The organism is Flavobacteriaceae bacterium HL-DH10 (assembly GCA_031826515.1).
GTDB classification, from domain to species: domain Bacteria; phylum Bacteroidota; class Bacteroidia; order Flavobacteriales; family Flavobacteriaceae; genus Thalassobellus; species Thalassobellus suaedae.
The window spans coordinates 1,009,729-1,067,399 of sequence record CP134536.1; the positions used below are offsets into that span (position 1 = coordinate 1,009,729).

Genomic DNA, 57,671 nt, shown 5'->3' on the forward strand with positions numbered 1-57,671 from the left:
ATATCAATAGAATTCCATGGAATATCTCTATTAAATTGTGTATGCAAATGCAAAAATGGTTTTTGTAACGCATTTAAACCAGCTATCCACATTTTAGCGGGTGAAAATGTATGCATCCAAGTAATAATACCAATACAAGTATCATCATTATTTGCAGCTTTACAAATAGCATGAATCTCTTCTGGAGATTTCACTGTTGGTTTAAAAATTACATTTGCAGGTATCGTTGTATTTGCTGAATAAGCATTTGCAATTTCCTTTGAATGTTCGGCTACTTGTTTAAGGGTTTCAGCCCCGTATAAATCTTGACTTCCGGTTACAAACCAAATGTCTCCTTGTTTTAAATTAATCATTATTTTTAAAAAATTATTCTATGATAAATAAATATAAAGCGCAACAACCGCAGCAACAACCCCATAACCAACTGGTTTTAGGTGTTTCCATGGTGTAATATCAACTTGTTTGGTATAAACTTGTTCGTAATCTGTTTCTCTTGGATAAAACTTACTTACAACAAACATGATAACTATTGTTAATACAAAAAGAATACCCATAAGATGCAAGAAACTAATATCTGGTTTAATTACATATAAAGTAACTAAATAAGTAACTACACTAAATAAAATAGCAATATTTGCCGCTTTACCTGAAACACGTTTAGAGAATATCCCAACAATTACTATTGCTAAAATAGGCACACTGTGTGTTCCATTTAATTCTTGTAGATATGTAAAAATACCTCCTTCTACACCATAGAGTAAAGGTGCAATTCCCATTGAGAATAATGCTAGAACAATACCAAAAGTTTTTCCAGCTTTTACTGTTTGCTTCTCTGACGCATCTTGATTTATATATTCTTTATAAAAATCTATACCAAATAACGTTACCGAACTATTTAATGCACTATTAAAAGAACTTAATATCGCACCAAAAAGCACTGCTGCAAAGAAACCAATAAATGCTACTGGTAATACAGCTTTTACTACCATAGGATATGCTTCATCTGCATTTGTTAAATCACCATTAAAAAGATAAAAAGCAATAATACCTGGTAATACTACTATAAATGGCCCTAATATTTTTATAAACGCAGCTAATAAAAGTCCTTTTTGACCTTCTTTTAAATTTTTAGCCCCAAGAGCCCTTTGAATAATAGCTTGATTGGTTCCCCAATAATAAAAGTTTACAATAATCATTCCAGTAAAAAGTGTCCAGAAAGGCACATCAGAATCTGGTCCACCAATAATATCAAATTTCTCTGGAAGTGCTGTAGTTAATGTTTTTAATCCTTTAAACACATTACCATCACCAATTTTCATTAAACCAAAAATTGGAATTAAAGACCCTCCAATAATTAATCCAACCGCATTAATAGAATCTGATACAGCAACCGCTTTAAGACCTCCAAAAATAGCATAAATACTACCAATTATTCCTATAGCCCATACAGTTACCCAAAGCGCTGGCTCTGGTTCCATACCTATCATCTCTGGAATATCAAACATGGTATTTATTGCTAATGCGCCCGAATACAATACAGTAGGCAGCATAGATATGGCGTAACCTAATAAGAATAATAACGAGACAATGGTTTTAGTGCTTTTACCGTAGCGGTTTTCTAAAAACTGAGGTATTGTAGCAATCCCACTTTTAAGATATCTAGGAAGTAATACAAATGCTGTAAACACCATGGCTATAGCAGCAACAACCTCATATGCCATAATTGGAATACCATCTCTAAAAGAGACACCATTCATACCTACAATCTGCTCAGTTGATAAATTAGTAAGTAACAAGGATCCTGCAATAACTGGACCTGTTAAACTTCTACCTCCTAGAAAATAGCCGTCTGAGGAAGTTTCATCGGTTTTTCTAGTAGACCACCATGCTATAACAGCAACAAGTAAGGTAAAGGCAACAAAAGATAAAATACTCATATTTATTTAGTTTAAATTAATATTTAGGTTAATTGGTATATTTTTATGCTTAACATCCTTGTCCGTAATAAGCATCTGTTCCATGCTTACGCTCAAAATGTTTCTTTTTTAATGCATCTTTCAAAATAACAGCATTTGGATTAATCTGCAAAGTTAAATATGCCATTTTTGCAACTTCTTCACAAACCGCACTATTATAAACAGCTTTTGCAGCAGTAGCACCCCAAGTAAATGGCGCATGATTACCAACTAAAATCATTCCTATTTCATTATAATCTAAACCACGTTCTTTTAAGCAATCTATAATTTGATAACCCGTCATGTGCTCATAATCGCCAGCAATATATTCATCCTTCATTGGTGGTGCGCATGGAATATTAGAAATTAAATGATCGGCATGTGTGGTCCCAAAAATAGGCACATCTTTAATAGCTTGAGCCCAAGCAGTTCCGTAGGTAGAATGTGTATGTACTACACCTCCAATATCACTCCACTCTTTATATAAAACAGCATGTGTTTTTGTGTCAGAAGAAGGCCTCATAGCCCCTTCCACTATTTTAGCATCAAAATCACAAATCACCATATCTTCTGGTTTTAAATCTACATATGGCACACCACTAGGTTTTATTGCAAACACGCCTTTATCTCTATCAACAGCACTTGCATTACCAAATGTAAATAATACTAAACCCAATTCTGGAAGCTCCATATTAGCTTCGTAAGCTTCTTCTTTTAATGTTTTATAGATACTCATAATTTTATTATTGCATGATATGATTTTCCATAGCAACGCATAATTCGCTATAGTTTTTATATACTTCTTTGTAGGCTTCTACATTTTCTATAATAGGTTCGTAAACCTTTTCAAAAGGACTTGCCATTGCATTCATTGCTGATTCGGTATCTTGATATACACCAGCGGCAACTGCTCCAAAAACAGAAGCGCCTAGTGCACATGCTTGTTCTGATTGCGCTACTTTTATTGGAGAATTTAGTACATCTGCCATAACTTGCATAACAAAAGATGATTTTTTTGCAATCCCACCTAATGCAATGACACCTTTTACAGGAATACCTTCACTTATAAATCTATCGGCTATTTTTTTAGCTCCGAAGCAAGAGGCTTCTACTAAGGCTCTAAATACCTTAGGAGATGTACTTCCTAAATTAATCCCAGAAATTACACCTTTTAAATTTTGATTAGCATCGGGAGTTCTTCTACCATTCATCCAATCTAAAGCTAATTCTCCTGAAGCACCAATAGGTTCTTTCGAGGCCGCTTCACTTAATTTTGGAAGAATATTTGCAATAGATTCTTCAACTAACTTTGCTTTTATGTCCTCACTAATTAAACTAGAGTTTCCTATTAATTCTATAATTGGCCAAGAAATTAAACGTTCATACCAAGCATATATGTCGCCAAAAGCAGACTGACCAGCTTCTAAGCCTAACATATTTGGAATAACAGAACCATCTACTTGTCCGCAAATACCTTTTACTAAATGTTCTTCTTCCTGTAAGGGTGTTACTAAAATATCACAGGTTGAAGTTCCCATTACCTTTGTTAAATAATAAGGCTCAATATTTACACCAACAGCTCCCATATGACAATCGAAAGCACCAACAGCAACTTCTACAGAAGTTGATAATCCTAATCGTTTTGCCCATTCGTCAGAAAGAGTTCCAACAGAAACATCCGATGTATAGGTTTCTTTAAACAATCTATCGGTTAAACCATCTAAAACTGGATCTAGAGCAACAAAAAAATCATTTGGAGGCAAACCGCCAAAAGATTCATGCCATAATGCTTTATGTCCTGCAGCACAACGGCTACGTTTCATTTGTGTTACATCATTCCCTCCTGTTAATAAAAAGGGTACCCAATCGCAATGTTCTACCCAAGAATAGGCTGCATTTAAAACCGCTTTATCTGCTCTTGATACATGTAATATTTTAGACCAAAACCATTCTGAAGAATAAATACCACCTTCAAACTGAGAATAATCTATATCCCATTTTGCGCATAAATCATTTATTTCATCAGCTTCTTTAATACCTGTATGATCTTTCCACAATACAAACATAGCATTTGGGTTTTCTTCAAACCCATTTAATAAGGCTAATGGCGTTCCTGATTTATCTACTGCTACAGGTGTAGACCCTGTAGTATCGACACCAATACCAACTATATTTTTCACAACATCATCAGACACCTGAGACACTACTGCTTTTATAGTATTCTCTATACCCTCAATATAGTCTAAAGGATGTTGTCTGAATTTATTTTTTGAAGGCTCACAATATTCACCACTTTTCCATCGTGCATAATAATGAACGGCCGTAGCCATTTCTTCTCCTGTTATTGTATTTACTATTAAGGCTCTCACTGAATCTGAGCCAAAATCCATTCCTATGGTATATTTTACTTCACTCATAATATTAATCTAAATAGATTTTTATTCTGCATTGCAAGATAAGACTTATTTATATAAGTGTAACAAATACGCTTATAACATTTCAATCAAAAAAAACAACTTTATAAAAAGTTATTTTTTGTTACTTATAAATTAAAGTTTTGTTCTTTATTATAAAGTGCTTCATCAAAATAATAAAAATATGCTCCTTTTCTAGATTCTGACATATCTTTTTCATCTAATTTTACTAAAAACTTCATTTGAAATACTTTTCTTCTAAAGTTTCTTTTATCAATGGTTTCATTTAAAATACCTTCATAAAGCATTTGCAACTGAGGCAATGTAAATTTTTGAGGTAATAAATTAAATGCAATTGGAAAATTTCTAACACGTCTTCTTAATCGTCTTATTGCCGATTCTACCATATCTCTATGATCAAAAACAAGTTCTGGAAGCTCATCAATTGGAAACCATTTTGTATTGTAAGCACTCACTTTTTCTTCATCGTACTCCGATTTTAAAATCATAGCACTATATGTTGTCGATATCACACGACCCGATGTATCTCTATTGGCTTTACCCCAAGTACGAACCTGTTCCATATAAATATTCTGTAAACCAGATAAATTATATAGAACTCTATTGGCGGCTTCATCTAGATCTTCATCATTACCAATGAAACCGCCAATTAGAGACCACTTACCTTTTTCAGGTTCAAAACCTCTGTGAATTAAAAGCAACTCTAACCTATTATCATTAAAGCCAAAAATAATACAATCAACAGCTAACTTTAACTTTTGTGTTTCTTCGTATATTCTACTCTCAATTCTCATGGCTAACAATCAATAACTAATAATTATTGATTTCCTTTTTTGTAATCTTCTAAAAACTTAGCTAATCCACTATCAGTTAAAGGGTGTCTTAACAATCCTTTTATAGCCGATAATGGTCCTGTCATAACATCAGAACCTAATTTAGCACAGTCAATTATATGCATGGTGTGACGTACTGATGCTGCTAAAATTTCAGTTTCGAAACCATAGTTATCATATATCAATCTTATTTCAGAAATCAGATTCAAACCATCTGTAGAAATATCATCCAATCTACCTATAAAAGGAGACACATAAGTAGCACCTGCTTTAGCAGCTAATAAAGCTTGACCAACTGAAAATACTAATGTTACATTGGTTCTAATACCCTTATCAGAGAAATATTTACAAGCCTTAATTCCATCAGCAATTAAAGGTAATTTCACAACAATTTGTGGGTGTAATGCAGCTAATGCCTCACCTTCTTTAACCATACCTTCAAAGTCTGTAGAAATAACTTCAGCACTTACATCACCTTCTACTAAATCACATATTTTTTGGTAATGTGCTAAAATATTTTCAGCTCCTGTAATACCCTCTTTTGCCATTAATGATGGGTTTGTTGTAACACCATCTAACACGCCTAAAGCTTGAGCTTCTGCAATATCATTTAAATTTGCTGTATCAATAAAAAATTTCATATCTCTAGTTTTTATACTGTTTTTAAATATTCTAATACTTGTTTGCTTACTTTTTCACCTGTAAAACCAAACTTATCATCTAGTACAGTTGCTGGTGCAGAATACCCAAAGTGATCTAATCCAAACACTTTTCCGTTATCTCCAACCAATCCTTCTAAGTTCACAGGTAATCCTGCTGTTAAACCAAATAATGGTTTGTTTTTAGGAATCACATTATTTTGATACTCTTTAGATTGCAATCTAAATACGCCTTCTGAAATTACAGAAGCAATATTTACTTTCAATCCGTTTTCAGATTCTAAAATTTCAGCTGCTGCAAATAAAGTTGCTACTTCTGATCCGTTTGCTACTAAAACAACATCTGGATTTTCTACTTCTTTTACTAAATAACCACCTTTTTCAGCAGCTAAAGCATCACTATATCTTGAAGTTCCTATTGCTGGTAAATCTTTAATACCTTGTCTAGATAAAATCAAACCTGAAGGTGTAGACGTATTTTCTAAGGCCATTTTCCAAGCTACGCTAGTTTCTGCTGAATCAGCAGGACGTAATGCTAAGAAACTTGGTTTACCACTATGGTTTTTAAGCTTTTCTAACAAACGAATTTGTGCTTCTTGCTCTACTGGTTGATGTGTTGGTCCATCCTCTCCTACTCTAAATGCATCATGAGTCCACACATATTTCACAGGTAATTCTTGAATACCACTCAAACGAATAGCTGGTTTCATATAATCTGAAAACACAAAAAACGTTGCTACTACTGGAATAATTCCACCGTGTAAAGCTAATCCGTTTGCAATACAAGCCATCGTTAATTCGGCAACACCTGCCTGTAAGAAGGATCCTGAGAAATCTCCTTTCTTAAGCGCATGTGTTTTCTTTAAGAATCCATCGGTTTTATCACTATTAGATAAATCGGCAGAAGACACAATCATGTTTTCTACATGTTCTGCTAAATAAGCTAACACCCCTGAAGATGCTGCTCTAGAGGCTAATCCTGCTTTATGCTCTATAGATTCAAAATCTAATTCTGGCAATTCTCCAGATAAGAAGAAATCTAATTTAGCTGCCAGCCCTTCATTTGCTTGCCTCCAAGCCTCAATCTCTGCTTTTTTCTCAGCTGCTTTAGCAACTTTTTCTTTTAATATATCTTTATAGTAAGCACTTACATCTTCGTAAATATCAAACGGACTTTCTGGGTTTGCTCCTAAGTTTAATAAAGTTTTTGTATAATCTGCTCCTGTATGTCCAATTGGCTGACCGTGTAATTCACACTCTCCTTCAAACATAGCACCTTCAGCAGTAACACAACCTTTACCCATGATTGTTTTACCAATTATTAAGGTTGGTTTCTCTGTTTCATTATTAGCATCAGCTAATGCTTTTCTTATTTCATCATGATTATGACCATCAATTGTAACTACTTTCCATCCCCAAGCTTCATACTTCATTGCTGTATCCTCGGTAGTCACCTCATCAGTAGAAGTTGACAATTGAATATCGTTAGAATCGAAAAACATAATAAAGTTACTTAACCCTAAATGCCCTGCAATTCTACCAGCTCCTTGAGAAATCTCTTCTTGTACACCACCATCAGAAATAAAACCATATATTTTATGATTCATCCAATCACCAAAACGAGCTGCTAAAAATTTTGCTCCAATAGCCGCACCAATTCCCATAGTATGACCTTGACCTAATGGTCCTGATGTATTTTCAATACCTCTTGACACTTCAACTTCTGGGTGACCTGGTGTATTTGAACCCCATTGTCTAAAATTAGCAACATCATTTTTTTCATAATTACCTAAAAGATAATATTGTGCATACATTAAAGTAGACAAATGCCCTGCATCCATAAAAAAACGGTCTCTAAAAGCCCATGTCATATCAGATGGATCGAAATTAAAGAACTCTGAATATAAAATATGCATAAAATCTGCACCTCCCATTGGTCCTCCTGGGTGTCCTGAATTCGCTTTCTCTACCATTGCCACAGCTAATGCTCTAATGTTATCTGCTGCTTGTTGATCTAATTTTTTGTTCATTTCAATTTTGGTTAATTTAATAGCTTGTTGTGTATTTTTGATTTAATTTCTATTATATATTTAAGTTGTCGAAAAAAACTAAAAAAATTTTACTACAAAACCCTTTACTAAATACAATAGAAACTTATATTTGCAAATATATAACAAAAAATTCATAAGTGTTACAAAAACACTTATGAATTTTTTGTTTTTAAATGTTTCCCAAGGATTAAAATTTATCTAAATTAAGTTTTTCTAAATCGGTCATTTTAATTATTTTAGAGGGATTAAAATCAGCACTCATCATATAGTTTAATATGCTGTAACGGAGTTATATTGCAACAGGTCTTTTTTCCATATCTGATATTAAAACCATAGAAGAAAAAATCAATTTCGCTTTTTCATCATTGACTTCAAAAACAGTAGACAAATCCAACCACTGCCAATCGGTATGTGTGCTTGTTGGAAAACTATTAAAAGCTGAATGTTATTCATTTAACAATAAACCCATACTTGCTGGTTGATCTGGAAAATGTACTGGACTCCAAAACACTGGAACAAAACGTCCTTCTATCCCTTTTAATGTTTTAGGATTAGGGCTAAGATTGAACATCACATAATTATTTATAACAGGCTCTAAATTGTTTGGTTTTCCAATACCAAAATCATCTAAAGTTCTAGGTAAATTAATTGTATCGCATTCTAATTTTGATTTTGCCCAATTATCATTTTCACCAACATTTAAAGAATCTAACTTAACCTGCCATTCACCTGTCAAGTCTAATTTATTCTCAACTAAAATAGAACAATTACTAAACTATAATAAAGAAAACACTAATACTGGCAACAGAAATAATCGTTTCATAATCTAAACTTTAGAGGATTCTGTTTTTAATTCTAAGGTCATATTCTGATGAATTTTTCCAGCTAAATGATATAAATTTTGGTCGAAGACTTTATTGAAAGCTTCTTCTGCACCTTTTAAATCATTTAAACCAAGTTTACCTAAACCAATTAAATAATTACAATGCACCTTGTTAAGATCGTTTAAATCTTCTTCCCATATCAAAAGATCTGGTAACGAAATAGCAAAATAATCTAATTTAATATCATCGTTCATATGCGCTTCACCATAATGTATTAAATTATTGAATCGATAATTAGCTTCTTCCGTTTTACCTAATTTCAGTAAAGCCAATCCTTGATAAAATATCTTATCAGGTTGTTGATCGTTATAGAATATGGCTGGACTTGGATCGCTTAGTCCTTCGGAAGCTAATACCCAACTAGCTTTAGCTTTCTCTAATTCATTTAACTTTTGATAAGCACAACCTAACCAATAATGAATATCATTTTCTTGGGTACCGTGTAATTTACCTTCACCCAGATTATGAGGAAATTCTTGAGCTGCTTCTAAATGCGTAATGGCCTTTTTATAATCCCCTGCTTTTATAGCTTGTTTTGCAACTTCTACTTGAGCCATGATATGCTGAAAAGGAACTTTTCCTTCCCCGCCTTCCCATGGATGAAATTGTCTTTTTTGAACCAAATCTAAAGCCTTATCAAAATCGCCTTTAAAATTATATAAAGCAACACGCTCTAAATATAAATCATCTCTAGACTCCGTTAAATCCTTATACTTTTCTAATAGATTTAACCGTTTATCTACAGAAATATTCATTTTTTTATAAAGCTGATCTAACTCCATTAACAAACGCGCATCAGTAGCATCTAATTTAAAAGCTGTTTCTAAATGTTGTTTTGCTAAGTCTCTTTTATCTTCTTTATTAAAATATAATAGTGCTAAATTTCTATGTGTGATAGGATTTTGATTATCTAAGCTAACAGCTGTTTCCCAAACTTGCTTAGCATCTGCATATTGCTTGTTTGCATACCAAAAATTTCCTAAATAATAATTTGCTATGGCATCTTGATTATCAAATTTAATAGCCGATTGTAACACAATAACTTCTTCCAATCGATTAGGGAAGCAATAATCGCTAGACATTTTTTGTGCCAATTTATAGGCTTTTTTAGCTTCAATTTTATTTAAATTTTGTTCATGATACCAACCTAAGAAATAATATACCATAGGATACACTTCTTCTTTTTCATCAACTAACAAACTAATAAAATTTATAGCTTGATTAAACTGACCACATTGTGCATAATCTAAAGAGAATTCAATATAATTATGATCGTAATTTCTTAACAGACTTTTTAATTCGTTAAGATTTTCTTTATCGTTACTCAAAAGATACTTCTCATATAATACACCAAAGTTAAAATTATCAATAGTTAAAGAATCATCTACCAATTGAATGGCTTCTTCGATTCTTCCTAGCTTTTTTAAGATGATAATTTTTAAATGCCGTGCTTTATGATTGTGCCAATTTTTAATTAAGGCTTTATCTACTTGCTCCAAAGCTCTTGTATAATCACCTTTTGCACAATCTATTTGAGCCACATTAAAATAACCTGCATCTTGCCAAGCGGCATTCCAACATGATTTATAAAATGCAGCATAAGCTTCGTCTGTTCTTCCTAAATATCGAAGCGCTAAACCTCTATTAAAATACGGTTCGCCATCATACGGATTTGGATTTCGTTCTGTTAAGGTTTCAATTGCTTTATCAAAATATTCTAAAGCTGTATTAAACTTCGCTTTTTTAAGATTCCATAAACCCATAGCATTATTGCAACGTACATCATACGGATCTCGAGATAACCCTTCTAAATAATAATCTGTGGCATTATAAGTCGCATGTCTATATTGCTCTAGGTGTAGACCTCTTAAAAATAATTGCTCAACACTTTCAATATCTTTTGGTTGTTTGGCAGCAACTGCAGAATTAGGAATATCACCTTCTTTTAAGGATTTTGGTGACCATGATACTAGTATAGTTCCGTTAGCATCTTTTACTGTTGCTGTTAAATCTTGGTAAGGAACTCCATTTAAAGCAATGGTTTTTTCAAAACCATTTTTAGGATCTAAATCTTGCTCTACTTCAAATAATACTTTATCTGAAGACTCTAAAGTTAATACACACTTTGGATATGTAGATGTAACATGAACTTTTACAGTCACTTCTTTATCTGACGCTTCTATATTTAAAAGCGCTTCTTTAGTCGCATTTTTAACCACGCCCACATTATAGTAGGGCATAAAATATTGCTTAAATGTTTTTTCTTCATACGGATGCATCCATGAAAAATCGGGTTGATTATCGGTATAAACCCCACACATTAATTCTATGTATGGTCCATCACTATCAGTTAAATTTCTATCCCATGCTTTACCAAAATCACCATTACCCCAAGTCCATTGTTTTTTACCTGGTGATACATGATGATCTGCTACATGAAGCAATCCGCCTTTAGAATCATTTTCATAACCACCAACAAAATCATAATCCGACTGAATAGCCATATAAGACGTTGGAACAGGAATGTTTTTATATCTAGAAATATCGGTTCCTGGCGCATAATCTACTTTATAGTATTCACCTTTAGCAATAGGAAATTCTGAAACATCACGTTTTCCATGATCGAAAACCGCATTAACATCTGGCGGAAACACCGATTGGTAATGATCATTTACAGCAACCGCAGGATTTGCCCACCATAAAAAGGTTTGCGGATGCGGTGTGCGATTATATAATTGTGCTTTAATTTCTAAATAGGCTTTATCTGGATGCAAGGTAAAGCCAGCCATTCCTTTAGTACGAAACATACGTTCTACTTCGCTAACCCAAACCGTAATGCTACCATCTTTATTTTCTTCAATTTTAAAATCGGTAGGATCATAAGTACTTGGCCTATGATGTTGTGGCCAGTTAAACTCAATGCCTCCAGAAATCCAAGGTCCTGTTAAACCAACTAACGCTGGTTTAATAACATGATTATAATACACAAAATGGCGTTCTCTAATTTTATCATAAGCCATTTGAATCCTTCCTCCCAATGCAGGAATGACCATGATTTTGATATAATCGTTTTCAATAAAAACAACTTCCCATTCTTTATCTATTTTTTCATCATTTATTTTTTCGATTACGGGATGCGGATATACAGCACCGCTACTTGCTTGATATACCCTTTTATCTAAAAATACAGGATATTTCTCTGGTATTCCTACTTCGTAAGTTGGAATTACAACATGCTCTTTCCAAGCTTTTACTGCATTCATATACTTTACTATTTATATAAATTTACAATGGATTCTATTTCTAATTCTACCGAAGGATTAAAGGCATCGGAAGCTATATATTTTTTTAAGCTATATAATAATTGCTGTGCTTCTGGCCTGTCCTCTATATCCGATATTAAGTCGACACCTGAAACTAACAGTTTTCCTTTACCTATTTTCACTTCAAAAACCAAAGCCAATCTGCGGTTGGTAAACCAATCGTCTATGACTCGAACCAAAGGTTTTAAATCAGGTGAAAACTCATCTAAAATAATAGCATTAGAATGGCTCATGGCATCCCACCATTGCCAATTAGAATGATATTCTGTTGGAAACTCAGTTAAAGCTGAGTGACTAGGATTACATAAAACTCCTAAAGTATGTGGCTTTTCGCCTAAAGTCCATGCTGTATTCCAGAAGATACTAGAAAACCCGACAGCTACTTCACCGCCTTTTTCAGCTTTCACGCTACCTTTTTTGGTAGTCAACAAAACCTTTCCTCCATTTTTCAAATAAGAAATAGTAGCTTCATCTAAAGTATTAACTACTTTAAATTGTGTTTTATCTATTTGCTTTTTTACAAAAGGATATACCCAAACATCCCAACTATTTGAAAAATCACCAACGCTTACAGTAAGTGTTAGTTTTTGAGGTGTTTCGATTTGATTTAGATTCACATCTATTTTACCTAAAGGTATACCATTAGCTAAAGGAATATCTCTCTTTTTAAAATCGCCTTCCTCAATCACCTTTCCTGAAACGTTTGTAAGTCTCCAAGAAGTTATAGCATCCTTTAATGGAAGCTCACCAAAATGTGCTACTTCTATGGCAGCTTCTAAATTTTCAGTATTAAAAAACACGCGTTTCTTCAAACGTGCCAAAGGCACCGTTTCATTACAAAATCTGCTATATTCTTCAGGTGAAATATAACCTTTCTCATCCCAAAATGCATCTAGAACACCAATTAAAGCTGTACCTTGACCAGGGAAATCATGTAAATCTAATAAATGAAATCCTCCAAAACCTTTGGTTCTTAAAGCTGCCTCAATATCCGCTTTATAACATAGTGCTTGTAATTTACCAGAAGCCAACATTAAACTATCTGAAAGTTGCCCCATGTGGTTATCTTCCAAAGTTTCTTTAAAAATTTCGAAATTTTTTGGTTTTAAAACTCCTGTATATTTGGGAATTTCCTTAAAATTTGGATAAGCACACCACTGCCCAATTTCATGGCTAACATATGGCATTGGTATGGTATCTGTAAAATAATTAAAATCGAAATCTGTTTGAGGTCTCTTATTTATAATACTGTTTTCTCCTTCTCCCCACCTCTGAATCCGTGCATACGAATTATTGTAATAATCTAAATTATCTAAATAAGGTCTATCAGCTGCTCCTGTGTAAAGTCTGCGATTATCAACCTTTCTAAAATGATCTACATATTTTCTTAAATAAGGTTTATGATTTCTACGAAGAGGCTCGTTACCCGAAGTCATCATAACAAAGGAAGGGTGATTACCATAAGCATCTAAAATATCTTGCGTTTCCTTATACAACCATTCATCAACTGGGAAACCATCACCTATAGACGAATTACCATTTGGCCAAGTAGAAGCTTCTATTTGCAAATAAACTCCCAATTCATCGGCTGCTTCTAATGCAGCTTCTGGTGGACACCAAGAATGGAAACGCATATGATTTAAACCATGTGCTTTTACAATATTTAAGATTCTTTTCCAAGAGGCAACATCTGTTGCTGGATAACCTGTTTTTGGAAATATGGCACATTCAAGTGTACCACGAAGAAATACTGGTTTGTCGTTTATAACGAAACGAGTGCCTTTCGTTTTAAACGCTCTCATTCCAAACGTAACTTCTTCAGAATCTTCACCTAAAGATGATACTAAACTCAAAGACATGGTATACAAATTAGGATGAAATTCATCCCAGAGCAATGGATTATTTCCCATTGGATAGTCTAATTCAAAAGCACCTTCTGCATTAACTTCAACATCCTTTACAACCTCTTCTAATGATTGGCTATTTTCTCCAACACCCTTAGCTTTTAATCGCAATTTAATTTTTTGATTTTCACCAGTACTATTTTGAACTCTACCCTTTACAAACACTTTCTTCTGTGCTACATCAGGAAATATTTTCACATCCTTAAATACAATCAAAGATTTAGCCTCCAGTTTAATAACACCTACAATTCCATTCCAGTTTGTTTGGGTATGATCGGTCATACTATGTGCGTTTATCCCTGGATTAATATCATGAATGGCATTATCTATTCTTATTGAAATAGTATGCTTACCCACAGGCAAACTTCCTAAATCATAATTATGAGGCGTACCTAAACTATTTTGCATGCCTACATATTTATCATTAACCCAAACTTGTGTTTCCCAATGCGGACGCTCAAGTTTTAATTCTATATTCTTATTAGTCCATGATGAAGGAACATCAATTTCTTTTTGATACCATGCAGCCCCTACATAGTGTTTATTAGGCTGAAGCCAAAAAGGAATTTTTACATTTCCTTCAGCTCTATATTTAGCATACTTTTCAACCGTATACCATGCACTATCTACAATTTGCCCAGTCCATTTTGTTTTAACAGAAATATCATTTCCTTTACCATTCTCGGTCATAGAGCCTGGTAACTTAACTTGTTCAGGTAATTTTTGAGTATACCATTTTTCAGAAATACCTTTATTTAATGAATCGATTTTAAATTGCCAATCGCCAGATAAATCAAGTTCTCTAGATTCTTGCTTTCCACAAGATACTATGACTAAAAACAAAATTCCTATTGCTATATTTATTGATTTCATATTGTGATTATTTATTTATTTTCTTTTGATAACTCAAGTTCAATTTCCTCCAAGCTTTTTCCTTTCGTCTCAGGTAATTTCTTTTTAATAAAGACAAACCCTAAAACACATATAAAACTATACACCCAAAACGTTCCATAAGAACCTAATACTTCATTTAAAATGGGAAATGTAAACGTTAAAATAAAGGAGGCTACCCAAAGTGAAAAAGTAGCTATTGCCATAGCAACACCTCTTAATCTGTTAGGAAAAATTTCAGAAAGCACCACCCAGGTGATAGGAGCAAGCGACATAGAATAAATAGCAATAGCTGTAATTACCAAGACTAGAACTGGCCAGCCTTTAAATTCAAAATAATACGCGGCTCCTAAAATCGCATACACAACTGCAAGACCAACTGAACCAAAAAGCATTAGTTTTCTACGCCCCCAACTATCAACCGTTCGCATCGCAACAAATGTGAATATTAAATTTACACTACCTGTAATAACTATATTGAATAACATATCGCCAACACTATATCCTGCGGAGGTAAAAATTTCTTGCGCATAATTAAAGATAATATTAATACCACACCATTGCTGAAATATGGCTAATACAACACCAATTACTAAAATTGGAAATACTTTTTTACTGCGATAATCTGAAATAGAAAATGCTTCTTTAACTGTTTCTTTAAATGAATCTTTTATGCTAGTTAATTCTTGAAAAGCATATTCTTTTCCCCCTATTTTATTTAAAATACGACTCGCTTTTTCATCTTTTTTAATTTTAACTAAAAAACGAGGACTTTCAGGTACTAAAAGCATGAACACAAAAAACAGTCCAGCTGGAATTAATTCTGCCCAAAACATAATGCGCCAACCTGTTTGACCGTTCCAAGAGTTTAAAATATCCATAGGAGTTGCACTATCGGCTATAGGTTCTGCAATTAACCAATTTACAATTTGAGCAGCCAAAATACCAACAACAATAGTTAGCTGATTAATAGCTACAAACCTACCTCTAAATTTAGCTGGAGCAATTTCGGCAATATACATAGGCGATAATGTAGAAGCTAAACCGATTCCTAATCCACCAATTAATCGATACCAAATAAACGGTGTAAAGCTATCAACCCAACCTGTTCCTAATGCAGATACTGTAAACAAAATAGATGCAATAATTAAAGATTTTTTTCGACCTAATTTATCGGCTATAACTCCAGAAATAACGGCTCCAAAAATACAACCAATAAGCGCACTACTCATAGCCCAACCCTGTAGTGCTGGTGAATTTGTTATATCAAAATTAAGTTCATAAAAGGGTTTTGCGCCTCCAATAACTACCCAATCGTAACCAAATAGTAGTCCGCCCATGGCAGAAACAAAAGCTAATGATAATAAATAGGGAATATTAAATTTAGTTGGTTTCATTAATATATCAATTTTTAGTTTATATAGATTATTCTTTGATAAATTCTTCGTAAATACAAATTATAACTCTTGGATTTTTAAATTATATTTACACTCAATTTTAGACATTTATATCTTTTTAGAGCTCATTTTTTTCATTTTAATAAATTATGGCACTAAATAATTAAAAATTAAGCATTAATAAAATAGACTATTTATTAATATACATGGACAAATCAACTTTAAAAGAAGGTTTTTTAGGTCAACGAATCATTATACTGCCAAATGAGGTAAAAAACAGATTAAAAAACAACACCGTTACAAGTAATTTTTTCATTTCGGACATTGGGTATTTCCCAAAAGCAAGTGCACACTTTAGAAAGCGAAAAATAGATCATGGTGATTATATTTTTATTTATTGTGTAGAAGGTACAGGCTGGGTAAAAACCGAAGGTATAAAAAAAATTATTTCACCAAATCAATATATTATAATTCCAAAACATCTCGCTCATGCTTATAAATCAGACAAAAACGATCCTTGGAGTATTTACTGGATGCATTTTGATGGTAAATCTGCCGAAAGCTTATATAACCGTTATAAATTAAATAAAAATGAGACCATTCCGTTCAATAATAATCGCATTAAATTATTCAATCAAATTTTTGAGATTTTAAATAACAACTATTTAGACACGCAGCTTGAATATGCTAATATCTTAAGCTTAAACTTTATAAGCGCCTTTATTTACAATGAAGTTGAGGTATCCACAAATATTCACAAACACGATAATTTAGTTGGGATTGTTACCAATTTCTTAAATAAAAACATTAGCAAATCATTTAAATCTGAAGACATTGCCACGGCCTTTAATCTGTCAACATCATATTTACAAACTTTATTTAAAAAACGAACTGGTTATTCTTTAATTCATTTTTTCAATCTTAAAAAAACGCAGAAAGCTTGCGAATATCTTAACTACACCGATTTAAGCATCAAAGAAATAAGTGTGAAATTAGGCTTCAAAGACCCTTTATACTTTTCAAGATTATTTAAAAACTATATGGGCGTTTCTCCAAAAGCCTATAAAAAAAGTCATAACCAGAAATAAATGACTATATAAAACAAAAAAGCCAACTTTAAAAAAGTCGACTTTTCCTTTACAGTGCGGGCGGGGAGACTCGAACTCCCACACCTCGCGGCACTAGATCCTAAGTCTAGCGTGTCTACCAATTCCACCACGCCCGCTAAAGGACTGCAAATATAAACAAGATTTTTAAATTGCAAACTTCTAAGCATCAAAAAAAGATTCTTTTTTTATACTTTTGAATTTATACACTTAAAAAACTCATGAACTATATCCAATCTTACATATTAGAACACAAAAATCGCTTTATAAATGAACTTATAGAACTTCTTAAAATACCATCTATAAGTGCCGATTCGGCTTATAAAAATGATGTTTTAAAAACTGCCGATGCCATAAAAATAAGTTTAGAAAATGCAGGATGTGATACTGTTGAAATATGCAAAACAGACGGTTACCCCGTTGTTTATGGTGAAAAAATAATCGATAAAAATTTACCTACCATATTAGTTTATGGGCATTATGATGTACAACCACCAGACCCCATTAATTTATGGAACTCCCCGCCATTTGAACCAGTTATAAAAAAAACAGAGAAACACCCAGAAGGCGCTATTTTTGCTCGTGGTGCTTGCGATGATAAAGGACAAATGTACATGCACGTAAAAGCCATGGAGTTTATGACTTCAACAAACCAATTACCATGTAATGTAAAATTCATGATTGAAGGCGAAGAAGAAGTTGGAAGTTCTAACTTAGCAACCTTTGTAAAAAACAATCAAGAAAAATTAAAGAACGATGTTATTTTAATTTCAGATACAGGCATGATTGCTAACGATGTGCCATCAATAACTACTGGACTACGCGGATTGAGTTATGTTGAAGTTGAAGTTACTGGTCCAAACAGGGATTTACATTCAGGCTTATATGGTGGTGCTGTAGCGAACCCAATAAATATTTTAACTAAAATGATTGCTTCATTACATGATGAAAATAATCACATAACCATTCCTGGGTTTTATGACAACGTAGAAGAACTTTCAAAAGAAGAACGTGCTGAAATGGCAAAAGCACCTTTCAGCTTAGAAAGCTACAAAAAAGCATTAGATATCGACTCCGTTTATGGCGAAACCGGATATACAACAAACGAACGCAACTCAATCAGACCAACACTAGATGTAAACGGTATTTGGGGTGGCTACACTGGCGAAGGAGCAAAAACTGTTATTGCCAGTAAAGCTTATGCCAAAATATCTATGCGATTAGTACCAAATCAAGATTGGGAAAACATTACAAAATTATTCAAAAATCATTTCGAAAATATAGCACCAAAAGGCGTTAAAGTAAAAGTAACACCTCACCACGGCGGACAAGGTTACGTAACACCAATAGATAGTATTGGTTTTAAAGCAGCCAGTAAAGCCTATCAAGACACTTTCGGAAAAACACCAATACCGCAACGTAGTGGCGGCAGCATTCCTATTGTAGCATTATTCGAGCAAGAATTAAAAAGCAAAACCATTTTAATGGGCTTCGGCCTAGATAGCGACGCCATTCACTCTCCAAACGAGCATTTTGGCGTTTGGAACTACTTAAAAGGCATTGAAACTATTCCACTATTTTATAAATATTTCACCGAACTTTCGTAATAATTTGGGCGTTACCATTATCCTGAATTAAGTTCAGGATAATGGTCGCGCTTTCCGTTGCAATCTTTTGTAAAAAAAACAAAAGGATTTTCTCTGCAATCGCTAACGCAAACCCGTACTATATTCAACTAATGAAAAACCAACATACAACACATCTTATTCAACTTTCATTAGCAACGCTTTTCATTAGCACCTCTGGAGCCTTAGGAAAACATATAGACATGCCAACACCTGTGGTTATTTGGTGGCGTAGTATTTTGGGCGCACTATTTTTATTTACTTTTTGTAGATATAAAAAATTCGACTTAAAAATATATTCTAAAAAAGATGCCAGTTCTATAATAATAAGCGCTTTATTAATGGGCGGACATTGGATATTTTATTTTTATGCGTTAAAACTTTCAAACGTAGCTATTGGCATGTTATCGCTATTTACCTATCCCATAATAACAGCTTTATTAGAACCTTTTTTCATTAAAATAAAATTTGAACCTATATATATTTTATTAAGCCTTATGGTTTTATTTGGCATTTACATATTGGCTCCAGAATTTAATTTAGAAAGCACACATGTACAAGGAGTTCTATTCGGATTATTATCAGCAATATGCTATGCTTTACGAAATATCATGTCTAAAAAACTTATAAGTATGTATAATGGCACACACATTATGTTTTATCAAGTTTCAGTTCTAACTCTTGTTTTATTACCTACTCTGTTTTTTATGGACACTTCAAATGTCACCACACAATTTCCCTATATTATTACCCTAGCGCTTATCACAACTGCCGTTGGTCACACCATGCTGGTTAATAGTCTTAAACATTTTTCGGTAAGCACAGCTAGTATTATTAGTAGTATTCAGCCCATTTTCGGGATTATCATTGCTTTTTTATTTTTAAATGAAATTCCCACCTTGAATACATTTTTTGGAGGCTCACTCATTCTTGCTACCGTTATTATTGAGAGTGTGCGGTCTAGAAAAGGGTAAATACAATACTATTTTCATCCTAAATAATGTAACATTTTGATACGTTTTGCGTTCTAATAGACAATCATCAATCAAAATCAATCATTATGTTAAAGCAATTCTTCATTATTTGCTCGGGAGCAGATACCGATATTTTAGAGCAATGCTCTAAAGGCGAACAAAACAAATATGCTGGTATTGGTGCTACTGTTTTCTTTACAGCTGTTATAGCTTTTATAGCCGGTAGCTATGCGCTTTATACTGTTTTCGACAACGTATATACATCTATATTTTTCGGACTTATTTGGGGCTTACTCATTTTTAATTTAGACCGTTATATTGTTTCTACCATCAAGAAAACAGGAAATATTATTAATGAATTAATTCAAGCATCTCCCAGAATCTTATTAGCTATTATTATTGCCATTGTAATTTCAAAACCTTTAGAATTAAAGATTTTTGAAAAAGAAATTAATCAGGTTTTATTAGAACAAAAAAACGAATTAACCCTTGCTAATAAAAATCAAATCTCTGAACAATTCACACCAACAATCGCTTCGCTTCAAAGTGAAATAACTAATCTACAAAAAGACATAGAAACCAAAGAAGCTGAAGTAAACGCACTTTACAATACTTATATATCTGAAGCAGAAGGAACCGCAGGCACAAAACTTTTAGGAAAAGGTCCTGTTTATAAAGAAAAAAGAGAAAAGCACGACGCACTTTTAGCAGAATTAGAACAACTTAAAGTAGAAAACAAAGCAAAAATAGTAGCTATTGAAAACCAAATAGCGCAACTAAAAGATGATTATGAAAATCAGGTTACAACAACACAACCTATTATTAGTAATTTTGATGGCTTAATGGCACGAGTTAATGCCTTAGGCAAATTGCCATGGCTTCCATCCTTTTTTATTTTCTTATTGTTTTTAGCTATTGAAACCTCTCCCATTCTAGCGAAACTTTTATCCCCCAAAAGTGCCTATGATTATAAGCTAGAAGATCAGGAAACCACTATAAAAACAAACGTACTTCAAAACAAAAGTCAGAGAGACGCCATGTTAAAAGCAGATTTTGCTATTAATGACCGTATTTACACTGACCTAGAAAACGAAGACGAATTATATACATACAAGCGTAAAAAAGCGAGAGAACTTATGCAACTTCAAGCCGATGCTTTTTTTAAACATCAAAAAAACGTTTTGTGATATTATTATATTAAGCTGGTCTTAAGATTTAAAATAATAATATTATTGAATAAAAAAACATAACTACTTTAATTAATCGACGATTAATATCTTTTAAACAAGATTTCCTATTTTTACCTCTTATGTAAAAAGATTAATTTTTACATGTTGTAATACGTAAATTAGAAAACACCTTACAAGCTTAATTAAAGCAAAACCACTATTTAAAGACTTTAAAAAAACATGAAAAAACTCATCATATTAATCTGTATTATTTCTGCTTTTAATAGCTACTCCCAAACTGAAGAGCAAGACAAAAAAGCCATTCATAAAGTTTTAAAAGCACAACGTATTGCTTGGTCTAAAGATAATATTGAAGCATTTATGGAAGGTTACTGGAAAAGTGACTCTCTTAAGTTTTATAGCAGTAATGGTATTACCTACGGATGGGAAAACACTTTAGATCGTTATTTAAGAAGCTATCCTACAAAAGATCACACAGGAACATTAAGTTATAAAATTAATGACATTAGTAAAATAAGTGATGGTGCTTATTATGTTTTGGGAGAATTTCATTTAAAACGCGAAGTTGGTAATGCCGATGGTATTTTTATGCTTGTTTTCAAAAAGATTGATGGCGAATGGAAGATTATTGCTGATACTTCTTGTTAAACAAGAAATATGAGAATAAAAAAAACACTTGTAGTTTTGAATTCAAAACTACAAGTGTTTTTTTATTGTGTTAAGGATTGAAGTATTTGCATAAGCTATCCCTATTTTTTTCGGAAAGCGAGTACCGAAATGTTTATATTCATGAGTTCAATATTATAAAATAAGAACAAACAAATTAAGCCTGACTCCTTTTCGGGGTAACACGCAAATTCTATAATTTTTTAACGTATTTAGTTATAATAACTATTTGTTGTGCGCCCACTTTACCTTCAATATATTCGGCATTATCTCTATCTAAGCGAATGTTTCTTACAGCAGTTCCCTGTTTAGCCACCATGCTAGAGCCTTTTACTTTGAGATCTTTTACTAAAACAACCGAGTCGCCATTATCAAGGATAACACCGTTAACATCTCTATGTATAATTTTTTCGCTTTCGTCTTTATCTTCACCTGTTGCACGAGCTAATGCTAAGGCTTCATCGTCTAAATACATCATATCTAGTAAATCTTTTGGCCAACCTTCATTACGTAATCTTTGAAGCATTCTCCAAGCCATAATTTGCACTGCTACAAACTCACTCCACATACTATCGTTTAAACATCTCCAGTGGTTTGTATCCATTTCAACATTCCCCTCTATTTGATCTAAACAGGTTTTGCAAACCAATACATCGTTTGCTACATTTTCATTTAATGAAGGTGGAATTGTATATTGTGACAACTCTTTATTGGATGTGCATAATTCACATGCATTTTTACTTCGATCTTTTAGTGTTTGTAGTACGCTCATTTTATTCTGTATTCTATTTGATTTTACAAAAATACACTTAAAATATAGGTGTTACAAGAACAATTATCATAATAAAAAAGGGTGCTGATGAGCACCCTTTTTAAACATTTTTTTGCTTTTATAATTTAACAATGGCATATATATAATCGCCATGGCTTTTAAAATATTTACCCATGCTTTTGCCTTCCTCTTTTGAGAAAGCTTCCTTCATTAATTCACGATTCTTATCAAACATTTTACTTAAATCATCCATAGAATCTAACATAAAAGCTTGTATAAAGTCTCTTCTATCAGAACCCCAAGCGTGCTGACAAGGATAATATCCTTTTAAGTAATCATTTTTATTGATAACATTTTCAACCATTCTTTTACTAAAATCACGAAGCTCTTCCATGGTTCCATCTTCAGGAAATGCTCTTTTATTTTTTCGTATATACAAAATGGCATCATCGGATAGTTCTTCTGACACAACTTTTGCTCCAGGTAAGATGGCATAAATTTCATCTGAATGAAAATCTGCATAGGCAGAGCCCATTTTCTTTAAAAATGATTTTCTAGCCTCTTCCTCTGGCCATGCCTCTTTCTCGAGTTCGGCACTTCTGGCTCCTGATAAATCAATAGCTTCCCAACTAGGATAACCTTGTACATATAATACCTCATTACTATTAGGAGTCAAAAGATGTGTATAGTACCAAGCTCCTGAAATGTGCTCATTCTTTGAGGTTACTTTTTCCATATACTCTTTTTCTCCAGCTTTCCAGTCATCCATAGACATATCACTATCACTATCCCAATACATGGTTGTTACAGTGTAATACATAGGACGTTTCTCGTCATCTTGGGCTGAAATAATTGAAGTGCTAAATAATAAAAGCATTATTATAAATGCTGCAAAAAATCGATTGGTTGTTTTCATAATCTGTTAAAAATTTAAGTTATACTAATAGTTAATAATGTTTAAACTAATTTAAGATTATGGGGCATGACAAGATATTTTACTTTCTTGAAAATGCTATTAAAACAATAATTAGGGGAAAGAGCTATGTAATAAATATACAATAAAAAAGCATAGGTTTTACAAATAGTGATTTTTTTAATCTAACTCAAAGTGTCTCTAAGCTTTTTTGCCAAGCCTTTTATTACCATATTATAAGAATGGTCTATAAGCTCTTTTACAAGTTGTGGATGCAATTCGTCTTCGTGTAAGTAAAGGGTATTCCAATGCTTTTTGCTCATGTGAAATCCAGGGCGGATGCTGTTATAATTAACTCTAAGCTCTTCAGAATATTCTGGATCTGCTTTTAAATTTATAGACGCCTCGCCTTGTTCCCATTTTTTTAAAGAAGCCAAAACAAACATTTTACCTAACACTTTAAAAACCAAAGTATCTTGATCGAACGGAAAATCTTCTGTTACTCCTTTTTTGCTTAAACAATAATTGCGAAGTTGTTCTATGTTCATTATTTAACGTTTAGCTCATCAGCCCATTATTTTATACAAAATAGGCTTACTGGGTGTTGCATCGTTTTCAAAAGGTGCTATTTGAAGGTTTAAAAAATAAGAACCATCATCAACCGTATTCGGCACAAAAATAAACTCTGTAATAGTGGCATCAAACCGTGTCTTACCTTTGGTATTCCAAAAAGCATTATGAGCCAATAATTCGCAATTATCGCGTTCTTTATCTACACTTGGTAAATCTATAAGCAAATGCTTAATACCCTTTTCTCTTAAATAAATAGCTGCTTCTTCTAACAAATAAGTTGGGTTAGTATCCGAATATTGTTTACTAAGTTTCTCGTTCGTATTAGGAATTGTTCTTATAACAATAGCATCCCTTTTTTTATTACCTATTGCAAATTGTAATTGTTTTTTTGAAATTACAAAATCACCGTTCAGCTTTTCTGGAGCGACTGTTATAACTTCTGCTAAAAAGAAAAACTGTTTTAAATTCTGGTTTATAGAATGTACTTTTTCGGTAATATGCCCAACACATTCAGTATGCGTACCATGAGCATGCGGATTAAAAGTAATATTGTTAAAATTTATACACGCGCCATCTTTTACACTAGCAATCCACTGGTCGTCTTTTACTGGCTCTATTTTAGGCTCATCAATATACCATGCATTTACATTGCTTTTTGAAGCCCGCAGGGGTATAGAAATATCGATTGGGTTTGATAAATTTATTTGGAGTTTTCTTGAATTGTATTGAATAGTAGCTAGCATATTCAAATATACTAAATCATAAATAGTTCAGAAGCGATTCCATCAACTAAAAACTTTCCTTTTTGGGTTGTTATTAGTTTTTCTAATTGAACAGATTGCTTCGTTTCACTCGCAATGACAAGTAAGTCTTGTTTTATAAATTTTTCTGCGGAAGATTTTAAATGTTCAAGAAATTCTTGTCCAAATTCATTTTCAATTTTAGCTAATGAAACACCCCAAATAGTCCGTAAACCAGTCATAACATATTCATTATACTGATCTTTTTTTGACAAAACCTCAACCGTACTTGGTAAGTTGTTATTTTGAATGGCTTGAATGTATTTTGAATTATTAGCCACATTCCAACTACGTTGTGTTTTAGAATATGAATGCGCAGAAGGCCCTATCCCTAAATACGGTTTCCCTTGCCAATAACTCGTATTGTGTTTTGAAAAATAGTCTGGCTTACCAAAGTTTGAAATCTCATAATGTATAAATCCTTGCTCCGTTGTTTTTTCAATTAAATGATTAAAATGCTGAAGTGCTAAATTTTCATCAATTGGCGGATAAGTTCCTTTTTTAATAAAAGTATCCAAAGCTGTTTTAGGTTCAACAGTAAGCGCATAACTTGAGATATGATGAATTCCGAAACCAAAAGCAATCTCTAAATTTTCATTCCACTTCTCCATACTCATATTAGGAATACCATAAATAAGGTCGATGGTTATATTATCAAAATGTTGTGTTGCAATCTCCAAGCAATTTTTAGCTTCTTCTGATGAATGTGCGCGATTCATACTTTTTAAATCGTCTTCAAAAAAGGACTGAATTCCAACACTTAAACGGTTTATTCCGATACTTTTATAGTCTTCAAAAATGGTTATTGACTGAGTTTGCACAGACACTAAATCGTCTGGATTAGCTTCTAAAGTAATTTCTGGATGATCTGAAACCTTGTAATTTTTATACACTTCAGAAATCAAAAACTTTAATTCATCAATCGTTAATATGGATGGTGTTCCACCGCCAAAATAAATGGTTTCAATCGTTTTGTTTTTGAGTTCATCTTTTCTAAGAACCAGTTCCTTTGCTAAAGCCTGAATCAATTCGTCTTTCTTTTTCAAAGATGTTGAAAAATGAAAGTCGCAATAAAAACATGCTTGCTTACAAAATGGTATGTGGATGTATATGCCGGCAGCTCCTCCCAACCTCCCCAAAAGGGAAGCGTTTTCTCGATGCTCTTTAAATGAATTACTTGACAAAAATAACTTATTAAAATTAGGACTAAATTTTATTTTTACGCAAATTTATTACAGTTGGTGTTTTCGCTCCCCCTTTGGGGGCTGGGTGGCTATTCTGCTTCACAAAAGCATCCCAACCTGAATAACTTTTACCAACTTCAATTCTACCAGAATTGTAAAAATGACAAACAGCAGCCGCTAATCCATCAGTAGCATCTAAATTTTTAGGCAATGTTTTAAGTCCTAGTACACTTTGAAGCATTTTAGCAACCTGTTCTTTACTAGAATTACCGCTACCTGTAATGGCCATTTTTATTTTTTTAGGAAGATATTCCGTTATAGGTATTTCTCTACTTAAGCCCGCAGCCATAGCAACGCCTTGTGCACGACCAAGCTTTAACATACTCTGTACATTTTTTCCAAAAAATGGCGCTTCAATAGCTATTTCATCTGGGTTGTGGGTATCTATAAGTTCTATGGTACGTTCAAAAATAAGTTTTAGTTTTAAATAATGATCGTCGTATTTTTTCAAATCTAACTCATTCATCTGTATAAACTGCATGGTTTTTCCAACCACTTTTATAAGTCCGAAACCCATAATGGTTGTACCAGGATCAATACCTAAAATAATTCTTTCTTTACTCATTAATAAATAATTTCTTAAAACCAACTACTCTCAAGCCTTAAGCACAGAGATATTTTGTCGATTTATTTTCATCGTAAAAAAGCAAAATTTTTTATTTTGATTCTCGTTTTCACGGGAATGACAATTTCAAAGAAAACCTCAAGGCTGAACCAAGAGGAATTCTTTTCGATTAAAATCTATACTATCATGATGATATAGTATATTAATGATTTATTTTGCGTTTGTATTTATGATGTATTCGCTACCATACAAAACTAAACAATTCTTTTTTGTACTTATTAAATTAAGCATCGTAGTTGCTGCTTTTTATTTCATCTACCAAAAGCTGACAAAAAACAGCGAACTCCAATTTTCTGTTTTTATTGACTTTTTAACTAAAAACGATGCGTTTTCAATAAAAAACATCGTTTTTATACTCATTTTAAGCTTTTTAAATTGGTTTTTTGAAATTTTAAAATGGCAAAATTTAGTATTTCCTATTAAAAAAATTACTTTTAAAAATGCTGCTGAACAAAGTTTAGGATCATTAACAGCTTCTTTATTTACCCCAAACCGTATTGGAGAATATGGAGCAAAAGCCATTTACTATACTTCAAACTACCGAAAACGCATTATGCTTATTAACTTGATAAGCAACCTACTTCAAATGAGTATTACGGTTATTTTGGGCATTATAGGTTTAAGCCTTTTTATTTCAAATTTCAATATAAATATAAACCTTAACAGCCTTTTTATAATACTAATAATCAGCATCGTTTTTATTACCTTAATTACCTTCGGAATTAGAAAAAATAAGTTTACCATTAAAGGTGTTTCTTTTGAAAAAATTAAAGATTTCATTTCAAATTTCCCCAAAAATAAAATAAGATTAGGGTGGTTATTATCATTACTACGATATGCTGTTTTTTCATTTCAATTTTACTTTTTGTTCCATGTTTTTAAAACTGAAATAACGTATTTAAATGCCATGACAGCAATTACTTCAATGTATTTACTAGCCTCTATAATTCCTAGTGTTTTTATTTTTGATGTGATTATAAAAGGAAGTATAGCGGTTTATTTATTTGCTTTTTTAGGCATTAACGAACTCACTATTTTAAGTATCATCACCATTATGTGGATGCTTAATTTTGTATTACCAAGCATATACGGAAGCTATTATGTACTTAACTTTAAGCTTCCTAAAAACGATAATTAACAATGGTTTTAACAAGTATCATCATAACAATTTTATATCTCATTTTAATAGGAAGTTTTGCTGTGGGGTTTGATAAAATTTCTGTTTTTAAATTAGAAGATTTACCTTCTAAAACAAAATTCTCTGTGATTATTCCTTTTAGGAATGAAGCTGAATATGTATCCGAATTGTTAAAATCTATTGAAACACTAAATTACCCAAAGCATCTTTATGAAATTATTTTAGTTGATGATGCTTCTGAGGATGATTCAGTTTCAGTAGTTGAAAATTTTCTTAAAACAAAACCAACAATAACTAATATTTCTATTATACAAAATGAAAGAAAAACAAATTCTCCTAAAAAAGATGCTATTACATCTGCTATAAACCAAGCAAAAAACGAATGGATCATTACTACTGATGCCGATTGTGTTTTACCTAAATATTGGTTAGATTGTTTTGACGAATACATTCAAAAAACAAATGCTAAATGCATTGCGGCTCCTGTAACCTACCTGTCTACAAATTCATTTTTAAATAAGTTTCAATTACTCGATTTGCTGAGTTTACAGGGCGCTACTATTGGTGGTTTTGGATTAAAAAAACCGTTTTTATGTAATGGTGCTAACTTGGGTTATCAAAAAGCATTATTTACAGCATTAAATGGATTTAAAGGCAACAGCAACATTGCTAGTGGTGATGATATTTTTCTATTAGAAAAAGTTGCAAAAGAATATCCCGAAGCACTTCATTATTTAAAATGTGAACAAGCAATTGTTTTAACAGAATCACAAACATCGTGGAAACATTTAATATCTCAGCGTCTTCGATGGGCGGCAAAAACAAGTAGTTATAACAATTGGTTTGGAAAACTGACAGGCATCATTGTTTTAATTATGAATGCCTTAATAATTGCAACTGTTTTACTCACTCTAATTGGTAGTTTCAACTTTAAAATTTTGCTTTATATTCTTTTTATAAAATTAAATATCGACTTCTTTTTAATTTATAAATCGGCTACTTTTTTTAATCAAAAAGACATATTGAAATCTTTTGTTTTTGGATTTTTAATTTACCCTTTCTTTAGTATTTACATTGCTTTTCTATCTATATTTTCAAACTATAAATGGAAAGGACGCTCTTATAAAAAGTAACCTTACGAATACCATTTACACATTGAAATTACTGTGAAACAAAAAATCTCAAAAACTAAATGAAGCTTTTGAGATTTTTAATATATAAAACCTTGTTCTATTTACAGAATATAATCAGTGCTTATAAAGTTTGATGTTTTCTTGTCTAGCAACTCACTTAATATAGCATTATTGTAAGCATTATCCTTTGACGCTACAAAAGTTCTAATAGAAAATGAACGTAATGCATCGTAAACACTTAAGGTGCTAAATGCAGAGTCTTTTCGTCCTGTAAATGGATACACATCTGGACCACGTTGACAAGAACTATTTAAATTAACTCTACATACTAAATTTACCAAAGTATCAATAAGTGGCGATAGCGTTTGTACATTTTTCCCAAACAAACTTACTTGTTGTCCGTAATTTGATTCTGCCATATCATGTAATGGTTCTTCAATATCACTAAAAGAAACTATAGGTATTACTGGTCCAAATTGCTCTTCTTCAAAAACTCTCATATTCTTGGTAACAGGATATAAAACTGCTGGAAAAATAAAATTCTCGGTAGTTTCTCCTCCTTTTTTATTTAGAATATGAGCTCCTTTTTCTTTGGCATCATCTATCAATTCTTGAATATAAGCTGGCTTGTCTTCTTCTGGTAATGGTGTTAATTTAGAACCATCATCCCATGGATTACCAAATTTAAGCTGATCTACTTTATAAGAAAAACGTCTATTAAACTCCTCAACTACAGACTCATGAACGTACAATACTTTTAATGCCGTACAACGCTGCCCGTTAAAAGATAAAGTACCGGCAATACATTCATCTACAGCTAAATCTAAATCGGCGTCAGGTAAAACAATTGCTGGATTTTTTGCCTCTAAGCCCAAAACCATACGGAGTCTATTTCCTTTTGGATGTTGTGACTGTAAAGCATTAGCAGATTTACTGTTACCTATTAAAGCTAGCACATCTACTTTTCCAGATTTCATTATTGGCGTAGCCAGAACCCTTCCTCTACCATAAACAATATTTACAACGCCTTTAGGAAAGCTATTTTGAAACGCTTCTAATAATGGTGAAATTAATAAAACGCCTAATTTTGCTGGTTTGAAAATTACAGGATTACCCATAATTAATGCTGGAATAAGCAAAGTAAAAGTTTCGTTAAGCGGATAATTATATGGACCTAAGCACAACACTACGCCCAATGGCCCTCTACGAATGTGTGCATAAACACCATCATTTTTTTCAAATTTTGCTGAATCTCTATCTATTTGTTTATAAGCTTCAATAGTATCGTAAATATAATCTACTGTTCTATCAAACTCTTTTTCAGAATCTGGAAGATTTTTACCAATTTCCCACATTAAAAGTTTCACTACTTCTTCTCGCTTAGTTTTCATTTGTTCAACAAACTTTTCCATGCAAGCAATTCTATCAATAACTTTCATTGTTGGCCATAAACCTTGACCTTTATCATATGCTGCTAACGAAGAATTTAAAACTCCTAGCGCTTCCTTTTCTCCTAACTGAGGTATCGTTCCTAATAATGTTGGCTTATAATTTTCTGTTGAGGAAATTGTAGAATACACCTCAGCGGTTTCACCTTCCCATGCTTTTAATTCACCATCAGATAAATAAGTCGTTTGATGTAAAAGTGTTTCTATTTTATATGCTTCTGGAATATCAAAAAAAGTAGTATTCATTATATGAATTTATATTATTAAAACTAAAGCTAAGATAACCAATATTCCACTTAAACACCTTTAAAGTAAAAGGTTCAAATAAAAAAATATCATATTCTTAACACAATAAGTCAATGTGAAAAAAATATTCAAAACGAAAACGTTTACGTAAAAATTTTAACAAATAAATTTGGATAATTAATTTAAAATTATAAAATTTACGTGTACGCACACTAATTTTAAAAAACCAACAAATGAAACAACAATTTAGACTATTTTTCATTTTTATCTTACTGATAATGAATTTTACGGGATTTAAAGCCACTTCACAAGTTTTAGAAAACGGATGGGTTTCTCTTTTTAATGGCAATGATTTAACAGGCTGGAAACAGCTTAATGGAACTGCCGAATACAAAGTGAATAATGGTGAAATTATTGGCATTACAAAAACCAATACTCCAAATAGTTTTTTATGTACTGAAAAAAAATATAGCGATTTCATTTTAGAATTTGATGTTTTATTAGACCCTACTATTAATTCAGGTGTTCAGTTTAGGTCAAATAGTAGTAATGATTATAAAGAAGGTAAAGTACATGGATATCAATTTGAGTTAGATCCAAGTGATCGTGCTTTTAGTGGAGGTATTTATGATGAGTCAAGGAGAGGCTGGATTTACCCTCTGGCTTTAAACCCAAAAGGCCGCCACGCATTTAAAAATGGCATTTGGAATAGCTGTAGAATTGAAGCTATAGGGAATTCTATTAGAACTTGGATTAATGGCATACAATGTTCTAATTTAGTAGATGACGTAACACCCTCTGGCTTTATTGCATTGCAAGTACATAGTATAGGATCTGACAAAAATCATGCTGGAAAAAAAATTAAATGGAAGAACATTAAAATTAAAAGCATTAATTTAGAAAATGATAGTTGGGCTGTTGATCCAGATGTAAAAGAAATAAGTTATTTAATTAATAAGTTAACTAAAAACGAAGAAAACAAGGGGTGGCGATTGCTTTGGGATGGTAAAACCAATAATGGATGGAAAGGTGCCAAACTTGATCATTTTCCAAAATCTGGCTGGGAAATAAAAGACGGTGAATTAACTATTTTGGCTACCAATGGTGCTGAGTCAACAGGTCCTGGAGATATTATTACTGAGAACATTTTTAGTAGTTTTGAATTGGAATTAGAGTTTAAAATTACGGAAGGCGCCAATAGTGGTATAAAATATTTTGTTGATCCTGAACTTAATAAAGGACCTGGATCTGCTATTGGGTGTGAATTTCAAATATTAGATGACAAGAACCATCCAGATGCAAAAATGGGAGTTAATGGTAATAGAACCATTGGATCTCTGTACGATTTGATAGCAGCAGAAAATCTATCAACACCAGGAAGAGACAAACAATTTAAAGGTATCGGTAAATGGAACAAAGCTAGAATTATTGTTAAAGGATCAAAAGTTGAACACTGGCTTAACGATGAAAAAGTAATAAAATATGATAGATCGTCTCAAATGTTTAGAGGTCTTGTTGCATATAGTAAATATAAAAATTGGTTTAAATTTGGTCAATGGCCAAGTGGGCATATATTACTTCAAGACCATGGAAACACAGTGCACTATAGAAGTATAAAAGTTAGAGAGTTAAATTAATAAAGTATTTCAAGCATGAGTTCAAATAGAAGAGATTTTTTAAAAAAAGCCGCAGTAGGTGGCGTTGGACTAGCTTTTACGGGAGGCATTACAAGTGCATCTGCTAAAAGCTATTCGCGAATAATTGGAGCAAATGACAGAATTCAAATTGCCATTCAAGGATTGGGAAGACGATGGGGGGCTTATATTGAAGCCATTACGGATAAAGCGAATAACGTTGAACTCGTTTATTTATGTGATGTCATGAAAAGTCAACGTGAAAAAGCAGTTGCACACATTTCGAAATCCATTGATTATATCCCTAAAACAGAAAACGATATACGAGTTATTTTAGATGACAAAAGAGTAGACGCTATCTTTATGGCTACACCCGATCATTGGCATGCACCTGGTGCTTGCATGGCTATGCAAGCAGACAAACATGTATACCTAGAAAAACCCTGCAGCCACAACCCCAGAGAGGGCGAATTACTTGTTGCATATCAAAAAAAGTATAACAAGATTATTCAAATGGGTAACCAACAACGTTCTTCTTTAGAATCATCTGAAATAATTAAAGATATTCATAACGGAATAATAGGAACTGCCTATAAAGCAGTTGCTTTTTACACGAATTCCAGAGGAGAAGTTCCCATTCCAATAAAAGCTGCACCACCAGCAGGATTAGATTGGGATTTATATCAAGGGCCATCTCCGCGGAAAGAATACATGCACGATACTTGGGATTATAATTGGCATTGGTATGGATGGGATTTTGGAACAGCTGAAACAGGAAACAATGCCACTCACGAGTTGGACATTGCTCGTTGGGCATTAAATGTTGATTACCCAGAATTTGTAGATGTCTATTCAGGTAAATTCCAATACCCAAATGATGGCTGGGAAATGTATGATACCATGGAAGCGACTTTTAAATTTCCTAATAATAAAGTGATTCAGTGGGATGGACAAAGCAGAAATGGCTATGATAAATATGGTGCTGGAAGAGGTACTATAATTTATGGCTCTGAAGGATCTGTTTTTATTGATAGAAATGGTTATAAATTATTCGACTTAAAAGGAAAATTGGTTAGAGATAAAATCTTACTAGGTGGTGAAGACGGTGTCGCTCTTGGCGGTGGCGGAGGTCTTTCTACCAGGCACTCAGTAAACTTTTTTCAAGCTATTAGAGAAAAAGAAATATTAACTTCTCCTATCGAACAAGGTGTTGTTAGTCAAATGTTAACACATTATGCTAACATTTCATCAAGAATTGGCAAGTCTTTTGAAGTGGATGATGTTACAGGCAGAATATATGATCGTGACGCCATGAAATTATGGTCTAGAACGTACGAACCAGGCTGGGAGATAAAACCAGTTTAATTAAAAAAACAATAATTGACTATACAGATAGTTATTACTATTAAAAAATTTATTAGATGAAAAGAAGAGAATTTATAGCAAAAGGAGGCATTGTAACTGCAGGTATTATTACTACAACATCGACTTTAGGAGCTGTCTCTAAAAATTTTAGTCGTAATAGCACTATTAATATTGGAGTTATTGGTACAGGTGATAGAGGAGGCGGTCTTATTCCTATCCTGAACGAAATTGAAGGCGTTCATGTTTCTGCCGTTTGTGATGTTCTCCCTTTCCGATTAGAAAATGGAATTTCTAAAGCTAACCATAAAGTAAATGCTTATAGCGACTATCAGAAGTTATTAGACAATAAAGATATAGATGCGGTATTAATTGCAACTCCTTTTAGCACGCATTCTGCTATAGCCATGGATGCTTTAGATACAGGAAAGCATGTCTATTGTGAAAAAACAATGGCAAAAGGGTTAATTGAAATTGATGACCTGATAAAAAAAGTATCCAGTTCAAAGAGGATTTTTCAAACGGGGCATCAATACCATAGTTCCAAACTTTATAATCACGTTGTTAGCCTTCTTAAAAGTGGAGAGATTGGACAGATAAATTCCTTTGAATGCCAATGGAATAGAAATGGAAATTGGAGACGACCTGTTTCCGATCCTTCTTTAGAACGCGCTATAAACTGGAGGATGTACAAAGAATTTTCTGGTGGCTTAGTTGCAGAACTTTGTTCGCATCAAATAGATTTTGTGAAATGGGTATTAGATGAAAACCCAAAAAAAATTATGGGAACTGGTGGCATTGATTTTTGGAAAGACGGTCGGGAAACTTTTGACAATATTCATTTATTGTTTGAATACCCAAGTGGCGTAAAAGCAAAATTTACTTGTTTAACCAATAATTCTTTAGGTGATTATCAAATCAAGGTATTTGGTAGTAAAGGTACTATTGTTCTAGATTACACTCAAGCTTGGATTTATCGTGAAAAAGGATATACAAAAGAACTAGGAGAAGTAGATGGTGTTTCAGGAGCAACAGTAACCAATTACTTACAAGATAAAGGATATCCAATTGAGGTTTCTCATTTAGACCCAAGTAAACAAGCTTTAGTCGATTTTCGGGATTCAATTTTAGATAACAAACAACCTATTTCAAATGTTTACACTGGTGCCGAAACGGCCAAAGCTGTTCAGTTATCTTTGGATGCCATGTACAATGAAGACATTAGATATTGGGAACTATAAATGTATGCAAAACCTAAGAAAGCCATTTAACATTAAATAGTTTTAAACCAAAAACTGAAACAAATCTGGTTTGTCATTTAGATAGTCTCCATAAAAATTGTGTTGTTTCATTCGATCTATTAAAGGATTTAAGTCAGTAGCCGATTTTAATTGCACACCAACTACTGCCGAGCCATTTTCTCTGTTTGTTTTTTTAGCATATTGAAAATATGTGATATCATCATTTGGTCCTAAAATATCAACTACAAATTCTTTTAAAGCACCTGCCCGTTGTGGAAACTTCACTATAAAATAATGCTTTAGATTAGCATATAACAGGGCTCGTTCTTTTATTTCAGAAGTCCGTGTAATATCATTATTACTCCCACTTACAACACAAACTACATTTTTTCCTTTGATATTTTCAGCATAAAAATCTAATGCTGAAATACTAAGAGCTCCAGCTGGTTCTACCACGATTGCGTCTTTATTATAAAGTTCTAAAATAGTTTGACACACTTTTCCTTCTGGAACAGTAATCATGGCATGCAAGTTTATTTTACAGATATCAAAAGTTAAATCTCCCACACGTTTAACCGCTGCACCATCAATAAACTTTTCAATATGATCTAACTCGGTATTTTTATTATTTTTTATAGAAACTGTCATAGACGGTGCTCCTTCTGGCTCAACGCCTATTATCTTTGTTTTAGGAGACAACTCTTTAAAAACCGTTGATAACCCAGCTGCTAATCCGCCGCCGCCAACAGCAATAAAAACATAATCGATTGGATCGGTTGTTTGTTCTAAAATCTCTAAAGCAATAGTTGCTTGTCCTTCAATAACTTTTGGGTCGTTAAACGGGTGAATGAATGTTTTTCTAAGCTCGTCACATTCTAGCATAGCGGCATGATAGGCATCATCAAAAGTATCGCCAACAAGCTTTATATCTATATAGTCTTCGCCAAACATTTTAACCTGCTCTACTTTTTGATTAGGTGTTGGTGCAGGCATAAAAATAGTCCCTTTTATTTTTAATAATTTACAAGACAAAGCAACACCTTGAGCATGGTTTCCTGCACTGGCACAAACCACACCATTTGAAGCCTCCTCATTTGTAAGCGAACTTATTTTATTAAAAGCACCTCTAATTTTATAAGAACGTACCTGCTGGAGGTCTTCACGCTTTAAAAGGATATTAGCCTCATATTGTTTTGAATATCTTAAACTAGAGCTTAAAGGTGTAACTGCTGATACTTTTTTAATAGTTTCCGCAGCCGCTTTTACATCATCAAGATTAGGAAAATATATGTTTTTTTCCTTATTCATATGCTTATTATTTTTTTATACAACAAGACCTGCCTAGTTAAAAACTTGACAGGTCTTGAATATTAATTATATTTAATAGTTATTAAACTATTGGTTTCATAGCTGTCATAGACGCTCTTAAAAACCCACCTACTTTTTCAACAGGATGATTTCTTAATGCCTTATTTACTTCGATTAACTTAGCGTTATCAACACCTTTACCGTTATCTACAGCGAAAGCTTTTCCAATAACATCGGTATCAATAGTTTTCATAAAATCGGTTAATAAAGGCTTACAAGCATGATCGAATAAATAACAACCGTATTCAGCTGTATCCGAAATCACACTGTTCATCTCATATAACTTACGTCTTGCAATAGTATTTGCAATAAGTGGAGTTTCATGTAAAGACTCGTAGTAAGCTGATGCATCAATAATACCAGAATCTGTCATAGCTTCAAAGGCTAATTCAACACCTGCTCTTACCATAGCAACCATTAACACACCATTATCGTAATATTCTTGTTCTGAAATTTCAACATCACCTGCTGGTGTTTTTTCAAATGCCGTTTCAGCTGTTTCAGCTCTCCATCCTAATAAATCTTTATCATTATTAGCCCAATCTGCCATCATACCACTTGAGAAGTTACCTTCCATAATGTCGTCCATATGCTTTTGGAATAACGGACGCATAATATCTTTTAATTCTTCTGAAAGTTCAAAAGCTTTAATTTTTGCTGGGTTTGATAAACGATCCATCATATTAGTGATACCACCATATTTAAGACCTTCTGTGATAGTTTCCCAACCATATTGAATTAATTTTGAAGCATAACCTGCATCAATTCCTTTTTCAATCATTTTATCGAAACAAAGAATAGATCCTGTTTGTAATAAACCACAAAGAATAGTTTGCTCTCCCATTAAATCTGACTTTACCTCAGCAACAAAAGAAGACGCTAACACACCTGCTCTATCACCACCAGTTGCAGCAGCATAAGCTTTAGCTTGCGCCCAACCTTTTCCTTCAGGATCGTTTTCTTCGTGTACAGCAATAAGTGTTGGCACACCAAAACCTCTTTTATATTCTTCACGCACTTCTGTACCAGGACATTTAGGCGCTACCATAATAACCGTTAAATCTTCACGAATTTGCGTGCCTTCTTCAACAATATTAAAACCGTGAGAATACGACAATGTTGCTCCTTTTTTCATTAGAGGCATTACAGCATTTACAACACTTGTATGTTGTTTATCAGGTGTTAAGTTTAACACTAAGTCTGCTGTTGGAATTAACTCTTCGTAGGTTCCAACATTAAAACCGTTATCAGTTGCATTTACAAATGATTGACGTTTTTCGGCAATGGCTTGCGCTCTTAATGCATAAGAAATATCTAAACCAGAATCTCTCATATTTAGTCCTTGATTAAGCCCTTGAGCTCCACATCCTACAATGACTATTTTTTTACCTTTTAATGCATTTACGCCATCTTCAAATTCTGAAGAATCCATAAATCGACACTTCGATAATTGACTCAATTTATCTCTCAACGATAGTGTGTTAAAATAATTTCCCATTTTTAATTTTAATTATTATTGGTTATTGAATGCTAATAGCATTTCTGTTACTTTCATTTCATCTTTAGTTACAGCAATTCTTCCTGCACGTACAAATTGCATAATACCAAACACATTTAAATCTCTACGTAATGATTCTATTTCGTTTCTTCTACCTGATTTTTCAAGTACAAAAAATTCTTTATTTACCGTTACAATTCTAGTATTACTTTCTTTTATTATATTCTGAATTTGAGGCTCTTCAAACAGTAAAGAAGATTTTATTTTAAACATACAAGACTCCGTATAAATAGTTTCTTCATCTGTATGATAAAAAGCACGTATAACCTCAATTTGCTTTTGAAATTGTCCAACTATTTTTTTAGCTTGAGACTCTGAAATATTAACGACTATAACAAAACGATTTACACCATCAATTTCTGATTGTGATGTTGTTAAGCTTTCTATATTAATATGTCTGCGTTGAAAAATTGCCGATATACGATTTAATAAACCGATGTTATTTTCGGTATAAATTGAAATCGTGAATGTTTTTATTTCTTCGTTCATTTTTTCTAAATATTTAGCTTAATCGTATATCTGAAACCGATGCTCCCGAGGGCACCATTGGAAATACATTGTCCTCTTTTTCTACACATACCTCAAGGAAATATGACTCTTTTGAAGCTATCATTTCTTTAACAGCATCTGCTAGTTCTTCTCTTTTAGTAATTCGCTTAGCTTGTATATGATATCCTTTTGCTATAGCTACAAAATCAGGATTAGTCATTTCAGTAGATGCGTAACGTTTATCAAAAAACAATTGTTGCCACTGACGTACCATTCCTAAAAATTCATTATTTAAAACAACAATTTTTACTGGAGTTCTTTGCTGAAAAACGGTTCCTAATTCTTGAATATTCATTTGAAAACCACCATCTCCAATAATAGCAACTACCTCTCTATGGGGTTCAGCCATTTTAGCTCCAATAGCTGCAGGAAGCGCAAAGCCCATAGTACCTAATCCGCCAGAAGTAATATTACTTTTAGTAAGATTAAATTCTGAATAACGACAAGCAATCATTTGGTGTTGTCCAACATCTGATACAATGGCAGCATCACCTTTACTTTCAATATTTATTTGCTTTAATACTTCCCCCATGGTTAAACCTTCTTTGGTTGGGTGAAGATCATCTTTAATAACTTGTTCAAATTCGATAGCATATAAATCTTTAAACTCTTGTAACCAAGAATCATGTGATTTAGCATCTAATAATGGTAATAATTGTGCTAAACTATCTTTAGAATCACCTATAACAGCAACATCTGTTTTTACGTTTTTATCAATCTCTGATGGATCAATATCAAAGTGAATGACTTTAGCCTGCTTAGCATATTTAGTTAAATCACCTGTAACACGATCGTCAAAACGCATGCCTATAGCAATAAGCACATCGCATTCGTTAGTTAACTTATTAGGTGCATAGTTACCATGCATACCTACCATACCTATATTTAAAGGATGTGAAGTTGGTATTGCTGATGCTCCAAGAATAGTCCATGCTGATGGTATTCCTGCTTTTTCAACAACTGCTTTTAACTCATTTTCTGCTTTACCAAGTATAATACCTTGTCCCCAAACGATCATTGGTTTTTTTGCAGAATTTATTAATTTAGCTGCTGCTTTAACAGATTCAGGATTGGTTTTAGGAACTGGAATATAACTTCGTACACCAGTACATTTTTTATATTCAAAATCTAATTCACCAAATTGAGCATCTTTAGTTATATCTACTAATACTGGTCCTGGCCTACCACTTTTTGCTATATAAAAAGCTTTAGCTAATACTTCTGGAATTTCCGAAGCTTTAGTAACTTGATGATTCCATTTAGTTACTGGCGTAGATATACCCACAATATCAGTTTCTTGAAACGCATCACTACCTAATAAATGTGAAGGTACTTGACCCGTAATACAAACCATTGGTGTAGAATCTATTTGCGCATCGGCAATTCCTGTTATTAAGTTTGTAGCCCCTGGTCCTGAGGTTGCCATAGCAACACCAACGCGTCCTGAAATACGTGCGTAACCTTGAGCAGCATGTGCCGCACCTTGCTCATGTCTTGTTAGTACATGATGAATTTGATCTCTAAACTTATATAACTCATCATAAACAGGCATGATAGCACCTCCTGGATATCCATAAAGAATATCAACACCTTCAGCCATTAAGCATCTTACAACTGCTTCACTACCTGAAATACGCATTTTTTTACTAATCACTTCTTGTGTTTTGTTTTCTGTTTCTGTATTCATAATTCTCACTTTAAATTCATGAGATTCCTTCCTTAGAGGGAATGACAAAAATATTGTTATTTATTACGCATCAGTCACACATCCTTTAGATGCAGAGGCTACCGTTTTTGCATATTTATATAATATTCCTTTTTTATGTTTCAACGCTGGCTCAACCCATTGCGATTTTCTTTCTGCTAATTCTTCATCAGAAAGTAAAACGTTAATTGAATTATCTTCAGCACTTATTCTAATCTTATCACCAGTTTTTAATAATCCAATAGTTCCACCTGATTGTGCTTCTGGAGTAATATGCCCAACAACAAACCCATGAGTTCCTCCTGAAAAACGACCATCTGTGATTAAAGCTACAGATTTACCTAAACCTGCTCCCATAATTAAAGAGGTTGGCTTAAGCATTTCTGGCATCCCTGGACCTCCTTTTGGTCCTACATAACGAATGACGACGACATCTCCTCTTTCAACTTCTCCATTTGAAATTCCAGTATTTGCAGCTTGTTCACCATCATAAACAACCGCTTTTCCTTCAAACAATAAGCCTTCATTTCCTGATATTTTAGCAACAGCACCTTCAGTAGCTAAATTCCCATAAAGAATTTGTAGATTCCCAGAAGATTTTAAAGCTTTATCCTTTGGGTATATAACATCCTGATCATCGTCAAAAGTAAGCGGTTCTACATCAGCTAAATTCTCAGCTAAAGTCTTTCCTGTTACCGTCATACAATCACCATAAAGATACCCGTTGTCTAAAAGATATTTCATTACTGCTGGAGTTCCTCCAACACCATGCACATCTTCCATTAAGTATTTTCCGCTAGGTTTTAGATCGGCTATCAAAGGCGTTCTATCACTAACACGTTGAAAATCTTCTAATGTAAACTCAATATCTGCAGCATGAGCAATTGCTAAAAAGTGCAACACCGCATTTGTAGATCCTCCTAAAGCATTTACAAGTGCAATGGCATTTTCAATAGATTTTTTAGAAATTATATCTAATGGTTTTAAATCTAACTCTAAAAGGTTTTTAATAGCAATAGCTGTTCTTTCGCTTTCAGATAATTTATTCGGATTCTCTGCTGGAATTGAAGAGTTATAAGGCAACGCAAATCCCATACATTCTATAGCCGAAGCCATAGTATTTGCCGTATACATCCCTCCACAAGCTCCTGCTCCTGGAATAGCACTTTTTATTATATCTCTATATTCTTCTTCACCAATTTCACCTGCAACTTTTTGTCCTAAAGCTTCAAAAGCTGATACAATATTTAATTTTCTTCCTTTGTATTTTCCTGATGCTATCGTACCTCCATACATCATTATAGACGGACGATTTAAACGCAACATAGCAATAACTGCTCCTGGCATATTTTTATCGCATCCAACAACAGAAATAAGTGCATCATAACTTTGAGCATTCATAACGGTTTCAATAGAATCTGCGATAATATCACGAGAGGCTAAAGAATAATTCATACCAGAAGTCCCCATAGATATGCCATCACTAACACCTATTGTATTAAATCCTAATCCAACTAAATCGGCTATTTTACATTCAATTTTTACTTCTGCAGCCAAATTATTCAAATGCATATTACATGGATTACCATCATATCCCGTACTAGCAATACCTACTTGGGCTTTATTCATATCTTCATCAGATAACCCTACAGCGTATAACATTGCTTGAGATGCTGGCTGAGATTCATCTTGAGTTAATCTTTTACTATGTTTATTAAGTTCTTTCATTTTTATTGCAGATAATTTATGCTTTACCTTAGTTTAGTTTTTGATATTTTAAATATTTAAGACTTTTGCCTCAGAATTAAAAACATTCGAAATAACGCTCGAAATTAATTTATTAGGTTTTTATTTACGTTTACATTTGATTTATAAGGTTAAATTCACAACCTCCAAAAACAACATAAGACACTAATAAACAGTTATTTAAACCGCTATTTTTATGATGTTCAAAAAATGAAAAAAAACAATAAAAAAAGCCTTCCTTTAAGGGAAAGCTTATAATATATATTTTACGATTTAATTATAGCCCTCCTATCCTTGTGAAATAACCACACTGACAACAATAAGAATGCTATTTAAAATTTGTTTTTTCATTTTGCTTGAGCAAATATTTACAATTAAAACTTAATATCCAATTTTTCATTGAAAAAAATAAAAAGTAATTTAATTTTCCTTTTATTTTATTTACTTTTGCAGGCATAAATAATAGAGGAAAGATTTGACTGATTGCAACCTCTTTACGTCTAAAAAGTTTGGACGTAAAATAAAAATGCTAAAGGCAGTGTAAACTTCCTTCGACGTTATCGTCAAATCTTATCGTAAAATAAATTATATGGCTTATTTATTCACTTCAGAAAGTGTTTCTGAAGGACACCCAGATAAAGTTGCAGATCAAATTAGTGATGCTTTAATTGATAATTTTTTAGCGTTTGACACCGAAAGCAAAGTAGCTTGTGAAACACTTGTTACTACAGGACAAGTTGTACTTGCTGGTGAAGTAAAATCTACCACCTATTTAGACGTTCAAAAAATTGCTAGAGATACCATAAACAAAATTGGCTACACCAAAGGCGAATATATGTTTGACGGCAATTCGTGCGGTGTTCTATCTGCAATTCACGAACAATCTGAAGACATTAGTCAAGGTGTAGATCGTGGAAGTAAAGAAGAGCAAGGTGCTGGAGATCAAGGTATGATGTTTGGATATGCTACGAATGAAACTGAAAACTTCATGCCACTAGCATTAGATTTATCACATAGAATTTTAAAAGAACTTGCTGAATTACGTCGTGAAAACAAAGATATCAACTACTTAAGACCAGATTCTAAGAGTCAGGTAACTATAGAATATAGCGATGACAACATCCCGCAGCGTATTGATGCCATTGTAGTATCTACACAGCATGATGATTTTGCAGATGATGATGCTATGCTAGCGAAAATCAGAAAAGATATTGTAGACATTTTAATACCACGTGTTGTTTCTAAACTCCCAAAACAAATTCAGGTATTATTTAATGATGATATAACATATCATATTAATCCAACAGGAAAATTTGTTATTGGTGGTCCTCATGGAGACACAGGATTAACAGGGCGAAAAATTATTGTTGACACTTATGGAGGAAAAGGCGCTCATGGTGGTGGTGCATTTTCAGGGAAAGACCCAAGTAAGGTGGATAGAAGTGCTGCTTATGCCACGCGCCATATTGCTAAAAACTTAGTGGCTGCTGGTGTTGCCGATGAAATTTTAGTACAAGTAAGTTACGCTATTGGTGTTGTTGAACCTATGGGTATTTTTATTGACACATACGGGACTTGTCCGTTTAATATGACTGATGGAGAGATTGCAAAAAAAGTATCTACAATTTTTGACATGCGTCCGTTTGCCATTGAAGAACGCTTAAAACTTCGCGCTCCTATCTATAGTGAAACAGCTGCTTATGGACATATGGGACGTAAAAACGAAACCGTTACTAAAACATTTAGTCAACCTAACGGAGACACAAAAACACTTGATGTAGAATTATTTACTTGGGAAAAATTAGATTACGTAGACAAAGTAAAAGAGGTGTTTGAGATATAAAACCAAACGATTATAAATTATAAAAAAACTGCTATTCGTGTATTTAATATATTATGAATAGCAGTTTTTATTTTTTAGAAAAATTACTTTTTAATCTCTAATTTTTCAGCAAAATAATCACAAAAATCTTTCATAGTTGCCGTCATTCTTTCATCTTGTGTTGCTCTATTAAAAGTGTCACTCATAGCAACTAAGGTTTGATGAAAAAACACTTTCATTTCATCTACAGGCATATCTTTTGTCCACAAATCAATACGCAGTGTTTCTTGAGCTTTAGCATCCCAAACAGCTAACATCATTGCTTTTGCTTCTTCATTTGTAATGCCACCATCTTGTGCTGTCCAAAATAATTTTTCTGGAACTTTATTAGCATCTAGTTCTATATTCAATTCTATTTTAGAGGTTTTATTTTCAGCCATTATTTACGTGGTTTAAATTTCGAATTATTAAAAATATCTTCAGTGCTCGTTATAAGCATATCTTTTAGTGTTACATCATTTTGTTTCATATACGCTCTCACAATTTGCCAACCTATATATTGACCTAATCGCCCAGGCGATGCTGCATCAATTTCTTCTAAATAAAACTTAGAAAAAGGCGCAGGATTTATAAAGCGACCTAATAATTTAGCATCGGTATTAAATAGCAACTCACGTTCTACAAAATATCGCCAAACATAACTTTCGTTTGCTTTTGCCCAATCTAACTCATCTTGAGTATATCCAATACGTTGCGCATCTGTTTTAAAAGGCACAACAACATCTTTAAAATATAATTGCTTTCCAAAATAAATCATTTCGTCTAATAAGTTTTCTTTCTTTTTTTGATACATATATCTCTTAGCATATTCGCCAGCTAAATCAACTACTATTTGCTCTTTATCGAAGCCTTTTCTAATGTATTTTGGAATATTTATGTAAAATTCATGATCACTTCCTAAATAAGTATCTAAAGCGATAACATCAATAGTATCTGTTACAACAATTCTATTTCTATAATCTACATAACTTGTAGTAGTAATAACTCTAGGAGTATTAAATTCAGGGAAATAATATTTAATATGATTAAAAAGAGATTCAATATCTAATTCTGTTTCTGAAAAATTTGAAAACACTTTATTTACTTCACTAAATAGTTGCAATTGTAACGTGTCGTTTTTTGTTTCTACCCATGTTGAATCGGTATCGTTCTCAGAAAACATAAAAGGATATACGTGTCTTAATTTTGAAAAATCTTTAAGATCTGCTTTTGCTACTAATTCATCAAAACGCTCCGTATTAATATCTATATTAATGCTAGCAATGTCATTTTCTAATTGGGTTTCCTTTTTACAAGAAACAAAAATCATTAAAATAAAAACAAAAAATATATACTTCACATTAAAGTTAGGTGTCATAAATTTTTATTAATTAAGTGTTTCGTTTATTTTTGTTAACAAAGGTACTATTCTTAGATTTAAATTCATTTAACATGCATACAGAAAAAGTTGTAGATTACATTGTAAATTGGCTAAAAGATTACGCCACAAATGCCGGAGTTAATGGTTTTATAATTGGCATTTCTGGTGGAATTGATTCAGCTGTAACCTCCACACTTTGCGCAAAAACTGGTTTAAATTTAATGTGTGTTGAAATGCCAATACATCAAGCCGATTCTCAAGTTAGCAGGGCGATGAATCATATTACTTGGTTAAAATCCAATTTTAATCAAGTAGAAATGACTCAAGTAAACTTGACACCTGTATTTGATAATTTAATTGAAGCTTTACCAAGTGTAGATAATGAAGAAGAACGGTTTATGTCTTTAGCGAATACTAGAGCTAGGTTACGCATGACGACCTTGTACTATTTTGCTGCACTAGAAAAACTATTAGTAGCAGGAACTGGAAACAAAGTAGAAGATTTCGGCATTGGTTTTTACACAAAATATGGCGATGGAGGCGTAGATTTAAGTCCAATTGCAGATTTATTAAAAACTGAAGTTTATACCATCGCTGAATATTTAGGCATCAATAAAGAAATCATAGAAGCAGCTCCAACTGATGGCCTTTGGGGGGATGACAGAACAGACGAAGATCAAATTGGCGCTTCATATCCAGAGCTTGAATGGGCTATGAAAATGGATTCTGAAGGCAAAACATCTGAAGATTTTACAGACAGAGAACAAACAGTATTTAATATATACAAACGGTACAACTCATCGAACAAGCATAAGATGATTCCTATTCCTATTTGCGAAATTCCCAACAATTTACTAAAACCTTTGTAAAATATATAAAAAAGCATTACTTTTACGGCAAGCTTATTCTCTCAATTATAATATTCTCTCTTATATTAACTATTATAAAAAAGCTTTAAGATTATGATTAAATTATTAATAGCAGATAATCACCCAATTATCAGAAAAGGTTTAGAATTACTTTTTACAGCTTCATCAAACATTGAAGTGGTTGGAAGTTTAGAAGACGGGGAAGAAATCCTTGATTTTATCAAAAAAAATCCCGTAGACATTATTTTAATGGAAGCCGATTTCCCTAAACTTAATGGTTTAACTGTTTTACGTTATTTAAAAAATGACTATCCAGACATTAAAACTATTATTTTTAGTGGTCAACCTGAAGAAGTGTATGCTATAAACGCCATTAAAGCTGGCGCTTCTGGTTACATTTCTAAATCAGTTAACGTTATTACTATTAGTGAAGCTATAGTAAAAGTATATGAAGGTGGTATTCATTTAAGCAATGAATTAACACAACAATTAGCTTTTGGTACACGAACTAATAAAAGTGGGTCATTTTACAAAAAACTATCAACAAGAGAAGCAGAAGTTTTAAAACTTCTAACTATTGGTAGAAAAAACAAAGAAATATCCAAAGAATTAAACATTAACGAGAAAACGGTTAGTACTTATAAGGCCCGCCTAATGCGTAAACTTAAAGTTACTAATTTAGTAGATTTAGTTAATCAAGCAAAAATTGCTTCAGAGTTATAATACTCTGTTTAACTTTATAGGCAGTAACATTTTTAAGCCTGAGTAGTCTTTTACTTTTTTAAAGTACATTTCTATTCGTGTTACTGCTAATTAATAAAGTTTATTGCTGAAATTCTTTTATTTTTTAGTCTATTAAAAAACAATTAGACTAAAATAATTTCGCTAAAATAACGTTACGTGTTTTTTTAACATTTAACGTTATTTTTTTTTATAAAACCCTATTTAACTTTCTAGACAACAACATTTTTAAACCTGAATAATCTTTTACTTCTTCAAGTATATTTCTATTTGTATTACTATTATTTTGCAAAGTTTCTTGCTGAAATTCTTTTACTTTTTGATCTATTAAAAAACAACGTAAACTTAAAATGGTTTCGCTAACTAATTGCGCAACACTATGCATTTTTTCTTTTGGAAAGATATTCATTCTATTCCAATCATCTAAGGCATAGCGCTCATCATCCATTAAAATGGTTGTAATTTCGTTAGACATATCTGGATCAACTGAATTTATAAATGTTTTAAGTTCAAATTCTGGACTTTGATTCAGTCTATCTATAATAGTATAATACATGGTTTTGAAATGAGGATTTGTAAATTCCATTTCATCATCCTGTAAATCTAAAAACACTTTTTCAAATACTTTAGCACGATGAATTTCTGGTTCTAACACCAATTCACCTTTATCATTTTCTTTTAAAACTAAGTCTTCAAAATCTTCTGCTTTATTTCCATAAAGTAATAAAACTTCAATTATTTTTCGCTCTAAAACATATTGTACATCCACCTTCTTAACAGGTTTAGGTTCATGCCTTATAACATCAAATGCTTTTTGATCTTTTTTAAATTGTTTATTTTCTTCTTGAGAATCCTTTTTATTAATTTGAGCTAACGTACTAAAAAGCACCTCTTCACTAATATCCATAATTCTAGCACATTCCTGTACATAGATTTCTCTTTTAATATGGTCTGGAATTTTAGAAATGCTATTTACGATATCTCTAACTGTTTCTGCTTTTTTTATTGGGTCATTTTTAGACTCTTCAAATAAAATAGAAGCTTTAAACTGAATAAAATCTTTAGCATTCTCGCTTAAGTAAAGCGTTAATTCTTCAAGTGTATTTTGTTTTGCAAAGCTATCTGGATCTTCTCCTTCAGGAAACGTACAAACCTTAACGTTCATTCCCTGTTCCAAAATTAAATCGATACCTCTTAAAGATGCACGCATTCCCGCTGCATCACCATCAAAAAGTACAGTTATATTTTTTGTAAGTCTGTTTATTAATCGTATTTGTTCTGAAGTTAATGCTGTACCAGAAGACGACACCACATTTGTTATTCCTGTTTGATGAAATTGAATGACATCGGTATAGCCTTCAACCAAGAAACAATTATCTTCTTTAGCAATACTTTGCTTTGCATGGTAAATACCATACAACACTTTACTTTTATGATAAATATCGCTTTCTGGTGAGTTTACATATTTTGCAGCCTTTTTATCTACAATAAGTATACGACCACCAAACCCTAACACACGACCACTCATACTCTTAATAGGAAACATAACACGACCTTTAAACCTATCAAAGCGTTTATCTTCTTTAATAATAGTTAATCCTGTTTTTTCTAAAAAATCTATATTATAACCTTGTTTTAGAGCTTCATCTGTAAAGGCTTGCCATTCGTTGAGTGAATATCCTAAATCAAATTTTTTGATGGTTTCTTCAGTAAAACCACGTTCTTTAAAATAGCTATAACCTATCGATTTTCCCTGATCGGTTTTATGCAATACTTTTTGAAAATACGTGTTAGCAAACTCACTTACCAGATATAAACTTTCTCGTTCATTGGCTTGCTCCTTTTGTTCATTACTTTGCTCGGTTTCTTCTATTTCAATATTATATTTTTTGGCAAGATATTTTATGGCTTCTGGATAAGTAAAATGTTCATGCTCCATTAAAAAAGATACTGCGGTACCTCCTTTGCCCGTAGAAAAATCTTTCCATATTTGTTTTACTGGCGACACCATAAAACTAGGAGAGCGCTCATCACTAAACGGACTTAAACCTTTAAAATTACTTCCCGCTTTTTTTAACTGAACAAAATCACCTATAACCTCCTCTACACGAGCAGTTTCAAACACTAAATCTATGGAAGCTGGTGATATCAATTTGGACATTTATATGAAATGTAAATGTAATATAAAGTATTGATTTGTGAAATTTTAAAACCACCCCAATCTTCCATATTTATTTGAAAGATAAATATTCATTTAATTATATATGATAATAATCATAGTTTAAATATGATAGAAGTATTATTTTTATACATTATTTTAATTTAAAAACAGCGAACTTATGTTAACCAAAGCAAACATATCAAAATGGTCTAGAACCATATTAGGGTTATTTTTAATTATATATGCTTTAAATCAATTTTTACATTTCCTACCAACCTCTTATGACTCAATGCCTGAAAACACAAGAGACTTTATAGATACTGTTGCTGAATATTTGCCATACTTATATTTTTTCGAAATTATAATTGGTCTATTTTTAATTATTAATAAATGGTCTGCTTTTATAGTAATTGTGTTATTTCCGTTAACTATTTCATTTTTAATTTTCAATCTTTTAAATAATGACCTAATTAAAATTTGGCCAGCACTTATAGTAGCATTTCTAAATTTTACACTTATAATAATAAACAAGAAAAAATATAAACCTTTGTTTTCTTAATCTATATCAAATCGAATACCTACAGAAATATTATGTTGGTCAGTGATTTGATCTTTAAAAATAGGTGACAAATCATATTTTACGTACAATGCTGTGTCTCCAAAACCAATATAACTACTTAAACCGTAAACTAAATTAGAGGTGTTAAAACTTTGCTTTTGCTTGTCTTTATGATTTTGACCATTCAATTGGTATTTTAATTTTTGACGTGTCCCAATATTAAAACCACCATAACCACCTATACCTATTTTGAATTTATTATTGTTAATATATCTAATACGATCTGCTCTATCTAATTTTCTTGATGGTCCAAACTCTAAATGCAACGGAAAGACCAAATTGGTAATTGTTAACTTGGCTTTTTTAAGATGTTCTGGAAACCTTTCTAAAGCAGTTTGATTTCCTTGCTGCACAAAATATTGATTATCATTTGGCCTAAATTTATTCCATTGAAAAGCAAAACCATATTTTAATCTTAAAAAATTAGATTCTTTTAAAAGTCTTGTTTTCCAGTTCCATCCTAATTCAACAAAACCTGAACTTTTAAATTTATAAGGTGAATCATCTAATTTTTCGCCATCAATAATCGCATTATTAAAACCTATTGCTAACAAAAAGTCGTTTGATGTTCGAATATCATATTTAGGTGGTGTTCTTTTTGCCTTTACATTAAAACTTTTATTACTTATATTCAATCCAATTAAATTATCCTTCCCTTCCTTATGTAAACCATATTCATTTCTTTTTAAAAGCGCTATTTTATTATCTACAATAGCAACTCTGTTTTCAATATTTAAAGCATGTATTTTAGCGGCTTCTTTTTTTAAATTTTCAGCTTCTAAAAAAGTAATTTCATTGTTTTCTAAGCGTTTGTTAATCGCAATAACTTCTTCTTTTAAATAACCTCGCTCCTGTTCCTGTATGGTAATTTTAACCTTTTCTAACATTTCTATATTCTGCTTATTCTTAATTGCAGGTATAGAATCTTGTGCATTGATAAAGTGCACATTTAAATTTAGTATTAACACCACTAAGCATTTAGTAATTGTTTGCATAACTGTTCGTTTTTTAGCCCATAACGGGCATTAATTTATGATTGATTTGATGATTTTTTAATCGTTTCGCTGGGCAACCGCTGTTTTTACCGAATTAAAGCTTGTCTTTATAGCATCAAAAACTTTTTCTCTAAAAGATTGATCTAATTCTTCTTCCACTTCTTGAAGTAATGCATTAGCATCAACCAATCCTGTGGTTTCATTCAATATTTTATGCAGCCTAATTTCTTGTTGAGCTTGTAATAATAAAGCATCAATATCGGCATCTGTAACTTCTGTTTTTGCTTCTTTTAAAACGTGTACTTGAGCAACAATATCTTGTATTTTTTGTTCTTCAAAAGATGGTTTTTCTTTTAAAACTTCAGACTGATTTATATCTTTTTTAACTAACTCAACTTCTTCTTTACTTGAAACTGCAACAACATTATTTGAAGTATTATTTTCTAAACCCTCAGTGGCTTTTTTATTTATCTGATTTATATTTTTATCTAACCCTATTACTGTTTTATTCTCTTCAAATTTTTCTTCTTTGGGAATTTCTTTAGCAATAACATTATTAGAATCCTGTATAATAACTTCTGGAGAGTCTACAACTTTGGGCAAATCTTCAATATATGTTTGGTTATTAAAAAACTGAGAAACCAACAATAGAACACCAACAATACTTGCTGCCAAACCAAACAACCAATATGACTTATTGTTTTTAGTTTCTTTTTGTTCACCTAAGCTACTAGACAATTTGCTCCAAGCATTTTCAGAAAATTTCAATCGTCTTCCCTCAAGCTTTTCTTTTATGTCTTCTTCAAATTTATTTGACGCCATAACTTGTTATCTTATTTAATTCACTAATTTTTTCTTGAAGCATTTTTCGTGCTTTAAATAATTGCGATTTTGATGTGCCTTCATTAATATTTAGCATGGTTGCAATTTCATGATGCTTATAACCTTCTATGGCATACATTACAAATACCATTTTATAACCTTCGGGAAGCATGTCTATTAATTGCTGTATATAATCTACTTCAAGACTTAGAGTAATAGTATTTGCATGCGTGTCATTAATATCAACATCCTCTAAAGAAAACTCAATATTCTTTTGTTGTCTTAAAAATGAAATGGATTCTCTAACCATAATTTTGCGTATCCAACCTTCAAAACTTCCTTCATTTTTAAAGCTTTTTAAATTGACAAACACTTTAAAAAATCCTTTTAGCATGACATCTTCTGCAAATTGTAAGTCCTTAATATAATATCTACAAACACTTAACATTTTTGGAGCGTGCAATTCGAATAACACATGTTGTGCCTCATGATTATTTTTCAACGCCTTTTTTATTAGTGCCGATTCGCTTTTATGGAGTTGAATAACTTTCAAAAATGATGTCATTTTGCGTTCTATTTATAAAGACGAAAATATTATGAAAATGGTTGCCCAGAAATTAAATAAATTTTAAAACTAGTCTATAGTTTTATCTAAAAAAAAAAGAAAATCAGTCTTTTATAAAAATCTCATTTAAACTAATTATTCATCTAATAATTAAATCTCAAAAAAATACATTCGTTATTAAAAAACTATTGATTTTTTATCAATTTTAAATAAATGTTAAGTTTTGTTTACTAAAAACTTCTATTTATTGACTATCTTCTATCAATTAGCTATATTTGGTAATATACACTAAAGCTTATGGATAAAAACCACCTTTTTTCATCATATGACAAGCTTCCAAAAACTTGGGACGAGATGTACAACGATAATGCAGAATTTAGAGCTCAATATGAAGAATTTATAAAATATTTAGAAAAAACTTCCCCAGAAAAACTCACTAAAAAAGAAGACCTATCTAAACAATTATTCATGAGTCAAGGTGTTACCTTCACAGTTTATAATGACAATGAAGGCATTGAGAAAATATTCCCTTTTGATATAGTTCCAAGAATTATTACCGCTAAAGAATGGGATAAAATTGAAAGTGGCATCAAACAAAGGCTTAAAGCTTTAAATCTGTTTATTAAAGATATTTATAACGAACAGTTTATTTTAAAAGATGGTATTATTCCAGCAGAATTAATTTATTCATGCCCAAATTTTTTACACGAAATGAAAGGTGTGAAAGTCCCTCATGATGTGTATGTACAAATATCTGGTGTTGATTTAATTAGAAATAACGATGGTGAATTTTATGTACTTGAAGATAATTTAAGAACACCTTCTGGAGTAAGCTATATGCTAGAAAACAGAGAAATTTCTAAACGTTTATTCCCTGGTCTTCTACCAAAAAATAATGTAAGGTCGGTTTCAAGTTACCCAAACATGTTACACAAAAAGCTTAAAGAGCTTTCAAACATATCAGATCCTAATATTGTTTTACTTACTCCTGGTATCTATAATTCGGCATATTACGAGCATACTACATTAGCTAGATTAATGGGAATTGAATTAGTAGAAGGCAGTGACTTGGTTGTTAAAAATCACTTTGTTTATATGAAAACCACTAATGGTTTAAGACAAGTTGATGTTATATATAGACGTGTAGATGATGACTTTTTGGATCCGCTTGAATTTAATGCAGAAAGTGTTTTAGGCGTTGCCGGTATTATGGCTGTTTTTAGAAAAGGTAATGTTAATATTGTGAACGCTCCAGGAACGGGTATTGCCGATGACAAAGCTATTTACACCTATGTACCTGACATGATTAAATACTATTTAGATGAAGAACCTCTATTAAAAAACATAGAAACCTATCAATTAGGAAGACCTGACGAATTAGACTATGTTATTAAAAACATTAAAGACATGGTTATTAAAAAAACTGATGGTAGTGGTGGTTATGGCATGCTCATGGGCCATGAAGCTTCAGATGAAGATATTGAAGATTACATAAACAATGTAAAGAAAAGACCTGAAAATTTTATAGCACAACCCATTTTAAGACTTTCAACAGCACCTTGCTATATTGACGGTAAATTATCACCAAGATGTATTGATTTAAGACCATTTGCATTATCTGGTCGTGATGGTATTGACATATGTCCTGGAGGATTAACTAGAGTCGCACTAAAAAAAGGTTCTTTAGTGGTTAATAGTTCTCAAGGTGGTGGAAGTAAAGACACATGGGTTATTCAATAATATAAAACAAAAAGCATGTTAAGCAGAGTAGCAAATAATCTTATTTGGTTAGACAGATATATGGAACGCGGTAATGGTATTTTAAATTTACTCAAGGTAAATTATTATGCCAACCAAGACTCTCCAGAATTATTTTCTTGGACACCAATAATTAAAAATTTTACGCCACCAGAAAATAAGTTTGATACTGAAGACGCCATAGAATGTATCGATTTTATGGTTTTTAACACCAGTAACTCAAACTCTATTTTAAATATTGTTACAAAAGCTAGAGAAAATGCTAGAAGCGTTCAAGAACATATATCTAGAGAACTATGGTTATGTATTAATAACTACTACTTATACCTTACAAACAAAGATTTACCTTCAAGATTGAGAGAAGAAGATCCTATTGAATTTTTAGAAGATTTAAGAAAGCATCATTTAATTTACTATGGCACTGCCGATAATACACAAGAACGAGGTTCTTCGTATTATTTTATGAATGTTGGCAAATTTTTAGAACGTGTTATACTTATTTCAGATTTCACATCACTTAAACTTAACGATATAGGAAATACGTCAGACAGTTTAGAAAAAAGTTTTTATTGGAAAAACCTCTTATTATCTGTTGGCGGCTATCAATTATATTTAAAAACACATAAATCTACCTTTAGTGAAGATCATGTAATAAGTATGGTTTTTCAAGATAAATTATTCCCTAGATCTGTATATTATTGCATCAACAAATTAAGCAGACATATTAATCAGCTTATTGAAAGCAATCAACTTGAAAGAAATAATATTGAATTTTTATTAGGAAAACTTGAAAGCACTATCAAATACACAACTATTGAAAATATAAAAACCCAAGGGTTACATAATTTTATTTATGATATTAAAGAAGACATTAGAAATATTTCTTTAAATATTAATGCTGTTTACTTTTCACAAAACAATTAACCTTTAATTTTATGGCCACCTTTTTTATTAAACACACTACTAAATACACCTATAGTAATGCCGTAATTGATGGCGCAACACTCACTAGATTACACCCCATTAATGATGATTACCAAAAGGTAACATCGCATTTATTATCTGTAACCAACAATCCATATATTGAAACATTTACAGATTTTTTTGGTAATAGAGTTGGAACATTTATGGTTACTGACCCGCATCATGAATTAAATATTACATCTGAAATAGAAGTTATAACTTATGACAGATTATTTCCAAATGATGATATTGAAATTGACAAACAATGGGCTGAATTAAAGTTAATAAAAAACAATATTGAGTATATTGATTTTCTAAAGCACAAGCCCTTTGATGGTAGTCATGATATTCATAATTTAATAGCAGAAAAAAATATTACTACAAAATCACCATTTAAAGCTTTACTGGAACTTTCCGAATATGTTTACACTAACTTCAAATACATCCAAGGTATTACAGATGTTAATACAGCTTTAGATGAAGTTTGGAAACTAAAGGCAGGTGTTTGTCAAGATTTCACAAATGTGCTTTTACAGATGCTTAGAATGATTGGTATTCCTGCACGCTACGTAAGTGGCTATATTTGTCCAAGCAACAATATAACAAGAGGTGAAGGAGCTACCCATGCATGGATAGAAGCCTATATTCCTTTTTATGGTTGGCTTGGTATAGACCCGACTAATAATGCCATAGCAAACGAAAACCATGTTAGACTAGCAGTTGGCAGAAATTATAACGATTGCTCTCCTGTAAAAGGTGTTTTTAAAGGTAAAGTTGAAGCCGAAATGCAAGTAGCAGTTGAAGTTAAAACATCTAAAATACCAAAAGATTCTGAGCCAGAATTAAACACAACAACTCTAAGAGATAATAGTTACAAACGAAACTTAGAGCTTATTCAGCAAATACAACAACAACAGTAATTTTTAATAAAATTGTTTTATTAAAAACCCATACTTTTTATTAACTGGAATTTACATGAAATTTTAGCTAACTTCGTTTATTTTCTAATTTAAAGCATTAAAACAATATCATATCATTATAGTTATGATTCATTTATAACGAGAAATATGAAAAGTTAACTTTTTAAATGGCATTATTAGTTTTTTAAAAATTGGCAGAATTATAGTATTACAACATAGAAACCTTATGAACGAACAAGACAAATCAAAGAAGTTAGACTTACCACCCATGGGTGCACAAGACTTCTCGGAGATAGAAGACTGGTCGGGGTATTTCAATGCTGTTCTTGGAAAAGGTGCGCGAGACACACTCATTGCCGCCTTAGACTCATTTGAACAAGAAGGATTTAATTCAGGATTTGCTGTAGATTTAGCCGCAGGAGAAGGTCGTGATTCACTAGAACTACTTGGTAGAAACTGGCACGTATTAGCAACCGATAATCACCCAGAAGCATTCTCTCATTTATGGGCAAGGGTACCAGAGGTGTTAAAACCCAATTTAACGACAACAGAGGTGAGCTTCAATGACATGAAGTTTCCCAACTGTGACATGGTGAACGCAAGTTTTGCCTTGCCGTTTTGCGAACCACAACATTTTGAAGTGCTATGGAATAAAATCATAGCATCAATTCGCCCTGGAGGAAGATTTGCAGGTCAGTTCTTTGGAAGCAGAGATACCTGGGCATCACTTCCGAATCGTTCTCATCACTCTCGTGAAGAAGTTTTAAAGTTACTCGACGGCTTTTCAATAGAGATGATTAGGGAAGAAGAACGAGACGATCCACCAGAGCTTAGAAAACCAAAACATTGGCAAATATTTCATATAGTGGCGAGGAAACATTAACGATGAAACAAGATAAAACAACCTATCTGTAAACGAAATATTCTCCTAGTTGAAATTTTATATCTGCGATTTATTTGCAATATAAATACTAAACCAAACACAAAACATTAAGCGTAACCGCTAAAAACCACTTTTATTTTTTTCTCTCAATCACATAATTCACCATAAGTTTTAGTGAATTTTTATAATCTGATTCTGGATAGTTTTGAAGTATTTGCAAAGCTTCTGTTTGAAATTGTTTCATTTTATTAATGGCATAATCTAAGCCGCCATTATTTTTCACAAAAGCAATCACTTCCTTGACACGTTTAGTGTCTTTATTATGGTTTTTTATAGAATTTATAAGCCAATTTTTATCTTTCTTTGAAGCTTGATTTAATACATAAATTAAAGGCAAAGTCATTTTTTGCTCTTTTATATCTATACCTGTTGGCTTTCCTATTTGGGTATCACCATAATCAAATAAGTCATCTTTTATTTGAAATGCCATACCAATAAGCTCTCCAAATTTCCGCATTACTTCAACATCTGTCGATTCGGGCTTTACAGATGCTGCACCCAAACTACAACAAGCCGCTATTAAAGTAGCAGTTTTTTGGCGAATAATCTCGTAATAGATGTCTTCAGTAATATCAAGTTTACGCGCTTTTTCAATTTGAAGCAACTCGCCCTCACTCATTTCGCGTACAGCAATTGAAATGATTTTAAGCAAATCGAAATCATTATTATCAATACTTAAAAGCAAACCCTTGGAAAGTAAATAATCTCCAATTAAAACGGCTATTTTATTTTTCCAAAGCGCATTTACAGAAAAGAATCCGCGACGCATATTACTATCGTCAACAACATCATCATGTACTAATGTTGCCGTGTGTATCAATTCTATAACCGAAGCACCTCTATAAGTACGATCACTCACCTCGCCATTAGAAACCATTTTAGAAACTAAGAACACAAACATAGGACGCATTTGCTTCCCTTTACGGTTCACAATATAATGCGTTATCCTGTTAAGTAATGCTACTTTACTAGCCATAGACAACTGAAACTTTTGTTCAAAAAGTTCCATTTCGTAAGCTATAGGTTGTTTTATTTGTTCTACAATTTTCATTCAGAGCTTAAAGATACTATTTCAGATGAATTATTTTAAAAAGTTTATTTTTATTTATAAAGGTCATTCTTCAA

General features: G+C 32.3%; 48 protein-coding genes and 1 tRNA gene (1 of these 49 running past the window's edge). 18 read left to right on the forward strand and 31 right to left on the reverse strand.

Annotated elements, in window-relative coordinates; translation table 11 throughout:
* From araA to RHP49_04520, 11 genes are all read right to left on the reverse strand, one after another.
* A protein-coding gene (gene araA / locus RHP49_04470; GenBank protein ID WNH13514.1) for an L-arabinose isomerase crosses the window boundary here: on the reverse strand, positions 1-353 show its beginning. Its footprint begins 1,153 nt before the window's first position; 353 of the gene's 1,506 nt are visible here — the first part of the coding sequence; its start codon is at positions 351-353; its stop codon lies off the left edge, out of view.
* 18 nt (positions 354-371) lie between these two features.
* Complete coding sequence (locus RHP49_04475; protein WNH13515.1) at positions 372-1,937, reverse strand: solute:sodium symporter family transporter; 1,566 nt, start codon at positions 1,935-1,937, stop codon at positions 372-374.
* A 49-nt stretch (positions 1,938-1,986) separates the two neighbouring features.
* Positions 1,987-2,694 (reverse strand): L-ribulose-5-phosphate 4-epimerase, encoded by a 708-nt coding sequence (locus RHP49_04480; GenBank protein WNH14376.1) that lies wholly within the window; start codon positions 2,692-2,694, stop codon positions 1,987-1,989.
* 4 nt (positions 2,695-2,698) lie between these two features.
* Positions 2,699-4,372, reverse strand: a complete 1,674-nt coding sequence (locus tag RHP49_04485; protein WNH13516.1) for a ribulokinase — start codon at positions 4,370-4,372, stop codon at positions 2,699-2,701.
* Between the two features lie 125 nt (positions 4,373-4,497).
* On the reverse strand, positions 4,498-5,184 hold the full coding sequence (locus RHP49_04490) for an NUDIX domain-containing protein (GenBank protein ID WNH13517.1): 687 nt from the start codon (positions 5,182-5,184) through the stop codon (positions 4,498-4,500).
* Between the two features lie 23 nt (positions 5,185-5,207).
* Positions 5,208-5,864 (reverse strand): fructose-6-phosphate aldolase, encoded by a 657-nt coding sequence (gene fsa, locus RHP49_04495; protein ID WNH13518.1) that lies wholly within the window; start codon positions 5,862-5,864, stop codon positions 5,208-5,210.
* Positions 5,865-5,875: 11 nt separating this feature from the next.
* Positions 5,876-7,912, reverse strand: a complete 2,037-nt coding sequence (locus tag RHP49_04500) for a transketolase (protein WNH13519.1) — start codon at positions 7,910-7,912, stop codon at positions 5,876-5,878.
* A 466-nt stretch (positions 7,913-8,378) separates the two neighbouring features.
* Positions 8,379-8,669 (reverse strand): hypothetical protein, encoded by a 291-nt coding sequence (locus tag RHP49_04505; GenBank protein ID WNH13520.1) that lies wholly within the window; start codon positions 8,667-8,669, stop codon positions 8,379-8,381.
* Positions 8,670-8,759: 90 nt separating this feature from the next.
* Positions 8,760-12,080 carry a DUF5107 domain-containing protein gene (locus RHP49_04510; protein WNH13521.1) on the reverse strand — a complete coding sequence of 1,107 codons (3,321 nt, stop codon included), beginning with the start codon at positions 12,078-12,080 and terminating at the stop codon, positions 8,760-8,762.
* 8 nt (positions 12,081-12,088) lie between these two features.
* Positions 12,089-14,917, reverse strand: a complete 2,829-nt coding sequence (locus tag RHP49_04515; protein WNH13522.1) for a glycoside hydrolase family 2 TIM barrel-domain containing protein — start codon at positions 14,915-14,917, stop codon at positions 12,089-12,091.
* Positions 14,918-14,928: 11 nt separating this feature from the next.
* Positions 14,929-16,332, reverse strand: coding sequence for a sugar porter family MFS transporter (locus RHP49_04520; protein WNH13523.1), 1,404 nt, complete (start codon positions 16,330-16,332; stop codon positions 14,929-14,931).
* Between the two features lie 206 nt (positions 16,333-16,538).
* On the opposite strand from RHP49_04520, the gene RHP49_04525 reads away from it, so the two are divergent.
* Positions 16,539-17,420, forward strand: a complete 882-nt coding sequence (locus RHP49_04525) for an AraC family transcriptional regulator (protein ID WNH13524.1) — start codon at positions 16,539-16,541, stop codon at positions 17,418-17,420.
* A 55-nt stretch (positions 17,421-17,475) separates the two neighbouring features.
* On the opposite strand, the gene RHP49_04530 is transcribed toward RHP49_04525, so the two are convergent.
* Positions 17,476-17,557, reverse strand: a tRNA-Leu gene (locus tag RHP49_04530).
* Between the two features lie 102 nt (positions 17,558-17,659).
* Here RHP49_04530 and RHP49_04535 point away from each other — a divergent pair.
* From RHP49_04535 to RHP49_04550, 4 genes are all read left to right on the forward strand, one after another.
* Complete coding sequence (locus tag RHP49_04535; protein ID WNH13525.1) at positions 17,660-19,045, forward strand: dipeptidase; 1,386 nt, start codon at positions 17,660-17,662, stop codon at positions 19,043-19,045.
* A gap of 131 nt (positions 19,046-19,176) precedes the next feature.
* On the forward strand, positions 19,177-20,037 hold the full coding sequence (locus RHP49_04540; GenBank protein ID WNH13526.1) for an EamA family transporter: 861 nt from the start codon (positions 19,177-19,179) through the stop codon (positions 20,035-20,037).
* A gap of 86 nt (positions 20,038-20,123) precedes the next feature.
* Positions 20,124-21,224, forward strand: a complete 1,101-nt coding sequence (locus tag RHP49_04545; protein ID WNH13527.1) for a DUF4407 domain-containing protein — start codon at positions 20,124-20,126, stop codon at positions 21,222-21,224.
* Positions 21,225-21,446: 222 nt separating this feature from the next.
* Positions 21,447-21,875: a nuclear transport factor 2 family protein gene (locus RHP49_04550; GenBank protein WNH13528.1), complete on the forward strand. Its 429-nt coding sequence runs from the start codon at positions 21,447-21,449 to the stop codon at positions 21,873-21,875.
* Between the two features lie 211 nt (positions 21,876-22,086).
* Here the strand turns inward: RHP49_04550 and RHP49_04555 are convergent, their stop codons facing one another.
* The 6 genes from RHP49_04555 to ruvC all read right to left on the reverse strand — a co-directional run bounded on the left by RHP49_04555 (position 22,087) and on the right by ruvC (position 26,760).
* Positions 22,087-22,665 carry a PhnA domain-containing protein gene (locus RHP49_04555; protein WNH13529.1) on the reverse strand — a complete coding sequence of 193 codons (579 nt, stop codon included), beginning with the start codon at positions 22,663-22,665 and terminating at the stop codon, positions 22,087-22,089.
* A gap of 118 nt (positions 22,666-22,783) precedes the next feature.
* Entirely contained in the window at positions 22,784-23,581 is a 798-nt protein-coding gene (locus RHP49_04560) for a hypothetical protein (GenBank protein WNH13530.1), read from the reverse strand.
* A 182-nt stretch (positions 23,582-23,763) separates the two neighbouring features.
* Positions 23,764-24,126 (reverse strand): MmcQ/YjbR family DNA-binding protein, encoded by a 363-nt coding sequence (locus tag RHP49_04565; protein ID WNH13531.1) that lies wholly within the window; start codon positions 24,124-24,126, stop codon positions 23,764-23,766.
* A gap of 18 nt (positions 24,127-24,144) precedes the next feature.
* Entirely contained in the window at positions 24,145-24,894 is a 750-nt protein-coding gene (locus tag RHP49_04570; protein ID WNH13532.1) for a cyclase family protein, read from the reverse strand.
* Between the two features lie 11 nt (positions 24,895-24,905).
* Complete coding sequence (hemW, locus tag RHP49_04575) at positions 24,906-26,081, reverse strand: radical SAM family heme chaperone HemW (GenBank protein WNH14377.1); 1,176 nt, start codon at positions 26,079-26,081, stop codon at positions 24,906-24,908.
* A 76-nt stretch (positions 26,082-26,157) separates the two neighbouring features.
* Positions 26,158-26,760, reverse strand: coding sequence for a crossover junction endodeoxyribonuclease RuvC (gene ruvC, locus RHP49_04580; GenBank protein ID WNH13533.1), 603 nt, complete (start codon positions 26,758-26,760; stop codon positions 26,158-26,160).
* A 229-nt stretch (positions 26,761-26,989) separates the two neighbouring features.
* On the opposite strand from ruvC, the gene RHP49_04585 reads away from it, so the two are divergent.
* Entirely contained in the window at positions 26,990-27,958 is a 969-nt protein-coding gene (locus tag RHP49_04585) for a lysylphosphatidylglycerol synthase domain-containing protein (protein ID WNH13534.1), read from the forward strand.
* Between the two features lie 2 nt (positions 27,959-27,960).
* Positions 27,961-29,091: a glycosyltransferase gene (locus tag RHP49_04590; protein WNH13535.1), complete on the forward strand. Its 1,131-nt coding sequence runs from the start codon at positions 27,961-27,963 to the stop codon at positions 29,089-29,091.
* 101 nt (positions 29,092-29,192) lie between these two features.
* Here the strand turns inward: RHP49_04590 and RHP49_04595 are convergent, their stop codons facing one another.
* Entirely contained in the window at positions 29,193-30,785 is a 1,593-nt protein-coding gene (locus RHP49_04595) for an NADP-dependent glyceraldehyde-3-phosphate dehydrogenase (GenBank protein ID WNH13536.1), read from the reverse strand.
* A 278-nt stretch (positions 30,786-31,063) separates the two neighbouring features.
* Here RHP49_04595 and RHP49_04600 point away from each other — a divergent pair, with 278 nt between their 5' ends.
* Genes RHP49_04600 through RHP49_04610 form a run of 3 tightly spaced genes read left to right on the forward strand, consistent with a single transcriptional unit; the run spans position 31,064 to position 35,022 of the window.
* Positions 31,064-32,422: a DUF1080 domain-containing protein gene (locus tag RHP49_04600; GenBank protein ID WNH13537.1), complete on the forward strand. Its 1,359-nt coding sequence runs from the start codon at positions 31,064-31,066 to the stop codon at positions 32,420-32,422.
* A gap of 15 nt (positions 32,423-32,437) precedes the next feature.
* Positions 32,438-33,784, forward strand: a complete 1,347-nt coding sequence (locus RHP49_04605; protein ID WNH13538.1) for a Gfo/Idh/MocA family oxidoreductase — start codon at positions 32,438-32,440, stop codon at positions 33,782-33,784.
* Between the two features lie 56 nt (positions 33,785-33,840).
* Positions 33,841-35,022 (forward strand): Gfo/Idh/MocA family oxidoreductase, encoded by a 1,182-nt coding sequence (locus RHP49_04610; protein WNH13539.1) that lies wholly within the window; start codon positions 33,841-33,843, stop codon positions 35,020-35,022.
* 42 nt (positions 35,023-35,064) lie between these two features.
* Here the strand turns inward: RHP49_04610 and ilvA are convergent, their stop codons facing one another.
* From ilvA to ilvD, 5 genes are all read right to left on the reverse strand, one after another.
* Positions 35,065-36,330, reverse strand: a complete 1,266-nt coding sequence (gene ilvA / locus RHP49_04615) for a threonine ammonia-lyase IlvA (GenBank protein WNH13540.1) — start codon at positions 36,328-36,330, stop codon at positions 35,065-35,067.
* Positions 36,331-36,412: 82 nt separating this feature from the next.
* A complete protein-coding gene (ilvC, locus tag RHP49_04620; GenBank protein ID WNH13541.1) occupies positions 36,413-37,888 on the reverse strand; it encodes a ketol-acid reductoisomerase in 1,476 nt (491 codons plus the stop codon).
* Positions 37,889-37,903: 15 nt separating this feature from the next.
* Entirely contained in the window at positions 37,904-38,437 is a 534-nt protein-coding gene (ilvN, locus tag RHP49_04625) for an acetolactate synthase small subunit (protein ID WNH13542.1), read from the reverse strand.
* 13 nt (positions 38,438-38,450) lie between these two features.
* Positions 38,451-40,184 carry a biosynthetic-type acetolactate synthase large subunit gene (ilvB, locus tag RHP49_04630; GenBank protein ID WNH13543.1) on the reverse strand — a complete coding sequence of 578 codons (1,734 nt, stop codon included), beginning with the start codon at positions 40,182-40,184 and terminating at the stop codon, positions 38,451-38,453.
* A 63-nt stretch (positions 40,185-40,247) separates the two neighbouring features.
* Entirely contained in the window at positions 40,248-41,930 is a 1,683-nt protein-coding gene (ilvD, locus tag RHP49_04635) for a dihydroxy-acid dehydratase (protein WNH13544.1), read from the reverse strand.
* Positions 41,931-42,537: 607 nt separating this feature from the next.
* Between ilvD and metK the strand changes: the two genes are divergently transcribed.
* Positions 42,538-43,791 carry a methionine adenosyltransferase gene (metK, locus tag RHP49_04640; GenBank protein WNH13545.1) on the forward strand — a complete coding sequence of 418 codons (1,254 nt, stop codon included), beginning with the start codon at positions 42,538-42,540 and terminating at the stop codon, positions 43,789-43,791.
* An 83-nt stretch (positions 43,792-43,874) separates the two neighbouring features.
* On the opposite strand, the gene gldC is transcribed toward metK, so the two are convergent.
* Complete coding sequence (gene gldC, locus RHP49_04645; GenBank protein ID WNH13546.1) at positions 43,875-44,210, reverse strand: gliding motility protein GldC; 336 nt, start codon at positions 44,208-44,210, stop codon at positions 43,875-43,877.
* A complete protein-coding gene (gene gldB / locus RHP49_04650; protein WNH13547.1) occupies positions 44,210-45,169 on the reverse strand; it encodes a gliding motility lipoprotein GldB in 960 nt (319 codons plus the stop codon). Before gldB ends, gldC begins: the two co-directional genes overlap by 1 nt.
* Before the next feature lie 92 nt (positions 45,170-45,261).
* Here gldB and nadE point away from each other — a divergent pair, with 92 nt between their 5' ends.
* Both nadE and RHP49_04660 read left to right on the forward strand, forming a co-directional pair.
* A complete protein-coding gene (nadE, locus tag RHP49_04655; GenBank protein ID WNH13548.1) occupies positions 45,262-46,059 on the forward strand; it encodes an NAD(+) synthase in 798 nt (265 codons plus the stop codon).
* 93 nt (positions 46,060-46,152) lie between these two features.
* A complete protein-coding gene (locus RHP49_04660; GenBank protein WNH13549.1) occupies positions 46,153-46,782 on the forward strand; it encodes a response regulator transcription factor in 630 nt (209 codons plus the stop codon).
* Positions 46,783-46,990: 208 nt separating this feature from the next.
* Here the strand turns inward: RHP49_04660 and dnaG are convergent, their stop codons facing one another.
* Positions 46,991-48,952 (reverse strand): DNA primase, encoded by a 1,962-nt coding sequence (gene dnaG, locus RHP49_04665; protein ID WNH14378.1) that lies wholly within the window; start codon positions 48,950-48,952, stop codon positions 46,991-46,993.
* A 187-nt stretch (positions 48,953-49,139) separates the two neighbouring features.
* Here dnaG and RHP49_04670 point away from each other — a divergent pair, with 187 nt between their 5' ends.
* On the forward strand, positions 49,140-49,520 hold the full coding sequence (locus RHP49_04670; GenBank protein ID WNH13550.1) for a hypothetical protein: 381 nt from the start codon (positions 49,140-49,142) through the stop codon (positions 49,518-49,520).
* Here the strand turns inward: RHP49_04670 and RHP49_04675 are convergent.
* Genes RHP49_04675 through RHP49_04685 form a run of 3 tightly spaced genes read right to left on the reverse strand, consistent with a single transcriptional unit; the run spans position 49,517 to position 51,962 of the window.
* Positions 49,517-50,575 carry a hypothetical protein gene (locus RHP49_04675; GenBank protein ID WNH13551.1) on the reverse strand — a complete coding sequence of 353 codons (1,059 nt, stop codon included), beginning with the start codon at positions 50,573-50,575 and terminating at the stop codon, positions 49,517-49,519. The genes RHP49_04670 and RHP49_04675 overlap by 4 nt on opposite strands.
* A gap of 57 nt (positions 50,576-50,632) precedes the next feature.
* Positions 50,633-51,397: a hypothetical protein gene (locus RHP49_04680; protein ID WNH13552.1), complete on the reverse strand. Its 765-nt coding sequence runs from the start codon at positions 51,395-51,397 to the stop codon at positions 50,633-50,635.
* Positions 51,384-51,962 (reverse strand): RNA polymerase sigma factor, encoded by a 579-nt coding sequence (locus RHP49_04685; GenBank protein ID WNH13553.1) that lies wholly within the window; start codon positions 51,960-51,962, stop codon positions 51,384-51,386. Before RHP49_04685 ends, RHP49_04680 begins: the two co-directional genes overlap by 14 nt.
* Before the next feature lie 297 nt (positions 51,963-52,259).
* Here RHP49_04685 and RHP49_04690 point away from each other — a divergent pair, with 297 nt between their 5' ends.
* The 4 genes from RHP49_04690 (at position 52,260) to RHP49_04705 (ending at position 56,486) form a co-directional block, all read left to right on the forward strand.
* On the forward strand, positions 52,260-53,702 hold the full coding sequence (locus RHP49_04690; protein WNH13554.1) for a circularly permuted type 2 ATP-grasp protein: 1,443 nt from the start codon (positions 52,260-52,262) through the stop codon (positions 53,700-53,702).
* A gap of 15 nt (positions 53,703-53,717) precedes the next feature.
* The gene (locus tag RHP49_04695; protein ID WNH13555.1) at positions 53,718-54,644 is read left to right on the forward strand and encodes an alpha-E domain-containing protein; all 927 of its coding nucleotides are present in this window, start codon (positions 53,718-53,720) and stop codon (positions 54,642-54,644) included.
* 11 nt (positions 54,645-54,655) lie between these two features.
* On the forward strand, positions 54,656-55,603 hold the full coding sequence (locus tag RHP49_04700; GenBank protein ID WNH13556.1) for a transglutaminase family protein: 948 nt from the start codon (positions 54,656-54,658) through the stop codon (positions 55,601-55,603).
* 226 nt (positions 55,604-55,829) lie between these two features.
* Positions 55,830-56,486: a class I SAM-dependent methyltransferase gene (locus tag RHP49_04705; protein WNH13557.1), complete on the forward strand. Its 657-nt coding sequence runs from the start codon at positions 55,830-55,832 to the stop codon at positions 56,484-56,486.
* A gap of 133 nt (positions 56,487-56,619) precedes the next feature.
* On the opposite strand, the gene RHP49_04710 is transcribed toward RHP49_04705, so the two are convergent.
* Positions 56,620-57,597 (reverse strand): polyprenyl synthetase family protein, encoded by a 978-nt coding sequence (locus RHP49_04710; protein WNH13558.1) that lies wholly within the window; start codon positions 57,595-57,597, stop codon positions 56,620-56,622.
* Positions 57,598-57,671: the final 74 nt, after the last annotated feature.

Excerpts from the sequence above, each read along its gene's own strand:
- RHP49_04500 (WNH13519.1), bottom strand. The coding sequence starts at position 7,912 with ATGAACAAAAAATTAGATCAACAAGCAGCAGATAACATTAGAGCATTA.
- ilvN (WNH13542.1), bottom strand. The coding sequence starts at position 38,437 with ATGAACGAAGAAATAAAAACATTCACGATTTCAATTTATACCGAAAAT.
- RHP49_04690 (WNH13554.1), top strand. The coding sequence starts at position 52,260 with ATGGATAAAAACCACCTTTTTTCATCATATGACAAGCTTCCAAAAACT.
- RHP49_04605 (WNH13538.1), top strand. The coding sequence starts at position 32,438 with ATGAGTTCAAATAGAAGAGATTTTTTAAAAAAAGCCGCAGTAGGTGGC.
- RHP49_04535 (WNH13525.1), top strand. The coding sequence starts at position 17,660 with ATGAACTATATCCAATCTTACATATTAGAACACAAAAATCGCTTTATA.
- RHP49_04550 (WNH13528.1), top strand. The coding sequence starts at position 21,447 with ATGAAAAAACTCATCATATTAATCTGTATTATTTCTGCTTTTAATAGC.
- RHP49_04600 (WNH13537.1), top strand. The coding sequence starts at position 31,064 with ATGAATTTTACGGGATTTAAAGCCACTTCACAAGTTTTAGAAAACGGA.
- fsa (WNH13518.1), bottom strand. The coding sequence starts at position 5,864 with ATGAAATTTTTTATTGATACAGCAAATTTAAATGATATTGCAGAAGCT.
- RHP49_04475 (WNH13515.1), bottom strand. The coding sequence starts at position 1,937 with ATGAGTATTTTATCTTTTGTTGCCTTTACCTTACTTGTTGCTGTTATA.
- gldC (WNH13546.1), bottom strand. The coding sequence starts at position 44,210 with ATGGCTGAAAATAAAACCTCTAAAATAGAATTGAATATAGAACTAGAT.
- RHP49_04590 (WNH13535.1), top strand. The coding sequence starts at position 27,961 with ATGGTTTTAACAAGTATCATCATAACAATTTTATATCTCATTTTAATA.
- ilvB (WNH13543.1), bottom strand. The coding sequence starts at position 40,184 with ATGAATACAGAAACAGAAAACAAAACACAAGAAGTGATTAGTAAAAAA.
- RHP49_04520 (WNH13523.1), bottom strand. The coding sequence starts at position 16,332 with ATGAAACCAACTAAATTTAATATTCCCTATTTATTATCATTAGCTTTT.
- RHP49_04660 (WNH13549.1), top strand. The coding sequence starts at position 46,153 with ATGATTAAATTATTAATAGCAGATAATCACCCAATTATCAGAAAAGGT.
- RHP49_04525 (WNH13524.1), top strand. The coding sequence starts at position 16,539 with ATGGACAAATCAACTTTAAAAGAAGGTTTTTTAGGTCAACGAATCATT.
- RHP49_04685 (WNH13553.1), bottom strand. The coding sequence starts at position 51,962 with ATGACATCATTTTTGAAAGTTATTCAACTCCATAAAAGCGAATCGGCA.
- RHP49_04560 (WNH13530.1), bottom strand. The coding sequence starts at position 23,581 with ATGAAAACAACCAATCGATTTTTTGCAGCATTTATAATAATGCTTTTA.
- ilvD (WNH13544.1), bottom strand. The coding sequence starts at position 41,930 with ATGAAAGAACTTAATAAACATAGTAAAAGATTAACTCAAGATGAATCT.
- ilvA (WNH13540.1), bottom strand. The coding sequence starts at position 36,330 with ATGAATAAGGAAAAAAACATATATTTTCCTAATCTTGATGATGTAAAA.
- RHP49_04515 (WNH13522.1), bottom strand. The coding sequence starts at position 14,917 with ATGAAATCAATAAATATAGCAATAGGAATTTTGTTTTTAGTCATAGTA.
- RHP49_04710 (WNH13558.1), bottom strand. The coding sequence starts at position 57,597 with ATGAAAATTGTAGAACAAATAAAACAACCTATAGCTTACGAAATGGAA.
- RHP49_04510 (WNH13521.1), bottom strand. The coding sequence starts at position 12,080 with ATGAATGCAGTAAAAGCTTGGAAAGAGCATGTTGTAATTCCAACTTAC.
- metK (WNH13545.1), top strand. The coding sequence starts at position 42,538 with ATGGCTTATTTATTCACTTCAGAAAGTGTTTCTGAAGGACACCCAGAT.
- RHP49_04490 (WNH13517.1), bottom strand. The coding sequence starts at position 5,184 with ATGAGAATTGAGAGTAGAATATACGAAGAAACACAAAAGTTAAAGTTA.
- ilvC (WNH13541.1), bottom strand. The coding sequence starts at position 37,888 with ATGGGAAATTATTTTAACACACTATCGTTGAGAGATAAATTGAGTCAA.
- RHP49_04540 (WNH13526.1), top strand. The coding sequence starts at position 19,177 with ATGAAAAACCAACATACAACACATCTTATTCAACTTTCATTAGCAACG.
- RHP49_04695 (WNH13555.1), top strand. The coding sequence starts at position 53,718 with ATGTTAAGCAGAGTAGCAAATAATCTTATTTGGTTAGACAGATATATG.
- RHP49_04610 (WNH13539.1), top strand. The coding sequence starts at position 33,841 with ATGAAAAGAAGAGAATTTATAGCAAAAGGAGGCATTGTAACTGCAGGT.
- RHP49_04485 (WNH13516.1), bottom strand. The coding sequence starts at position 4,372 with ATGAGTGAAGTAAAATATACCATAGGAATGGATTTTGGCTCAGATTCA.
- RHP49_04700 (WNH13556.1), top strand. The coding sequence starts at position 54,656 with ATGGCCACCTTTTTTATTAAACACACTACTAAATACACCTATAGTAAT.
- RHP49_04555 (WNH13529.1), bottom strand. The coding sequence starts at position 22,665 with ATGAGCGTACTACAAACACTAAAAGATCGAAGTAAAAATGCATGTGAA.
- RHP49_04565 (WNH13531.1), bottom strand. The coding sequence starts at position 24,126 with ATGAACATAGAACAACTTCGCAATTATTGTTTAAGCAAAAAAGGAGTA.
- RHP49_04670 (WNH13550.1), top strand. The coding sequence starts at position 49,140 with ATGTTAACCAAAGCAAACATATCAAAATGGTCTAGAACCATATTAGGG.
- RHP49_04570 (WNH13532.1), bottom strand. The coding sequence starts at position 24,894 with ATGCTAGCTACTATTCAATACAATTCAAGAAAACTCCAAATAAATTTA.
- RHP49_04680 (WNH13552.1), bottom strand. The coding sequence starts at position 51,397 with ATGGCGTCAAATAAATTTGAAGAAGACATAAAAGAAAAGCTTGAGGGA.
- nadE (WNH13548.1), top strand. The coding sequence starts at position 45,262 with ATGCATACAGAAAAAGTTGTAGATTACATTGTAAATTGGCTAAAAGAT.
- RHP49_04585 (WNH13534.1), top strand. The coding sequence starts at position 26,990 with ATGATGTATTCGCTACCATACAAAACTAAACAATTCTTTTTTGTACTT.
- RHP49_04545 (WNH13527.1), top strand. The coding sequence starts at position 20,124 with ATGTTAAAGCAATTCTTCATTATTTGCTCGGGAGCAGATACCGATATT.
- RHP49_04675 (WNH13551.1), bottom strand. The coding sequence starts at position 50,575 with ATGCAAACAATTACTAAATGCTTAGTGGTGTTAATACTAAATTTAAAT.
- RHP49_04705 (WNH13557.1), top strand. The coding sequence starts at position 55,830 with ATGAACGAACAAGACAAATCAAAGAAGTTAGACTTACCACCCATGGGT.
- RHP49_04595 (WNH13536.1), bottom strand. The coding sequence starts at position 30,785 with ATGAATACTACTTTTTTTGATATTCCAGAAGCATATAAAATAGAAACA.
- ruvC (WNH13533.1), bottom strand. The coding sequence starts at position 26,760 with ATGAGTAAAGAAAGAATTATTTTAGGTATTGATCCTGGTACAACCATT.